Annotated in this window: 52 protein-coding genes and 1 tRNA gene (2 of these 53 only partly in view); 31 read left to right on the top strand and 22 right to left on the bottom strand. The window is 65.8% G+C overall.

Annotated features, from left to right (window positions below; all coding sequences use genetic code 11):
- Both BSY18_RS01470 and BSY18_RS01465 read left to right on the top strand, forming a co-directional pair.
- Positions 1–1,232, top strand: partial view of a FecR domain-containing protein gene (locus BSY18_RS01470; protein ID WP_069049419.1) — the 3' portion only. 103 nt of this gene lie to the left of the window's left edge; the window shows 1,232 of its 1,335 coding nt (coding positions 104–1,335); its start codon lies off the left edge, out of view; the stop codon is at positions 1,230–1,232.
- Complete coding sequence (locus tag BSY18_RS01465; RefSeq protein WP_069049418.1) at positions 1,225–3,432, top strand: CHASE2 domain-containing protein; 2,208 nt, start codon at positions 1,225–1,227, stop codon at positions 3,430–3,432. Before BSY18_RS01470 ends, BSY18_RS01465 begins: the two co-directional genes overlap by 8 nt.
- Before the next feature lie 42 nt (positions 3,433–3,474).
- Here the strand turns inward: BSY18_RS01465 and BSY18_RS01460 are convergent, their stop codons facing one another.
- The 4 genes from BSY18_RS01460 to BSY18_RS01450 all read right to left on the bottom strand — a co-directional run bounded on the left by BSY18_RS01460 (position 3,475) and on the right by BSY18_RS01450 (position 6,963).
- A complete protein-coding gene (locus BSY18_RS01460; protein WP_069049417.1) occupies positions 3,475–4,029 on the bottom strand; it encodes a hypothetical protein in 555 nt (184 codons plus the stop codon).
- Positions 4,026–5,282, bottom strand: a complete 1,257-nt coding sequence (locus BSY18_RS01455; protein WP_069049416.1) for a M20/M25/M40 family metallo-hydrolase — start codon at positions 5,280–5,282, stop codon at positions 4,026–4,028. The genes BSY18_RS01460 and BSY18_RS01455 overlap by 4 nt, the downstream gene beginning before the upstream one ends.
- A gap of 137 nt (positions 5,283–5,419) precedes the next feature.
- Positions 5,420–5,593 (bottom strand): hypothetical protein, encoded by a 174-nt coding sequence (locus BSY18_RS21205; RefSeq protein ID WP_023837985.1) that lies wholly within the window; start codon positions 5,591–5,593, stop codon positions 5,420–5,422.
- Positions 5,590–6,963, bottom strand: coding sequence for a class II 3-deoxy-7-phosphoheptulonate synthase (locus BSY18_RS01450; protein ID WP_054133671.1), 1,374 nt, complete (start codon positions 6,961–6,963; stop codon positions 5,590–5,592). Before BSY18_RS01450 ends, BSY18_RS21205 begins: the two co-directional genes overlap by 4 nt.
- 163 nt (positions 6,964–7,126) lie before the next feature.
- Here BSY18_RS01450 and BSY18_RS01445 point away from each other — a divergent pair, with 163 nt between their 5' ends.
- The 6 genes from BSY18_RS01445 to pal all read left to right on the top strand — a co-directional run bounded on the left by BSY18_RS01445 (position 7,127) and on the right by pal (position 11,788).
- Complete coding sequence (locus tag BSY18_RS01445) at positions 7,127–7,627, top strand: YbgC/FadM family acyl-CoA thioesterase (protein ID WP_069049415.1); 501 nt, start codon at positions 7,127–7,129, stop codon at positions 7,625–7,627.
- On the top strand, positions 7,624–8,325 hold the full coding sequence (tolQ, locus tag BSY18_RS01440) for a protein TolQ (RefSeq protein ID WP_054133414.1): 702 nt from the start codon (positions 7,624–7,626) through the stop codon (positions 8,323–8,325). Before BSY18_RS01445 ends, tolQ begins: the two co-directional genes overlap by 4 nt.
- On the top strand, positions 8,325–8,780 hold the full coding sequence (locus BSY18_RS01435; RefSeq protein WP_069049414.1) for an ExbD/TolR family protein: 456 nt from the start codon (positions 8,325–8,327) through the stop codon (positions 8,778–8,780). Before tolQ ends, BSY18_RS01435 begins: the two co-directional genes overlap by 1 nt.
- 37 nt (positions 8,781–8,817) lie before the next feature.
- The gene (locus BSY18_RS01430; RefSeq protein ID WP_054133416.1) at positions 8,818–9,720 is read left to right on the top strand and encodes a hypothetical protein; all 903 of its coding nucleotides are present in this window, start codon (positions 8,818–8,820) and stop codon (positions 9,718–9,720) included.
- Between the two features lie 3 nt (positions 9,721–9,723).
- The gene (gene tolB / locus BSY18_RS01425; RefSeq protein WP_150126179.1) at positions 9,724–11,058 is read left to right on the top strand and encodes a Tol-Pal system beta propeller repeat protein TolB; all 1,335 of its coding nucleotides are present in this window, start codon (positions 9,724–9,726) and stop codon (positions 11,056–11,058) included.
- Positions 11,059–11,269: 211 nt separating this feature from the next.
- Positions 11,270–11,788 carry a peptidoglycan-associated lipoprotein Pal gene (pal, locus tag BSY18_RS01420; RefSeq protein WP_171900156.1) on the top strand — a complete coding sequence of 173 codons (519 nt, stop codon included), beginning with the start codon at positions 11,270–11,272 and terminating at the stop codon, positions 11,786–11,788.
- A gap of 95 nt (positions 11,789–11,883) precedes the next feature.
- Here pal and BSY18_RS01415 read toward each other — a convergent pair whose 3' ends face one another.
- From BSY18_RS01415 to BSY18_RS01390, 5 genes are all read right to left on the bottom strand, one after another.
- Positions 11,884–13,200 carry a dicarboxylate/amino acid:cation symporter gene (locus BSY18_RS01415; protein ID WP_069049412.1) on the bottom strand — a complete coding sequence of 439 codons (1,317 nt, stop codon included), beginning with the start codon at positions 13,198–13,200 and terminating at the stop codon, positions 11,884–11,886.
- 131 nt (positions 13,201–13,331) lie between these two features.
- Entirely contained in the window at positions 13,332–13,820 is a 489-nt protein-coding gene (locus BSY18_RS01410; protein WP_171900155.1) for a hypothetical protein, read from the bottom strand.
- A gap of 28 nt (positions 13,821–13,848) precedes the next feature.
- Positions 13,849–15,318 carry a hypothetical protein gene (locus BSY18_RS01405; RefSeq protein WP_150126178.1) on the bottom strand — a complete coding sequence of 490 codons (1,470 nt, stop codon included), beginning with the start codon at positions 15,316–15,318 and terminating at the stop codon, positions 13,849–13,851.
- A 1,012-nt stretch (positions 15,319–16,330) separates the two neighbouring features.
- Positions 16,331–16,786, bottom strand: a complete 456-nt coding sequence (locus tag BSY18_RS01395; protein WP_054133422.1) for a DUF3429 domain-containing protein — start codon at positions 16,784–16,786, stop codon at positions 16,331–16,333.
- Between the two features lie 8 nt (positions 16,787–16,794).
- Positions 16,795–18,012 carry an argininosuccinate synthase gene (locus BSY18_RS01390; protein ID WP_069049407.1) on the bottom strand — a complete coding sequence of 406 codons (1,218 nt, stop codon included), beginning with the start codon at positions 18,010–18,012 and terminating at the stop codon, positions 16,795–16,797.
- A gap of 181 nt (positions 18,013–18,193) precedes the next feature.
- Here BSY18_RS01390 and BSY18_RS01385 point away from each other — a divergent pair, with 181 nt between their 5' ends.
- Entirely contained in the window at positions 18,194–19,276 is a 1,083-nt protein-coding gene (locus BSY18_RS01385; protein WP_069049406.1) for a tetratricopeptide repeat protein, read from the top strand.
- 8 nt (positions 19,277–19,284) lie between these two features.
- Here the strand turns inward: BSY18_RS01385 and BSY18_RS01380 are convergent, their stop codons facing one another.
- A complete protein-coding gene (locus BSY18_RS01380; protein ID WP_069049405.1) occupies positions 19,285–19,860 on the bottom strand; it encodes a TMEM165/GDT1 family protein in 576 nt (191 codons plus the stop codon).
- Between the two features lie 254 nt (positions 19,861–20,114).
- Here BSY18_RS01380 and BSY18_RS01375 point away from each other — a divergent pair, with 254 nt between their 5' ends.
- Positions 20,115–20,561, top strand: a complete 447-nt coding sequence (locus BSY18_RS01375) for a DUF1801 domain-containing protein (RefSeq protein ID WP_054133426.1) — start codon at positions 20,115–20,117, stop codon at positions 20,559–20,561.
- Entirely contained in the window at positions 20,558–20,833 is a 276-nt protein-coding gene (locus tag BSY18_RS01370; protein ID WP_054133427.1) for a ribbon-helix-helix domain-containing protein, read from the top strand. The genes BSY18_RS01375 and BSY18_RS01370 overlap by 4 nt, the downstream gene beginning before the upstream one ends.
- A gap of 121 nt (positions 20,834–20,954) precedes the next feature.
- Here the strand turns inward: BSY18_RS01370 and murA are convergent, their stop codons facing one another.
- Positions 20,955–22,238 (bottom strand): UDP-N-acetylglucosamine 1-carboxyvinyltransferase, encoded by a 1,284-nt coding sequence (murA, locus tag BSY18_RS01365; RefSeq protein WP_054133428.1) that lies wholly within the window; start codon positions 22,236–22,238, stop codon positions 20,955–20,957.
- 57 nt (positions 22,239–22,295) lie between these two features.
- Entirely contained in the window at positions 22,296–22,709 is a 414-nt protein-coding gene (clpS, locus tag BSY18_RS01360) for an ATP-dependent Clp protease adapter ClpS (protein ID WP_054133429.1), read from the bottom strand.
- Positions 22,710–22,856: 147 nt separating this feature from the next.
- Between clpS and obgE the strand changes: the two genes are divergently transcribed.
- The 3 genes from obgE to BSY18_RS01345 all read left to right on the top strand — a co-directional run bounded on the left by obgE (position 22,857) and on the right by BSY18_RS01345 (position 26,156).
- Positions 22,857–23,915 carry a GTPase ObgE gene (gene obgE, locus BSY18_RS01355; protein ID WP_054133430.1) on the top strand — a complete coding sequence of 353 codons (1,059 nt, stop codon included), beginning with the start codon at positions 22,857–22,859 and terminating at the stop codon, positions 23,913–23,915.
- Between the two features lie 193 nt (positions 23,916–24,108).
- Positions 24,109–25,248, top strand: coding sequence for a glutamate 5-kinase (gene proB, locus BSY18_RS01350; protein WP_069049404.1), 1,140 nt, complete (start codon positions 24,109–24,111; stop codon positions 25,246–25,248).
- Complete coding sequence (locus tag BSY18_RS01345) at positions 25,245–26,156, top strand: NAD-dependent epimerase/dehydratase family protein (RefSeq protein ID WP_069049403.1); 912 nt, start codon at positions 25,245–25,247, stop codon at positions 26,154–26,156. The genes proB and BSY18_RS01345 overlap by 4 nt, the downstream gene beginning before the upstream one ends.
- On the opposite strand, the gene BSY18_RS01340 is transcribed toward BSY18_RS01345, so the two are convergent.
- Positions 26,149–26,649 (bottom strand): Pycsar system effector family protein, encoded by a 501-nt coding sequence (locus BSY18_RS01340; RefSeq protein WP_231683640.1) that lies wholly within the window; start codon positions 26,647–26,649, stop codon positions 26,149–26,151. The genes BSY18_RS01345 and BSY18_RS01340 overlap by 8 nt on opposite strands.
- Before the next feature lie 236 nt (positions 26,650–26,885).
- Here BSY18_RS01340 and BSY18_RS01335 point away from each other — a divergent pair, with 236 nt between their 5' ends.
- The 3 genes from BSY18_RS01335 to putA all read left to right on the top strand — a co-directional run bounded on the left by BSY18_RS01335 (position 26,886) and on the right by putA (position 32,081).
- Positions 26,886–27,128 (top strand): acyl carrier protein, encoded by a 243-nt coding sequence (locus BSY18_RS01335; RefSeq protein WP_054133433.1) that lies wholly within the window; start codon positions 26,886–26,888, stop codon positions 27,126–27,128.
- 48 nt (positions 27,129–27,176) lie between these two features.
- Positions 27,177–28,376 carry a serine palmitoyltransferase gene (gene spt / locus BSY18_RS01330; protein ID WP_054133434.1) on the top strand — a complete coding sequence of 400 codons (1,200 nt, stop codon included), beginning with the start codon at positions 27,177–27,179 and terminating at the stop codon, positions 28,374–28,376.
- 219 nt (positions 28,377–28,595) lie between these two features.
- A complete protein-coding gene (gene putA / locus BSY18_RS01325) occupies positions 28,596–32,081 on the top strand; it encodes a bifunctional proline dehydrogenase/L-glutamate gamma-semialdehyde dehydrogenase PutA (protein ID WP_069049402.1) in 3,486 nt (1,161 codons plus the stop codon).
- A gap of 33 nt (positions 32,082–32,114) precedes the next feature.
- Here putA and BSY18_RS01320 read toward each other — a convergent pair whose 3' ends face one another.
- Positions 32,115–32,762, bottom strand: coding sequence for a PadR family transcriptional regulator (locus BSY18_RS01320; RefSeq protein WP_236823425.1), 648 nt, complete (start codon positions 32,760–32,762; stop codon positions 32,115–32,117).
- Positions 32,763–32,894: 132 nt separating this feature from the next.
- On the opposite strand from BSY18_RS01320, the gene BSY18_RS01315 reads away from it, so the two are divergent.
- From BSY18_RS01315 to BSY18_RS01295, 5 genes are all read left to right on the top strand, one after another.
- The gene (locus tag BSY18_RS01315) at positions 32,895–34,214 is read left to right on the top strand and encodes a replication-associated recombination protein A (RefSeq protein ID WP_069049400.1); all 1,320 of its coding nucleotides are present in this window, start codon (positions 32,895–32,897) and stop codon (positions 34,212–34,214) included.
- Between the two features lie 70 nt (positions 34,215–34,284).
- A complete protein-coding gene (locus BSY18_RS01310) occupies positions 34,285–35,562 on the top strand; it encodes a serine hydrolase domain-containing protein (protein WP_069049399.1) in 1,278 nt (425 codons plus the stop codon).
- Positions 35,563–35,567: 5 nt separating this feature from the next.
- Positions 35,568–36,461: a hypothetical protein gene (locus BSY18_RS01305; RefSeq protein WP_069049398.1), complete on the top strand. Its 894-nt coding sequence runs from the start codon at positions 35,568–35,570 to the stop codon at positions 36,459–36,461.
- Positions 36,462–36,493: 32 nt separating this feature from the next.
- A tRNA-Thr gene (locus tag BSY18_RS01300) sits at positions 36,494–36,569 on the top strand.
- A 54-nt stretch (positions 36,570–36,623) separates the two neighbouring features.
- The gene (locus BSY18_RS01295; RefSeq protein ID WP_236823424.1) at positions 36,624–37,430 is read left to right on the top strand and encodes a hypothetical protein; all 807 of its coding nucleotides are present in this window, start codon (positions 36,624–36,626) and stop codon (positions 37,428–37,430) included.
- Positions 37,431–37,454: 24 nt separating this feature from the next.
- Here BSY18_RS01295 and BSY18_RS01290 read toward each other — a convergent pair whose 3' ends face one another.
- Complete coding sequence (locus BSY18_RS01290; RefSeq protein ID WP_069049397.1) at positions 37,455–38,039, bottom strand: superoxide dismutase family protein; 585 nt, start codon at positions 38,037–38,039, stop codon at positions 37,455–37,457.
- A 141-nt stretch (positions 38,040–38,180) separates the two neighbouring features.
- Here BSY18_RS01290 and BSY18_RS01285 point away from each other — a divergent pair, with 141 nt between their 5' ends.
- Positions 38,181–38,624 carry a PaaI family thioesterase gene (locus BSY18_RS01285; protein ID WP_069051623.1) on the top strand — a complete coding sequence of 148 codons (444 nt, stop codon included), beginning with the start codon at positions 38,181–38,183 and terminating at the stop codon, positions 38,622–38,624.
- A gap of 10 nt (positions 38,625–38,634) precedes the next feature.
- Here BSY18_RS01285 and BSY18_RS01280 read toward each other — a convergent pair whose 3' ends face one another.
- Positions 38,635–39,417: a DUF1499 domain-containing protein gene (locus tag BSY18_RS01280; protein WP_069051622.1), complete on the bottom strand. Its 783-nt coding sequence runs from the start codon at positions 39,415–39,417 to the stop codon at positions 38,635–38,637.
- Positions 39,418–39,586: 169 nt separating this feature from the next.
- Between BSY18_RS01280 and BSY18_RS01275 the strand changes: the two genes are divergently transcribed.
- Genes BSY18_RS01275 through BSY18_RS01260 form a run of 4 tightly spaced genes read left to right on the top strand, consistent with a single transcriptional unit; the run spans position 39,587 to position 42,538 of the window.
- Positions 39,587–40,105, top strand: coding sequence for a GNAT family N-acetyltransferase (locus tag BSY18_RS01275; RefSeq protein WP_054133442.1), 519 nt, complete (start codon positions 39,587–39,589; stop codon positions 40,103–40,105).
- A gap of 59 nt (positions 40,106–40,164) precedes the next feature.
- Positions 40,165–40,755 (top strand): DUF1285 domain-containing protein, encoded by a 591-nt coding sequence (locus BSY18_RS01270; RefSeq protein WP_069049396.1) that lies wholly within the window; start codon positions 40,165–40,167, stop codon positions 40,753–40,755.
- A complete protein-coding gene (locus BSY18_RS01265; RefSeq protein ID WP_069049395.1) occupies positions 40,752–41,348 on the top strand; it encodes a CoA pyrophosphatase in 597 nt (198 codons plus the stop codon). Before BSY18_RS01270 ends, BSY18_RS01265 begins: the two co-directional genes overlap by 4 nt.
- Positions 41,345–42,538: a CCA tRNA nucleotidyltransferase gene (locus BSY18_RS01260; RefSeq protein WP_069049394.1), complete on the top strand. Its 1,194-nt coding sequence runs from the start codon at positions 41,345–41,347 to the stop codon at positions 42,536–42,538. Before BSY18_RS01265 ends, BSY18_RS01260 begins: the two co-directional genes overlap by 4 nt.
- 16 nt (positions 42,539–42,554) lie before the next feature.
- Here BSY18_RS01260 and BSY18_RS01255 read toward each other — a convergent pair whose 3' ends face one another.
- The 3 genes from BSY18_RS01255 to BSY18_RS01245 form a co-directional block, all read right to left on the bottom strand.
- Positions 42,555–44,294, bottom strand: coding sequence for a putative bifunctional diguanylate cyclase/phosphodiesterase (locus BSY18_RS01255; protein ID WP_054133446.1), 1,740 nt, complete (start codon positions 44,292–44,294; stop codon positions 42,555–42,557).
- A gap of 78 nt (positions 44,295–44,372) precedes the next feature.
- Entirely contained in the window at positions 44,373–46,676 is a 2,304-nt protein-coding gene (gene parC / locus BSY18_RS01250) for a DNA topoisomerase IV subunit A (RefSeq protein ID WP_069049392.1), read from the bottom strand.
- Between the two features lie 83 nt (positions 46,677–46,759).
- A complete protein-coding gene (locus BSY18_RS01245; RefSeq protein WP_069049391.1) occupies positions 46,760–47,524 on the bottom strand; it encodes a crotonase/enoyl-CoA hydratase family protein in 765 nt (254 codons plus the stop codon).
- Positions 47,525–47,722: 198 nt separating this feature from the next.
- Between BSY18_RS01245 and purC the strand changes: the two genes are divergently transcribed.
- A complete protein-coding gene (gene purC / locus BSY18_RS01240) occupies positions 47,723–48,502 on the top strand; it encodes a phosphoribosylaminoimidazolesuccinocarboxamide synthase (RefSeq protein ID WP_054133449.1) in 780 nt (259 codons plus the stop codon).
- A 127-nt stretch (positions 48,503–48,629) separates the two neighbouring features.
- On the top strand, positions 48,630–51,608 hold the full coding sequence (locus BSY18_RS01235; RefSeq protein ID WP_171900154.1) for a M16 family metallopeptidase: 2,979 nt from the start codon (positions 48,630–48,632) through the stop codon (positions 51,606–51,608).
- Positions 51,609–51,620: 12 nt separating this feature from the next.
- Here the strand turns inward: BSY18_RS01235 and BSY18_RS21200 are convergent, their stop codons facing one another.
- Positions 51,621–51,770, bottom strand: coding sequence for a hypothetical protein (locus tag BSY18_RS21200; RefSeq protein ID WP_162892532.1), 150 nt, complete (start codon positions 51,768–51,770; stop codon positions 51,621–51,623).
- A gap of 170 nt (positions 51,771–51,940) precedes the next feature.
- On the opposite strand from BSY18_RS21200, the gene purS reads away from it, so the two are divergent.
- Both purS and purQ read left to right on the top strand, forming a co-directional pair.
- Complete coding sequence (gene purS / locus BSY18_RS01230) at positions 51,941–52,171, top strand: phosphoribosylformylglycinamidine synthase subunit PurS (RefSeq protein ID WP_054133451.1); 231 nt, start codon at positions 51,941–51,943, stop codon at positions 52,169–52,171.
- On the top strand, positions 52,171–52,845 hold the full coding sequence (purQ, locus tag BSY18_RS01225) for a phosphoribosylformylglycinamidine synthase subunit PurQ (protein ID WP_054133452.1): 675 nt from the start codon (positions 52,171–52,173) through the stop codon (positions 52,843–52,845). The genes purS and purQ overlap by 1 nt, the downstream gene beginning before the upstream one ends.
- 15 nt (positions 52,846–52,860) lie before the next feature.
- On the opposite strand, the gene BSY18_RS01220 is transcribed toward purQ, so the two are convergent.
- Together BSY18_RS01220 and BSY18_RS20870 are read right to left on the bottom strand one after the other, a co-directional pair.
- Positions 52,861–55,164: a putative bifunctional diguanylate cyclase/phosphodiesterase gene (locus BSY18_RS01220; protein WP_054133453.1), complete on the bottom strand. Its 2,304-nt coding sequence runs from the start codon at positions 55,162–55,164 to the stop codon at positions 52,861–52,863.
- Positions 55,165–55,390: 226 nt separating this feature from the next.
- Positions 55,391–55,417, bottom strand: the 3' portion of a protein-coding gene (locus BSY18_RS20870) for a hypothetical protein (protein WP_150126177.1). 165 nt of this gene lie beyond the right edge of the window; only the last 27 of its 192 coding nucleotides appear in the window; its start codon lies off the right edge, out of view; it ends in the stop codon at positions 55,391–55,393.

Genomic DNA, 55,417 nt, shown 5'->3' with positions numbered 1-55,417 from the left:
GCGATGATGCGATCACCTATACCGTGCGCAAGGGCGATACGCTGATCACGCTGGGCCGTGCCTGGTTGATCCGCGAGGGCGACTGGAAGCAGGTGCAGCGGATCAACCGCGTCGCCGATCCGCACCGGCTGCCTGTCGCGCGCAAGCTGATCCTTCCCGTCCGGCTGCTCAAGTTCCGCCCCGCATCGGCCAGCGTTGCCGCGTTTCGCGGGGATGCGCGCTCGGCGGCAGGCGGCGGCGGATTGCAGGCTGTGACGATGGGGCAGAGCCTGGGCGAAGGCGCGCGCGTGGTCACCGGCCCCGCCTCCTCGCTGTCGCTGGCGCTGAGCGATGGCTCGGTGATCACCCTGCCCTCCAACAGCGCCTTGCAGATCTCACGGCTGCGCAAGCTGCTGATCACCGACAGCATCGATTACGAACTGGCGCTGGAAAGCGGCGGGGTGCGCAGCCGGGTTTCGCCGTTCCGCAACCGCGACGACCGCTTCCGCCTGCGCAACCCGATCGCGGTGTCCGCAGTGCGCGGCACCGATTTTCGCAACTATTATGACGCGCAACAGGGCCAGGCCCGCGCCGAGCTGATCGAGGGCGGGCTGGCGATCAGTGGCCCGGCCAAAGCTGCCGACACCCGCCTGGTAGCAGAGTTCGGCGCGGTGATCGGCAAGAGCGGCGGCATACTGGTCGAACAGTTGCTGCCTCCACCCGCGCTGGCGACAGGCGGCGGCAAGCAGCGCAACCCAATGCTGGCGTTCTCGGTCGAGGCGGTCCCCGGCGCGCGGGCCTATCGCCTGCAGATCGCGCGCGACAGCGGCTTTGTCGATATCGTCGGCGACGTGTCCAGCCCCTCGCCCGCATTCGTGACAGACGCGCTGCCCAACGGCAATTACTTCGCGCGGTTCACCGCGATCGCGACGTCCGGGCTCGAAGGGATGCCCGGCACGTTCACCTTCAAGCGCCGCCTGGCAACCGCGACCCAGGGTGCCGCCGCGGGCGAGGACGGCTATGTCTTTCGCTGGATCGGCACCGGCGATGGCCTACGCCGCTATCATTTCCAGCTGCGCACGCAGGACACACCCAATCTCGTCGTCGACGAGGCCGGGCTGACCGGATCGTCGATCATCCTGGGCGATCTGCCGCCGGGCCGGTACATGTGGCGCGTCGGCACCACGACCTTCACGCCCGAAGAGACCGACATCGACTGGACCGAGTTCGAGAGCTTCTCCATCGATGAATAAGGGCTCCGGAACCGCAGCTCTGCGGCGCCGGTTCCAGATCGAATGGGCCGTGGTGGCGATGATTGCCTCGGCGATCATCATCGCCGCCACCCTGGGCGGATGGACCCGCTCAGCGGACGACCTGCTCTATGATGCGGCGATGCGGGTGGCACCGGCTCCGCCAGACCCGGACATCCTGATCATCGCGGTCGACGAGCCCAGTCTGCAAGCGCTGGGCCGCTGGCCCTGGCCGCGCCGCCTGCATGCGCAGCTGATCGATAGGCTTGCCCAGGCGCACCCTGCCTCGGTCACGCTCGACCTGCTGCTGTCCGAGCCCGAAGCGGACGACACCGTGCTGGCGGCGGCCATGGTGCGGATCGATCACCTCTATCTGCCGGTCCAGTTCATCCAGCCGGGGCGCGATGGCCGTGCTTTCGACCGCATCGATCCTGCGCCCGCGCTGCTCGGCGCCGCCGACGATGTCGGCCATGCCAACACGCAGATGGATGGCGACGGCACCGTGCGCTCGGCGGTGCTCTGCTTTGCCGCTGACAAGCAGGCGCGCCCATTGCCGCATCTGATGACGATGGCCGCGGCCCCCACCAACTGGCCATCGTGCCTTGAGTCCGAGCGTCTGCGCTTTGCGGCGTCTGAGAGCTTTGCCACCGTGTCGTTCGCCAGCGTGCTGCGCGGCGAGGTCCCCAATGCGCTGATCGCGGGGCGCAGGGTGCTGATCGGCGTCACCGCGCAGGGGTTGGGCGATCGCTACCCGGTGCCGACATCGAATGGCAGCAACATGCCCGGGGTTGAGATCAACGCCAACATCGCCAGCGCGCGCGCGTTGGGCCATTGGGTGCGTCAGCCGCATGTGCTCGCCGCGCTGGTGATGGCGCTGATCCCGGCATGGCTGCTGCTGCTCGCCTTCTGGCGGGTGCGGCCGCGCAGCGTCAACTTGCTCGTCTTGGGCCTGGCGGTGCTGGTGCTGGGCACGAGCATCGCGGCGCTCACCGCCAATCTGTGGATCGCGCCGGGCCCGGCGCTGCTTGGGCTGGCGCTGGTCTATCCCTTATGGGGCTGGCGCAGGCTGCAGGCGACCAGCGACTATATGGCGGGCGAGCTTGCCCGGCTGGAACGCGAAGAGGCGCTGCCGATCGGCGACACACGGCTGGCCGATGCCGATCTGGTCACCGGCCAGTCCAACCGGCTGAGCGGCGCGATCGGCCAGCTGCGCGACCTGAGGCGCTTTGTCGGCGACACGCTGGCGGGGCTGCCCGATCCCGCACTGGTCAGCGATGGCGCGGGCAAGGTGGTGCTGACCAACGCTGCGGCGGATGCGGCGTTCGGCGCGGATATGCAGGGCCAGAGCACCGCGACGCTGCTCGCCGGGATCGCCGACGAGGAGAGCCGCACCGAGCTGGCGCGCTATCTGGCCGATCCGGGCGCGGCGCATATCGAGTTCGCAACCCGCGACGGTCGCAGCTTCGTCCTGCGCCGTGCCGCGATTCTCGATGCCGGCAGTCGTCCGCGCGGCCATGTCGATTACCTCACCGACATCACCTCGATTGCCGCTGCAAGGCGCGAACGCGAGGAGATGCTGCAGCTGCTGTCGCACGACATGCGCGGGCCGCAGGCGGCGATCCTGGCGCTGCTCGCGACAGACCAGGGCGATCTCGATCGCGCGCGCATCGCCCGCCACGCGCGGCAGACGCTCACTCTTGCCGACAATTTCGTCGATCTGGCCCGCATGCAGGAACGCGCCTTCGCACCCGAACCGGTGATCGCCGCCGATCTTGCCAGCGAAGCCGCCGACAGCCTGTGGCCGGTTGCCCGGCAACGCGGGGTGAAGATTTCCGTGGTCGACACCAGCGACTGCGCCTTCATCGCTGCCGAGCGCGAAAGCCTGTTCCGCGCGCTGGTAAACCTGTTCGACAATGCGGTGAAGTACAGCCCCGATAATGGCACGGTGACGGTCGAGATCGAAGCTGCACAAGGCGCGCTGGTCATCCGCATCCGCGATCATGGCCCGGGCATCGACCCTGCCATCCTGCCGCACCTGTTCCAGCGCTTTGCCAGCGAGGGCAAGGGCGCTGAGGTCAAGGGGATCGGCCTGGGCCTGAACTATGTCGCCGCCGTCGTGGCGCGGCATGGCGGAACGATTGCAGGAGCGAATGCGGAAGCCGGCGGTGCGGAGTTCACGATCACGCTGCCGCTGGAGGGGTAGAACGGCAAAGCCTCACCTTGGAGGGGGCGGAATGTGCGACCCTCAGCGCACCCCGGCGCGTTCGACCATCCGCTGGCCGGGCGAGCCATCCAGTCCATCGAGCGCCGCGGCGACCAAGTGGGGCAGGCTCTCGTCGAGCGCGGCCTTGCAGTGATACTCCGCCGCCGACCCCGAGTACACATCGGCGCCTGTGACCCGATCGGTCAGGCGGATGGCGAGGCGATGATCGCGCCTGGCGCAACCCTTGGTAGTCTTGCGGTCGGGCGCAGGGCCGATCACGGCGCTCGCCTTGCCAGCATCGTCCCCGGCCTTGAGCGCCGCCGTGGCGGGGCGATCGGAGAGGGTGACGAAAAGCAGATGGTCCCCCGCCTCCGGCGCGGACCCGGCCATCGTCCAGCCGCGCTGGGTGAGCGCGGCGCTGACCATGTCGATCGCCTGCCTGTGCGCGAGCGTCGTGTCGCCGGGCGGAGTCACCACCGCAAAGCTCGACCGCGCAGGCAAGGGTGCTGGCACCGCCGCATCGATCCGCGTCACCACTGGCGATGCGCACCCCGCCAGCAGCAGCAACGCCGCACTCAGGCCCAGCGCGCGGATCATTTGGCGGTCCAGTCAAGATTGGCGACCGCCACCACCAGCGCCAGCCCAGAGGACAGACCGCCGATGAACGCGTTGCGCTCGACATTGACGTATTCATCCACCGAATGCGCGCGTCCGCCGCCGCCGCCGGTGGCGATGGTCACCGCCGGGATGCCGAGGCTCATCGGGATGTTGGAATCGGTCGACGACGCCTGGAGCTGGGTCTGGAAGCCATGTTCGGCCAGCACGCGCTGGCTGGTGACCACCAGCGGATGCGTATCGGCGGTGCCGCCTGCGGGCCGGTCGCCGATGCGGGTCTTTTCCGCGCCGACCTCGCCCAGATTGGTCGAGCGAGCGAAATTCTCTGCCGCGACGGCCTGATCGACGATATCGAGGAAGCGCTTTTCCAGCCGATCGAGCGCCTTGGGATCGGGCGAGCGCATGTCGACCTGCAGCTCGATCCGGTCGGGGATCGAGTTGACCGAGGTGCCGCCCGAGACGACGCTGGCAGCAAAGCTGGTGCGCGGGCTGGCGGGGACATCGGTCTCGTACAGGCGCTTGACCGCATCGGCCATCGCCGCCATCGGGTTGACGATGCCGAAGGCGCCATAGCTGTGCCCGCCGGGGCCGGTAAACGCGATGTTGTAGCGCTTTGAGCCGACCGCCTGATTGACTATGCGCGACGGATCGGGCCCATCGACCGAGATGAACCCGGCGATCCGGTCCTTGTAGGCGCTCTTGGTGAACAGGTAACGCACACCGCGCAGGTCGCCCGGGCCTTCTTCGCCGACCGTACCGACGAACAGGATGTCGTGCCTGGTCGGCACCTTGGCGGCGTTCATCGCGCGGATCCAGGCGAGCATTCCGGTGAGCCCGACGGTGTCATCGCCCACGCCCGGCGCATTGAGCGTGTTGCCCTCGCGCCGCACGGTGACATTAGTCCCCTTGGGGAAGACGGTGTCGAGATGCGCGCTGATCACCACCAGCGGGCCGCCCGGGGCCACCGTGCCGCGCCTGATCCCGGTGACGTTGCCTTCCGCATCGATCGCGACGTCCGCCAGCCCCATATCCTTGAACGCCTTGGCGAAATACGCCGCCCGCGCCTGCTCGCCGAACGGCGGAGCGGGGATTTCGGTGATGGTGATCAGTTCCTTGACGATCCGGTCATAATCCCCCGCCAGCGCGGTCTTGGCCACAGCGACATCCTGCGCGAAAGCGGGCGCGGTCAGGCTGGCGCTGATGGCCAGTGCGGCGATGAATGTCCGGAAAGCCATGCGATGCCCCTTTTTGTCGTTTTCAATCTTGCTCCCCTCCCTTCCGGGGAGGGGTTGGGTAGGCGTCCCGATGCTACGTTCAGCGTGGACGACCCACCCCTAGCCCCTCCCTCACCAGGGAGGGGAACCTGCAATCGTCAGTCCCGCGTGAGCAGGAAATACACGACGTAAAACCACGAGAAGAACCCGTGGATGATCGCCCAGAGTACCGATTTGTGCGCAGTGTAGCTGATCGCGATGGCAAGAGCGCTGCCGAAGCCGACGCCGTTGCGGACGACCTCCTTCTGCACGATGATCCGCCGTTCGCTCATGCCGCCTTCCGCGCCGCTGCGGTAGCTTCGGCGTTGAGCATCTCGGCCACCTCGAACGCGACCTCGAGCGATTGCGCCGCGTTGAGCCGCGGGTCGCAGTGCGTGTGATAGCGATCGCCCAAAGCCTCGTCGGTGATCGCGATCGCACCGCCGGTACATTCGGTGACGTTCTGCCCCGTCATCTCGATATGAATGCCGCCGGCATGCGTGCCCTCGGCGCGATGCACCGCGAAGAAGCCGCGAAGCTCGGCCATGATCCGCTCGAACGGACGCGTCTTGAAGCCGCTCTCGGACTTGACGACGTTGCCGTGCATCGGGTCGCACGACCAGATGACCGGATGGCCCTCCTTCTTGACCGCGCGCACCAGCGGGGCGAGACCCGCCTCGACCTTGTCGTGCCCGAAGCGGCTGATCAGCGTCATCCGGCCCGGAATGCGCGCAGGGTTGAGCGTGTCGAGCATGTTCAGCAGCGCGTCGGGGCTCAGGCTTGGCCCGCATTTGATGCCGATGGGATTGCCGATGCCGCGCAGGAACTCGACATGCGCCGATCCTTCAAAGCGGGTGCGGTCGCCGATCCACAGGAAATGCGCGCTGGTGTCGTACCAGTCGCCGGTCAGCGAATCGCGCCGGGTCATCGCCTCTTCGAACGGCAGCAGCAGCGCCTCGTGGCTGGTGTAGAAGCTGGTCGCCTGCAGCTGCGGCACGGTGTCCGGGCTGATCCCGCAGGCGCGCATGAAATCGAGCGCTTCGCTGATCCGGTCCGCGGTCTGCGCGTAACGATCTGCCCAGGGGCTGCGGCCCATGAAATCATGCATCCACTGCTGGACCTGCTGCAGGCTGGCATAACCACCGCTGGCAAAGGCGCGCAGCAGGTTGAGCGTCGCTGCGCTCTGCGAATAGGCGCGGACCATGCGCTGCGGATCGGGCTCGCGCACCGCTGCATCGAACTCGATGCCGTTGATGTTGTCGCCGAAATAGCTGGGCATCTCGATATCGCCCTGCCGCTCGGTCGGGGCCGAGCGCGGCTTGGCGAACTGGCCCGCCATCCGGCCCAGCTTCACCACGGGGCGCTTGGAGGCGAAGGTCAGCACCACCGCCATCTGCAGCAGGACGCGGAAGGTGTCGCGGATGTTGTTGGGGTGGAACTCGGCAAAGCTCTCGGCGCAATCGCCGCCCTGCAGCAGGAAGGCTTCGCCGGCAGCCACGCGCGCGAGTTCCTTTTCCAGGTTGCGCGCTTCACCTGCAAACACCAGAGGCGGATAGTTGCGCAGCGTCGCTTCTGCATCGGCAAGGGCCGCGGCATCGCGATAGTCCGGGATATGCCGCGCCTCTTGGGTCCGCCAGCTATCCGGTGTCCATTTTGCCGCCACGTCCATCACTCCAAACGGTATCAAAAAATCAGGCCAGCCAATCTAGGCCGGGCCGCGCCCCATAGCAATGTCGCGCGCAAAAAGCAGCATCCAAATGGCATTTCCGGTCGCCACGGGCTCGCGAGCCTTGCCTTTGATGTCGCAAAGACTCTAAGCGAAGGCCATGGTCATGATCCCGCCCGATATCATTCCCTTCAATGGCCGGTTCGAGGGCCAGACGCATTATTTCGCCTGCCGGGTCTATTTCGAGGACACCGATTTTTCGGGCATCGTCTACCACGCCAACTATCTGCGCTACATGGAGCGCGCGCGGTCGGACATGCTGCGCTGCCTGGCCGTCGACCAGCGCGGAACGCATGATGCTGGTGGCGGGGTCTATGCGGTGGCCGACATGCACCTGCGCTTCGTGCGTCCCGCCAAGATGGACGACGACCTTGTCGTGATGAGCCAGATCACACGTCTGCGCGCTGCAGCCTGCATCATTCATCAACGAGTCATCCGACGCGGCCAATCTGTCACCGATTCTATCGAGACACTGCTGGAGGCAGACGTTACCGCAGCATTCATCAATCCCGAAGGGCGCCCCATCCGTCAGCCGCGCGCCTGGGTGGACGCTTTTTCCGCCATTCTCGATCCCGACCAGAAAGACAGACCCCGCTTATGATCGATACCATGGGCCTCACACCGGATGCCGTCACCCTGTCGCCGCTCAAGCTGTTCATGGAGGCGGATCTTGTCGTCAAGGCGGTGATGATCGGCCTTGCACTCGCCAGCATCTGGACCTGGACGATCATCATCAGCTTCGGCCTCAAGATCGGCAAGATCGTGCGCGACAACACCGGGTTCGAGCAGGATTTCTGGAAGGCGGGCGATATCGATGCGTTCTACAAGGCGCGGGGCCACGAAAAGCTTCCCAGCGCGCGGGTGCTGGCATCGGGCGTCGGCGAATGGCGGCGGACCACCAAGAGCCGGATCACCGATCTTGATGGCGCGCGCCAGCGGCTGGCCACCGCAATGCACTCCACCGTGGGGCAGGAGATCGACACTATGGCGGATCGTCTGAACTTCCTCGCCACGGTCGGATCGGTCGCGCCGTTCGTCGGGCTTTTCGGCACCGTCTGGGGGATCATGCGCAGCTTCACCGCGATTGCCGCCGAACAGAACAGCTCGCTCGCGGTCGTAGCGCCGGGCATTGCCGAAGCCCTGTTCGCGACCGCCATCGGGCTGTTCGCGGCAATCCCCGCGGTCATCGCCTACAACCGCTTCTCGCATCGCCTGAACAAGCTTGAAGGGCGGCTGTTCCGCTTTGCCGATGCGTTTCATGGCGAGCTCAGCCGCGAACTCGAGAAGGACCCGATCTGATGGCGATGTCTCTTGGCCCTTCAGGCGGCGGACGGGGGCGCCGTTCGCGCGCGCCGATCGCGGAAATCAACGTCACCCCGTTCGTCGATGTGATGCTGGTGCTGCTGATCATCTTCATGGTCACCGCGCCTTTGCTGGTCGCGGGCGTGCCGATCGACCTGCCAGACAGCCGCGCTGCCGCGCTTGAGCAGGAGAAGGAACCGGTACAGGTCTCGCTCGATGCCGAGGGCCAGCCGTTCATCGATGATGCGCAGGTTGCGATAGCGGACCTGCCCGCTGCGCTGGAAGCGATCCGCGCCGAACGCGGCGACGACAATGGCGATGCGCCGCAGGTAATGCTGCGCGCCGACCGCTCGCTCGATTACGGCAAGGTGATGCTGGTGATGGGCGAGTTGAACCGCGCGGGCCTCAACCGCGTATCCCTGGTCACCACGGGTTCATCCGAACGCCCATAGGCATTTTTTTGCGACGAAAGGCTGGAAACAGGCAGGGATGGAGAAAAGCGAACGCCTGGGACTATCGGTTGCGGTCATCGGCCATGTCGCGCTGTTCGGCGCGCTGTCGCTGGGCATCGCCAGCCGCAGCGAGCTGAAGATGCCCACCGAGCCGATTTCGGTGCAACTGACCGACGAGGTGGGGCTTGTCTCGACCGCGCCCAACCCGACGCGCGAGGCGGCCACGGCCACCGCGCCCGAGCTTGCCCCCGAGATCGAAAAGGCCGAGCCTGCCCCCGAGCCCGAACCGACCCCTGCGCCTGCGGTCAAGCGCCCCGAGCCGCCCGCGCCCAAGGCGATCGAGCGTCCCTCCCCGCCCAAGCCCAAGGCCGCAGAAAAGCCGCGCCCTGCGCCGGTGCCCAAGCCTGCGCGCAGCACCCCGCCGCCGCCAGCCAAGCCGCAACCCAAGGCGGCTGAAAAGCCCAAGCCTGCCGCGCCCGCCGATACCTCCGATCGCAGGCGCCCCGATCGTCCCGCTGCCAAGCCTGCGGCCAAGGCGCCGCGCGCGCCGCGCATCGGCAGCGATTTTCTGGAAGGGGTGACCGACAAGGCCTCGACCAGCCGGTCGCAGACGCCGCCCGCATCGGTCGCAGGGCCCGCGGTGGTCGCATCGCTGCAGCGCGAATTGCTCCGCCAGGTCAAGCCGCACTGGGTGCCGCCCACCGGCGCGGATGCCGACCAGCTGCGCACCAGGGTCAGCGTGCGGCTGGACGAATCGGGCAACATCGTCGGCAGCCCCAGCGCGGTCACTACCGGCGTGACCGCCAGCAACCGTGCGCAGGAGGCGCTGCACAAGGAACGCGCCATCGCCGCGGTCCGCCGCGCCGCCCCGTTCAAATTCCCGCCGCAATTCTATTCCGAGTGGCAGACCATCGAACCAACTTTCTATCTGGGATTGTAAACCATGCGAATGACCTCGCTCACCAAACTCGGCCTCGTACTCACCACCGGCCTGACCTTGCTCACCACCCCCGCTCATGCGCAGCTGGCGGTGGATGTGGACAATGCGGGCAATGCCGACCTGATCATCGCGGTCCCGGCGCTGCCCACCCCCCGCAGCGATTCCACGCTGGCGGGCACCACCGAGGATCTGGGCAACCGGATCAGCGACGTGATCGCCTCCGATCTGGACCGATCGGGCCTGTTCAAGCCGATCGGCCGCAGCGCGGTCAAGCGCATCACCGTGGACGAGGTCACCGCGCCGACCTTCCCCTATTGGCAGGGCCGCAGCGCCGCAGCGCTGATCCAGGGCTTCGTCCGCTCGAACGGCGACGGCAAGATCACCGTGGGCTGCTATCTCTATGACGTCGCGCTGGGCAGCGAACTGACGCGGCAGGGCTTCGTCGTCGAACCGGCTGACTGGCGCCGCGCCGCGCACAAATGCGCCGATGCGATCTATTCACGGCTGTCGGGCGAAAGCCCGTTCTTCGACAGCCGCATCGCCTATATCGCCGAGACCGGTCCCAAGGGGAACCGCACCAAGCGGCTCGCGATCATGGACTCCGATGGCGCCAACCACCGCTTCATCACCAACGGCCAGTCGACCGCGCTGACCCCGCGCTTCTCACCCGACTACAAGCAGATCGCCTATCTGAGCTATCTCGACGGCAACCCGCGCATCTATGTCTATGATGTCGGCACCGGGCGGCAGCGGCTGGTCACGCAAAGCCGCAACCCCACGTTCGCTCCGCGCTGGTCGCCCGATGGCCGCTTCCTGCTGTATTCGATGGCGATCGGCGGCAACACCGACATCTACAAGATCCCGGTCCAGGGCGGCACCCCGGTGCGGCTGACCGATGGCCCGGGAATCGATGTCGGCGGCAGCTTCTCGCCCGATGGCAGCCAGATCGTGTTCGAAAGCGACCGGGGCGGCGGCCAGCAGCTTTATGTGATGAACGCCGATGGCTCCAACCAGCGCCGCATCAGCTTTGGCGGCGGGCGCTATGCCACGCCCGAATGGAGCCCGCGCGGCGACCTTATCGCGTTCACCAAGATGCAGGGCAATTTCCGCATCGGCGTGATGAGCCCATCGGGCGGCGGCGAGCGGCTGCTGACCAACAGCTGGCAGGACGAGGCCCCCACCTGGGCGCCCAACGGACGCGTGATCCAGTTCTTCCGCACCGGGCGCGGCGCGGTCAGTTCGACCGTGTGGCAGGTCGATCTGACCGGCTCGAACGAGCGGCGACTGCCCACCCCGGTCGACGGATCCGATCCCTCCTGGGGTCCGATCCTGCCGTGACCCGTGCCAAACCTGCGCTGCATGCCGCTTTTTGCGGCAAAGGGGTTTACCTCGGCGCCAAACCGAGTCACGCTTCGTCGCAGTTACGGGTTGTATTGTCGTCACGGGCCGCGTCGCACCGGTCCAGCATATCCATTCCCCCATGGAGCATGCGCTGTAACGGGAAATCCCCGGCGGCGTTGTTCCTCCCCTTGAAAGAAGGAGACGCTCGATGAGAACTGTCCGTAACACGCTGATCATGGCGACCGCCGTGATTGCTCTGGGTGCATGCGCCAAGAAGGCGCCCCCCGAGCTGCCGCCCGCACCGGGTCCGGCGGTCGACAATTCCATGGGTCAGGACAATTCGGGCGTCGGCGATGCCGTGGTCCCCGGTAGCCAGCGCGATTTCCTCGCCAAGGTGCGCTCCGACCGCATCCTGTTCGATCTGGATCGCTACAACGTCGATTCCGACGATCAGGTCACGCTGCAGAGTCAGGCGCAGTGGCTGGCGCAGTATCCCAACAAGCAGGCGATCATCGAAGGCCATGCCGACGAACGCGGCACCCGCGATTACAACATCGCGCTGGGCGAACGCCGCGCCAACGCCGCGAAAAACTATCTGGTCTCGCTGGGCGTCAGCGAGCAGCGGCTGCGCGTGGTCAGCTATGGCAAGGAACGCCCCGCCGCGATGGGATCGGACGAAAGCTCCTGGGCTCAGAACCGCCGCGCCGTGACGGTCACGATCGACTGATCAGCGCCTCGACCGAATGACCAAAAAGGGCCAGTCGTGCGGAACGGCTGGCCTTTTTGTTTGCGACGCCGGGGCCGTATTGCTGCGACTGGCGGCTAAACGTCTTCGGGCAGATCGAGCCCGCGCGTACCGTGGTGCGGGGTGTGCGCCGGGGCATGGGGCAGTTCCAGCTCGGCAGGCTCGGGGCGCTCCAGCATGCCTTCCCATTTGGTGATCACGCTGGTCGCCACGGCATTGCCGACGACGTTGGTAGCGGTCCGTCCCATGTCGAGGAACTGGTCGATGGCCAGAATGATCGCCACGCCTTCCACCGGCAGGCCGAACTGGGCCAGCGTCCCGGTGATCACCACCAGGCTGGCGCGGGGTACCGCGGCGATTCCCTTGGAGCTGATCATCAGCGTCAGCAGGATCAGGATCTGCGAGCTGATCGACAGATCGATGCCATAGGCCTGCGCGATGAAGATCGTCGCAAAGCTCATGTACATCATCGATCCGTCGAGGTTGAAGCTGTACCCCAGCGGCAGCATGAACCCGGAAATGCGGCGCGGCACGCCGAAACGGTCGAGCTGTTCGAACATCTTGGGCAAAGCGGCCTCGGATGAGGCTGTCGAGAACGCGATCAGCAGCGGCTCGCGAATATAACGGATCAGCTGCCAGATCTTTTCGCGCAGGAAGATCCAGCCCATGGTCAACAGCAGCACCCACAGCAGCAGCAGCGAGGCATAGAATTCAACGAGCAGCTCGAAATAGGTGCCCAGGATCGCCAGCCCGCTGGCCGCCACCACCTTGGCGATCGCGCCGAACACCGCAAAGGGGGCAAAGCGCATCACATAGCCGGTGATCTGCAGCATCATTTCGGCCAGCGCTTCGGATCCGCGCACCAGCGCCGCACCCTTTTCACCGATCGCCGACAGGGCGACACCAGCAAAGATGGCAAACACCAGGATCTGCAGGATGTTGTTGGTGGCCAGCGCCTCGAGCGCGTTCTTCGGAAAGATCGACAGGGTGAATTCCCAGGCATCGAGCTTCTTGACTTCGCCCACCATCTTGGCAGCTTCCGCAGCATCGGGGATCGGCGCGCCAACACCCGGCTGGAACAGGTTGACCATCAACAGCCCGAGGCCGATCGAGATGAAGCTGGCAGTAATGAACCAGGTCAGCGCGCGTACGCCGATGCGCCCGAGCGCGCTGCTGTCCCCCATATGCGCGATGCCCACCACGATGGTCGACAGCACCAGCGGAGCGACCAGCAGCTTGATCAGATTGAGGAAGATGTCCGACAGCAGCTTGAAGGTCTTGGTCGTGTAATCGAACCAGGGATTGTCCACGGGAATGCCGATATGCACGCCATAGCCCACAGCGACGCCCAGCATCATGCCTGCGAAAATATACCAGGTGAGTTTGCGGTCCATGATCCTGCCCCTGCTGCTTCAATCAGCGTCCTACCGGTCCGCCGCAAATGCGCAAGCCCGCGCGTTGCCGGGGCTGAGTGCGCCCGCCCGAAATGTGACGAACCGTTGCGGCGCGGATGCGCGCTGCGCGATCAGTGCAGCCCCTGTTTCAGCTTGGCGGCAAAGCTGGGGGTCGCAGGAGTGGCGATATCCGCTACGTACCAAACGCCTTTGGCCAAAGCGAGGTCCACCGAGTAGCGCACCTTGCCGCCGTTGCGCATGTTGACCGTGACGCGCGCGCCTGATCTGCCGATCGCGGTGACGGTGCTGCCGACGACCCTGTAGTCCGTGCCGGTGTCCTGGCAGTCGCAAAACGGGACGGCATCGATCACGCAATATCCGCCGCCTGCTGCGGCGCAGGCATCGTCCCTGGCGATCAGCGCCTTGAGCGCAGGCGTGTAGCGAACCGAGCGATAGTCGAAATCGCCCGGGAGCCGGGCAAAGATGCTTTCGACATAACGCTGGGCCGCGCCAAGCTCGGCTGCCGTTACCGTTGCCGTTGCCGCGACCGCGGGGGATGCACCCACTACCGCAAGCCCTGCCAGCACCATCGATTGCTTAAGCGCCATCCGCATCCTCATTTCAGCCCCCTTGTGATCGCGTTGCCCATCACTCCCGCCGCGCCGCGCGCTGCTGCGGCGGGGTGAGGCGGTAGACGTGATAGTCGTCATCGGGACCCGCGCGCAGCGGATCGAGCTGCCAGCCCGCCTTGCGCAGATGCCCGGCGATGTCGCCCCAAAAGGGTCGGTCTAGGATCACCGCATGCGTGACGCGTGCCTTGCGCGCGATCTCGTCGACCGCGCGGCCGCGATCCTTGCCCGCCGACGGCAGCGTCCAGCGACGATGCGCGGCGATCGAATCGGGGGATTTCAGCCCCACCACATCGACCAGCGCAAAATCGGTCTGCCAGCCGAAATAGCCCGCATCATGGATCAGCACCCGGGCATCGCGCGGCAGGTTGCGCTTCGCCCAGGTGGCAAGCTGCTCCTGATCCGCAGTGATGCAGAGGCTGTCGCGATAGAAACTCCAGCCGCCAAGGAAGAAGCTGGCGATCATCAGCGCGGCGCCCGCCGAGACGATCATCGGGGCCCTGCCGCGCATGACGTCCGCGCGCGCGGCAAGCGCCGCCCAGCCCGCCAGCGCCAGCGGCACGAAGATGAACAGGTAGCGCTGCTCGTTGTGCATCAGCCCGCTGGGCAGCGACAGCGCGCTGGCGAGCAGATAGGTGCCTACAAAGGCCAGCAGCGCCCAGCCGTCGCGGACCATGGGCAGCGCGGCGAGGCCGAGCAGCACCCATCCCAGCGGCGCCGTGGCGACCGACAGCAGCACGATCAGCAGCCGGTCGGGCAGCGACAGCCCGCCATCGCCGAAGAACGCGACCTTGGCACCTGCGGTCTGCGGAACCAGCTCGCCCGTCGCCGCCCAGGCCAGCGCCGCCAGCAGCGCCGCAACGCCCAGCGTCAGCGCGGCGAGCCGCGCCAGCTGCGCCGGCTGGCGGTAAAGTCTGGCTGCTGCGGCAATCGCCAGCACGGCGGTCAGCAGCGCAAGTTCAGGCCGAATGAAGGGCAGCACCCCTATCAGCCCTGCCAGCCATCGGCGCCGCGCCGGATCGTCGGGAAACTGCGCGAGATAAACGGTCCAGATCACCGCCGCCATGGCAAACCCGGTCTCCAGCCCGTTCATCAGCTGGTACCACAGCTTGATGCCTGCGAACCCGGCGATGCTGCCGAGGATCGCGACGCCGCGATGGCCGCTGATCGTCAGCAGCGCCCGGTACAGGCCAAGGACATAAGCCGACGCCGCGAGCATCGCCAGGGTAAGCGAGGCGGCAGGCCAGGCCATCACCAGGCCCAGCGGCACCAGCAGCAGCATGTGCACCAGGCTGGTCGCGCCGGTTGGCCGGGTGTAGCCATAGCTGTCCACCGCGCCGGTGACGATCTGCTGGGCATTGGCAATGGTGATATAGGCATCGTCGAGCGGAAAGCGGATCGGCTGGTTGGCGATCAGGGTCGCAGCGATGACCCCGGCCAGCGCCACGGCCACCAGAGCGCCGCCGCCCGATCCCAATCGACTGATCATTGCGACCGCACCTCTTGCCGCTCCCCCTGGCCCGTTGCCGGTGCCGCGCACCGTCCGGCATGCACGACCAGATCCCTGGGTGCTGGGTAGCCGACGCGATCGGGGCTGCCTAGGGCCCAAACGCAAAACGGGGGCCGACATTGCTGTCGGCCCCCACTGCGCCTGATCTGATCAACCGGTCCTTTTGGCCGAAGCCCCGAAGGCGGTTTCCCGCCTCAAAATGGTCCGTCTGCTGCGCCGCGAGCGGCTGGGCCGACGTATCCGTTTTCAGGTTTGCGGTTGCGACAGCTGCATTGCTGAAGTTGCCGCTTCGGTCCTGATGACCCTTCCCAAGCGTCCGGCTTCGCGCGAGGCCCGGTGCCATATGGTCCGAAGACCGATGGACCCGGGTCCGCGCTCTGCCTGACACCCCATTTTTGCGCATCCGTTTCAAGTCATCCGGCCCGGCAGCACCATCCCGAAGGATCATGCGCGTTAACCGGTTGTCCTGACCCGCATTTTGCAAAGCCCGGGGCATCGCATCGGCCTGCTGCTCCATCCCGGACTTTCGTCCCGCATTTCGCCTGCCTGCCGATCATCGGTTCTTCATTCGGACGTTCGGTGGACTGCCCATCCCTGCACCATTTCTGCTGCGGGGCGGCTTTTTCCGCCTATGTCTGGCCTGTGCATAACACCTGCCGTCTCTCGCGCCCTACCTGCCATCGCTGGCCTGCCTGGCGGGCGTACTCTCCGACCCTCAAAGCACGATCTACATTGCTGTATTTCAACGCTTTTCTCGGTCTTCAGTCCGCTTTCCGTCTGTCCTTCCGACTTCACAAAGGTGTCACGACATCCGAGTCGCAGCCAGCAAAATTGCGCAAGTTATCCACAGGCAACACGGGTTCGCTGTGGATAAAATGGTGGACAACAATGGATTAAAGTCGGGCTGATGGTTTGTTTCACGCACGTGTAACAAACAGGGTTAGCGAGCAGGACTTGGACAGGCGATTCGCCCCGCGCGGCCCTGAACCAGTCAGCCGATCGTCCCCATCGGCACGACCGCGATCAGCACCAGGCACGCAATCACGATTGCCGAGACGCGGGCGCGCATCGTGCCATAAGCCATGTCGGTCGCCCCCGCCTCCATCGCGCGGCGGTCGAGCCACAGCAGCACGCCGAAGCCGATCGCGAACAGCAACGCCGCCTCGTTGAACGGCACGAACCACAAGGCAGCGCAGGTGCCCAGCACCACGACGTTGCTGGCGATCAGCAGATTGGGGCTGACCTTCTGCGGGGCCACCACCTGGATACCCCACAATGTGCCCGCCATGAACATCAGGATGGTGAACGCCCAGTAGCAGGTGAGATTGGCCGCGTTGACATCGCCATAGCCGGTGATGTGGCACGACGCGCCCGCAAGGAACGGCAGCGCCCCTGCATAGGTCAGCACCTGCATCAGAGTGCGGTTCGTGCCCTCTGCCCGCTCCATAAGCGCGCTCAGGCCCCCCGGCGGCCCAGCAGGCGCAGGCGCAGCGCGTTCAGCTTGATGAAGCCTTCGGCATCCTTCTGGTCATAGGCGCCGGCATCGTCCTCGAACGTCACCACCTTTTCGCTGTACAGCGAGAATGGCGACTTGCGGCCGACGACCCAGGCGTTGCCCTTGTAGAGCTTGAGCCGCACGGTGCCGGTGACATGCGCCTGGCTGTGGTCGATCGCCGCCTGCAGCATCTCGCGCTCGGGGCTGAACCACAGGCCATTGTAGATCAGTTCGGCATAGCGCGGGGCGAGCTCGTCCTTGAGGTGCGCAGCCCCGCGATCCAGCGTCAGCTGCTCGATGCCGCGGTGCGCGATGTGATAGATCGTGCCGCCCGGCGTTTCGTACATGCCGCGCGACTTCATGCCGACGAAGCGGTTCTCGACCAGATCGAGCCGTCCGATGCCATGGGTCTTGCCATACCCGTTGAGCTTTTCGAGGAGGGTCGCCGGGCTCATGCCCTCGCCGTTGATCGCGACGCCGTCGCCGCGCTCGAAATCGATCGTGATATATTCGGGCGTGTCGGGCGCATCCTCGGGGTGGTTGGTGCGCGAATAGACATAGTCGGGGACTTCATCCCACGGGTCCTCGAGCACCTTGCCCTCGGACGAGGTGTGCAGCATGTTGGCGTCGGTCGAGAACGGCGCTTCGCCGCGCTTGTCCTTGCTCACCGGAATCTGGTGCGTCTCGGCGAACTCGATCAGCTTGGTGCGGCTGGTCAGGTCCCATTCGCGCCACGGAGCGATCACCTTCACGTCGGGATCGAGCGCGTAATAGCCGAGTTCGAAACGCACCTGATCGTTGCCCTTGCCGGTCGCGCCGTGGCTGACCGCATCTGCGCCGACCATCTTGGCGATCTCGATCTGGCGCTTGGCGATCAGCGGACGCGCGATCGAGGTGCCCAGCAGATAAGTGCCTTCGTAGACCGCATTGGCGCGCATCATCGGGAACACGTAGTCCTTGACGAACTCCTCGCGCAAGTCGTCGATGAAGATGTGTTCGGGCTTCACACCCATCATCTGCGCCTTGGCGCGCGCGGGCTCCAGCTCCTCGCCCTGGCCCAGATCGGCGGTGAAGGTCACGACCTCGCAATTATAGGTCTGCTGCAGCCACTTGAGGATGACGCTGGTATCCAGCCCGCCCGAAAAGGCCAGAACGACGCGGTTGACGGATTGGGTCATGCAAGCGGACTTTCTGCTGATGTAGGTGCTCGCGCGCCGACTATCAGCGCGGCACAGCAGGGGCAAGTGTGCAGTGTGCCATGCCGGTGATGTTGACTTGGGCACGGCGCGATTCTAGCCTTGGCCTCAAGGTCGCAAGCCACCTTCCAGCCACAAGGCTGGTTCCAAGGATGCCTCGACCATGCTCTCCCGATTTGCCCGAATTGCCGCAGGCGCTGGCCTGGCCCTGGTTCTTGCCGCGCAGCCCGCAACGCTGACCGCCGGATCGGCCCCCGATCCGCAGCGGCTGCACCAGCCGCGCACCGATTGCCATGTCGCCTATGACCGGCTGATCAACGATCTCGACAAGGGCGCGGCGATATCCGCGGACGAAGAGGCCTGGGCGCGCGCGCACGAGAACGCGTCCAACGCCCCCGCCCCCTGCCCCGCGCCGCCACAGCCGCTGCTCGACAAGGCGGTGAACCACGTCATCTCGACCCCGGACGGGTTGAAGATCGCGCGGCGTTTCATCGACAGGCAGAAGGACGCCAGTGCGATGCTGGAGGTGGGGCTGTCGGTGTATTCGGGCTTCTTCAGCGACCTTCCTAAGTCGCAGGGGCTCGACCTGATCCGCGCCTCGGCCACCGGGGACGACCCGATGGGCATGTACATCTACGGCACATTGCTGGCGCAGGGCGGCTATGGGACTAAAGACATCAAGGGCGGCGTCAGGATGATGGAGCAGGCCGCCGCGGCCGGCCATGTCGACGCGATGCACCGGGCGGGCATCTATTATCACGAAGGCCTGGGCGTGAAGAAGGACGAGAAGAAGGCGTTCGACCTGTTCCGCCAGGCAGCCGAGCGCGGTCATGTCTATTCGACGATCATGGCCTTCACGATGATCAGCGAGGGACGCGGGACGAAGAAGGACTTCGACCTCGCCTATCGGCTGTCGCGCAGCATGGCCGAACAGGGCGAGGTCTATGGCGCGGTGATGGCGGCATCATCGCTGCTGCAATCCAAGGACGCGATGAAGTACGAGACCGAGGTGCTGTACTGGATGGATTATGCGATCCGGAACGGCGACGACTCGATCAGGTCGCAGATGACCCCGCTGCGCACCCAGGCCGCCGCGATCTACAGCCGTCCCGCAGCGCCGCCGCGCGATTATCGCCCTCGCCCGTTCAAGGCCTGCCCGATGAAGACGGTGTGTACCGTCAATCACTATAGCGGACTGCGCAGCTGCACCACCAACAAGGATTACTGGAACGACTGCGACGGCTGAACCGCCAGTTATCCGACCCAGCCCGCCGTCTGCGCCGCGACCCAAAGCCCGAGTGCGGCAAACAGCACAGCTGCGCCGATCTGCAGCGCGCGGATCGGCAGGATGCGCTCGATCCTGTGGCCCAGCAGCACGGCGGGCACATTGGCGATCATCATGCCCAGGGTGGTGCCCGCTGTCACCGCGATCACGTTCTGGTAGTGCGCGCCCATCGCGACCGTGGCGATCTGGGTCTTGTCGCCCATCTCGACGAGGAAGAACGCGATCAGGGTTGTGACGAACACACCTGCACTGCGCGCCTTGGGCTGGTCGTTCTCGTCGAACGTGTCGGGGATCAGCGCCCATAACGCCATGCCGACAAAACCCGCCGCGATGGCATAGCGGAAAGCGGGGCTGTCGAGCAGGCCTGCGATCTGCTGGCCGAGCAAGGCCGCGAGGAAATGGTTGGCGAGTGTCGCGACCAGAATGCCGGCGATGATCGGCACCGGCTTGCGCAGCCGGGCGGCGAGCAGGATGGCGAGCAGCTGCGTCTTATCACCCATTTCGGCGAGCGCAACGAGTGACAACGAGGCGAGAAAGGCTTCCATAAGCAGGATAACTTCCGGGGCCGGGCAGCAGGGTTTCAAGCAAAAACGCAACAACACCTTTCCCCCTGCCCGGCCGGACAATGGGATCAGGTGTCATCGGTCTTGCCGGAAGCCGGGCCTCGAAAAAGGTCCGGAAACCCGCGCACCATGGCCTCTCGACCAAGTGTGTTGACGCGCGGACCAGTGCACCGCACCGGTTGGCTACTCCCCATCAGACGTGCTAGCCTTTAGGCCTTGATCATGGGGGATGCAAGATGGCGGATGCAGCCAACAAGACCGTGGCCACCGATGCCGATGTGAAAGGCTATATCGCCGCGCTGGAGCCCGACCGGCGGCGCGAGGAAGCGCAGGCCCTGCTGGAACTTTACCAGCGTGTGACCGGCGAGCCTGCGAAGATGTGGGGGCCGAGCATGATCGGCTTTGGCGAATATCATTATACCTATGACAGCGGGCGCAGCGGCACATCGATGCGATCGGGCTTTGCCCCGCGCAAGGGCAAGCACAGCATCTACCTGATGTGCAGCGATCTGGAAGGCGCCGCCGCTGCGCAGCAAGAGGCGCTGCTGGCCCGGCTTGGCAAGCACAAGATGGAAAAGTCGTGCCTCTATGTGAACCGGCTCGACCAGATCGACTTGGGCGTGCTCGAACAGATCATCGCGGCCAATGTCGCCGAAATGAACCGGCTCTACCCGCCCGGATGATCTCCACCGACGACCTTTATCGCGGCCCGGTCAAGCGCAGCATCCAGATTGCGGGGCATCTCACCTCGATCAGCCTGGAGCCCCTGTTCTGGGACATGCTCAAGGCTGCCGCCGAGGCGCGCATGCTGCCGCTCAACGCGCTGGTGGCCCGGATCGATGTCGAACGGATCGAGGCGGACGACCCGCCGAACCTCGCGAGCGCGATCCGGCTGTGGCTGGTGCGCGATCTGGTCGAAACCCTCTCCCCTCCCGCTGGCGGGAGGGGTGGCTGAGGCGCAGCCGAGGCCGGGGTGGGCCTGAGATTCGGAACGTTTCAGGCCCACCCCGGTCCGGCAAGCCGGACCTGCCCCTCCCGCATGCGGGAGGGGAGAGCGGGATGAGCCAGCCCGCCCGTCAATCCCCGCCGACGCGCTCGATATCTGCGCCGACTGCCTGCAGTTTCTCTTCCAGCCGCTCATAGCCGCGGTCGAGATGGTACACGCGGTTGACCTCGGTCTCTCCCTCGGCGGCAAGCCCTGCGATGATCAGGCTCATCGAGGCGCGCAGATCGGTCGCCATCACCGGCGCTCCGACCATGCGGTTGACGCCGTGCACCACCGCGGTGCGGCCCTTGACATCGATATGTGCGCCCATGCGGTTCAGTTCGGGCACGTGCATGTAGCGGTTCTCGAAGATCGTCTCGGTGAGCATGCTGGTGCCTTCGGCCATGCACAGCATCGCCATGAACTGGGCCTGCATGTCGGTTGCAAAGCCCGGGAACGGCGCGGTCGAGAGGGTCAGCGCCTGCAATTTGCCGTTGGGCCGCACCGCGATGCCGTCGGCGATTTCCTCGACATGCACGCCGGCCTGACGCAAAGCCGCGATCGTGGCTTCCATCTCGTCGAGCCTGGCGCCGATCAGGTCGAGCGGGCTGCCGGTGATCGCGGCGGCGCAGGCATAGCTGCCCGCCTCGATCCGGTCGGCCATCACGCGATAGGTCGCGCCGTGCAGCCGGTCCTTGCCATGGATGACCAAGGTCGATCCGCCGATGCCCTCGATCACCGCGCCCATCGCCACCAGCAGGTTGCACAGGTCGACGATCTCGGGTTCACGCGCGGCATTGCGCAGCGTCGAGGTACCCTTGGCGAGCACCGCGGCCATCAGCGCATTTTCGGTCGCGCCGACGGAAACCACGGGAAAGCCGAAGTCGCCGCCAGGAAGCCCGCCCTTGGGCGCGCGCGCGGTGACGTATCCCGCCGCGATCTCGATTTCCGCGCCCAGCGCCTCCAGCGCCTTCAAGTGCAGGTCGATCGGGCGGTTGCCGATCGCGCAGCCGCCGGGAAGCGAGACCGTCGCCTCGCCCGCGCGCGCCAGCAAGGGGCCCAGCACCAGGATCGAGGCGCGCATCTTGCGCACGATGTCATAGGGCGCGACCGTTGCGGTGACGCGGCCCGCGCGCAGCGTCATCACCCGGCCAAAATCCTCGGGCCGCGCGCCTTCGATCATCGTCGAGACGCCGAGCTGGTTGAGCAGATGGCCGAAGCTGTCGACGTCGGCTAGCCGCGGCAGGTTGCGCAGCGTCAGCGGCTCATCGGTGAGCAGCGCGCACGGCAACAGCGTCAGCGCGCTGTTCTTGGCTCCGGAGATGGGAATACGGCCCGAGAGCGGCTTGCCGCCGCGAATGATGATCTTGTCCATCGCCGCTGTTTAACGCCTGCGGCACCGGGTGCAAGGGGGGCAACGCCGCTTGCGGTGTCAAACCTTCTCGAGCGTGCACTGCAGCGGGTGCTGGTTTTCGCGGGCGAAGTCCATCACCTGGTTAACCTTGGTCTCGGCAACCTCATAGGTGAAGATGCCGCACACGCCGACGCCCTTCTGATGAACGTGGAGCATCACCCGCGTCGCCTCGTCCATGTTCATGCTGAAGAAGCGCTTGAGCACCAGCACCACGAATTCCATCGGGGTGTAATCGTCGTTGAGCATCAGCACCTTGTACTGGCTGGGCTTCTTCGACTTGGCGCGAGTCTTGACCGCGATGCCGATATCGGGCGGGCCATCGTCATTCCCGTCCTCGCGGTCCGGGCCTGCGTGCACGGCAAACCTGCCACCCGCCGCAGAAAGGGTCAGGGGCGCCAGGCGCGGCGCAAGGGTGGGGGTCTGAGGATGCATAGATGATTGCGAATATCGTATTTCGCTGGCCGCAGGCAAGGGGTCCCATGCAATTTGAGGCGATCCAGCGCCGCGGGCAGACGCACGCCCGGCCCCTGTGATCGCTGGCTCTGGCGTTTTGCATGCCTTTCCTTTAGGGGCGGCCCCATGCATTTTCTCGATCAAGCCAAGATTTTCATCCGCTCGGGTACCGGCGGACAGGGCGCGGTGTCCTTTCGCCGCGAAAAGTACGTCGAATATGGCGGTCCGGACGGCGGCAATGGCGGCAAGGGCGGCGACATCATCTTCGAAGCGGTCAGCGGCCTCAACACGCTGATCGACTTTCGCTACACCCAGCACTTCAAGGCGCGGCGCGGCACCGGCGGCATGGGTCGCAACCGCACCGGCGCGGGCGGCGAGGACCTTGTGATCAAGGTTCCCGTCGGCACCCAGGTGCTGAGCGAGGACAAGGAAGAGGTGCTCGCCGACTTCACGCATGCAGGCCAGCGGATCACACTGCTGCGCGGCGGCGATGGCGGGCGCGGCAACCTCAGCTACAAGACCAGCACCAACCGCACCCCGCGCCAGCACGGCCCGGGCTGGCCAGGCGCGGAAATGTATGTCTGGCTGCGGCTGAAGCTGATGGCGGATGCAGGGTTGGTCGGCCTGCCCAATGCGGGCAAGTCCACCTTCATCAACCAGGTGACCAACACCCACGCCAAGGTCGGCGACTATCCCTTCACGACGCTGCGTCCGCAATTGGGCGTGGTCCAGCACAAGAACCGCGAGTTCGTGCTCGCCGACATCCCCGGGCTGATCGAGGGCGCGGCCGAAGGCGCAGGGATCGGCGACCGGTTCCTGGGCCATATCGAACGCTGCCAGGTGCTCATCCATCTGATCGATGCCAATGGCGACGATCCGCTCGAGGCGATGCGGATCGTCAATGGCGAACTGACCAACTACGGCGCCGGGCTTGACGAAAAGCCGAGGCTGGTGGCGCTCAACAAGGGCGATCTGCTCGACGACGAGCTGATGCAGCATTTTTCCGACGAGGTGCTGGCAGCGGGTGCGGAACGCGTGTTCCCGATTTCTGCGGCGACCGGCGCGGGGATCGAGGCGCTGTTCGACGCACTGCTCGAATACCTGCCGCGCGATACCGCGACCGAAAAGCCCGAAGGGGTCGATCCGAATGCCGACAGCGAGCCGGGGGTCTGGTCTCCGGTTTGAGCGGCTACAAGCCGTGGTTCTGCAATATCGTGCCTTTCTCTCGTCACCCCCGCGCACGCGGGGGTCCCGCTTCTAAAGCTGGCCAGGCAAAAAGCGGGATTCCCGCGTTCGCGGGAATGACGGGGATGGAAGACCGTCTGTTTCGCCTGTAACTCACTTGGTGCCGCTTTCGCCGGAAAACGGGATTTGAACGATGACCCACGCCCCTTCCCCCGCCGCCCTGCTGTCTGCCGCCGCCTGTCCGGTGCTGGTGGTCAAGGTCGGCTCGGCGCTGCTGGTGGCGCCCGACGGGACGGTCCGGCGCGAATGGCTGGCGTCCTTGGTCGACGACATCGCCGCGCGGACCTCGGCCGGGCAGCGCATCGTCATCGTCTCCTCGGGCGCGATCGCGCTGGGCGCACGGAGGCTGGGGCTGCCCAAGGGCGGCCGCGCCAGCCTTGAGGATGCGCAGGCAGCCGCCGCCACCGGGCAGATTGCGCTCAGCCAATGCTGGGCCGAACTGCTGGGCGATCATGCCATCACCGCCGCGCAGATGCTGGTCACGCTCGACGATCTGGAAGATCGCAGGCGCTTCCTCAACGCATCGGCAACCTTGCGCCGGTTGATCGCGCTGGGCGTGGTGCCGGTGATCAACGAGAATGATTCGGTCGCGACCGAGGAAATCCGCTTCGGCGACAACGACCGGCTCGCCGCGCGCATCGCGCAGGCGGCAGGCGCTGGCGGCGTGGTGCTGCTCTCCGACGTCGACGGGCTCTACACCGCCAACCCGAAGAACGACCCCGACGCCAAGCTTGTCGAGAGCGTCGCGCGGATCGATGCGCGGATCCGCGCCATGGCCGATGGCGGCTCTGCATCGGGGATGGGATCGGGCGGTATGCTCTCCAAGCTCGAGGCGGCACGGATCGCGACCAGCGCGGGCGCGCACCTCGCCATCGCCAACGGCACGCACGACCACCCGCTCGCCAGGCTGGCGGCGGGCGGCCGAGCCACAGTGTTCACCGCCGGGCCGCAGGGCAAGGGCCGCAAATTGTGGCTGGCGGGGCGCATGACCGCGCGCGGGCGGATCACCGTGGATGCAGGAGCGCAAGCCGCGCTCGCCAAGGGATCGAGCCTGCTCGCCGCGGGCGCCACCGCCGTGGACGGCAAGTTCGTGCGCGGCGACGTGATCGAGATCCTGAACGCAAGCGGAGAGACGATCGCGCGGGGGCTGGCCGAATATGACGCTGGCGATGCGGCACGGATCATGGGGCTGCGCAGCGATGCGATCGCCGAGGTGCTCGGCTATGCGCCGCGCAGTGCGCTGGTCCACCGCGATCAGATGGTGCTGTTGTGAGCGTGATCGCGATGACCGGCGGGACCGGCTTTGTCGGCGGTGCGAGCATCGATGCGGCTCTGGCCAGCGGTCACCAGGTCCGCGCGCTGACCCGCCGTCCGCAGCCGGAACGCGAAGGCGTAATCTGGGTACCAGGCGCGCTGGACGACCCTGAAAGCCTCTCCGAGCTGTGCGTCGGCGCCGATTGCGTGCTGCATATCGCGGGCGTGGTCAACGCGCCCGACCGCGCGGGCTTCATCGCGGGCAACATCACCGGCACCGAAAACATGCTGGCGGCGGCGAAGGCGGCTGGGGTTGCGCGGTTCATTCACGTCTCGTCGCTCGCCGCACGCGAGCCTGGCCTGTCGAACTACTGCTGGTCCAAGGCCGAGGCCGAGGCGCGAGTCGTCGCATCCGGGCTCGACTGGCAGATGGTGCGCCCGCCCGCGGTCTATGGCCCGGGCGATACCGAGATGCTCGACCTGTTCCGGATGGCGGCGCGCGGCGTGGTGATGTTGCCGCCGGGCGGGCGGATGTCGGTCGTGCATGTCGCCGATCTCGCCGCGCTGCTGGTGCGGCTTGCGGGCGGTGCAGGTGATGCGAACGCGATCCACGAAGTCGATGACGGTGCCCCGCGCGGCTGGAGCCACAAGGATTTTGCCGATGCGCTGGGCGATGCGGTGGGGCGCAAGGTCCGCGCGTTCAGCACGCCCAAGCTAGCGCTGCATCTGGCCGCGCAGGGCGACCGGCTGCTGCGCGGCAAGGCGGCGAAGCTGACCCCCGACCGGGCGCGCTACATCGCGCACAGCGACTGGACCGCCCATCCGGACCGGAAACCCCCGTCGCAACTGTGGAGTGCCGAGATACCGACACGTCAGGGACTGGCAGACACCGCGCGCTGGTATCGTGCCCAGGGCTGGCTCAAATAAGCGAGCGGCCCAGCGCCAGCTCGACCAGGAACAAAGCGAAGGTCAGCGACAGGCCGATCAAGAAGATGCGATAGGCATGGCCGAGATAGCGGTACTTCTTGTGCTGCAGCACCATGCCGTTCTGGTGGACATCGCGCAGCATGGTGCGGAAGATTGTCTCGTCGGTGTGCAGTTGGTCGATCACCAGATCGGCAAAGTCATCTTCCGCCATCGCGGAAAAATTGCCGAAGAACATGAAGTTGGTCGATCCGGGCGGAACATTGGCTTTGGGCGTTGGGGTTCCGCGCACCGAGGGCAGGATCGCAAACACCGCGCACATCGCCGACAGGAACGCGAACAGCGCGAGCACGATCAGCGGCAGCGTGAAGTTGCCGCTGCGCGCCTGGCCGACCGAAATTGTGAACACCACGAAGGTCGCGCCCATCAGGATGCTCGCCTTCTGGTCGGCCATCTGGCTCAATGCGAGATTGGTCTGAACCGATGTGCGGATCAAGTGGATGGCATGCGGCGAAAAGGTGTGCGGGGTCTGCGGCCATGGGGTGGGAATCGCCGGTCTCGGCGTTTCGACTCGCGCTGCTTTGGCCCCCTCTTCCATTACAGATTAATGACATAGACGCGCCGTGCTTGACAAGCGCCGCCGCACTGGCCTTCAGGCTTCCACATACTGCCGCGTTTATGCCGCAATCGCGGGGCAAGGCGGTGCCCACACTTGATCGACGAAAGACACCCATGACCGACAGCACCGCCACCTATGAGCGCATCGCCGCGCAGATCGAGCCGTTCAACAAAAAGGGCGTCGCGCTGACCGATGGCACCACCTTTGCGGGTGATCTGGAGTGGGACAGCCTGACCGTCATGGATTTCGTCGCCGCGATCGAGGATGAATTCGACATCATCATCACCATGAACATGCAGGCGGAGATCGAAACCGTCGGCCAGCTGGTCGCCGCGGTGGAAAAACTCACCGCCTGACCCCATCTGCTGTTTCTCGCCTGCCTGCCCCCAACAGAGAATGACCCCATGACCGACCTGTTTTCCAAGTTCGACGCCCTGATCGGCGAGCGCGAGGCGCTGCTTTCGCACGGCGTGCGCGATCCTTATGCGCTGGTCATGGAATCGGTCAAATCGCCCACCGTGGCGATGTGCAACGGCAAGGAAACGATCCTGCTGGGCACTTACAACTATATGGGGATGACCTTCGATCCCGATGTGCTCGACGCCGGCAAGACCGCGCTCGACAATTTCGGATCGGGCACCACCGGCAGCCGCGTGCTCAACGGCACCTACGCCGGACACCGCGACTGCGAAGAGGCGCTCAAGGAATTCTACGGGATGGACCATGCGATGGTCTTTTCCACCGGATACCAGGCGAACCTCGGCATCATCTCGACCATGGCAGGCAAGGAGGATTACATCATCCTCGACATCGACAGCCATGCCTCGATCTATGACGGCTGTGCGCTGGGCAACGCCCAGATCGTCGCCTTCCGGCACAACGATGTCGAGGCGCTGGAAAAGCGGCTGAAGCGCCTGCCCCCTGAGGCGGGCAAGCTGGTCGTGCTCGAAGGCGTCTATTCGATGCTCGGCGATATCGCGCCGCTCAAGGAAATGGTCGCCATCTCCAAGGCCGCTGGCGCGATGGTGCTGGTGGATGAGGCGCATTCGATGGGCTTTATCGGCGAGAACGGCCGCGGCGTTGCCGAAGCAGCGGGCGTGATGGACGATGTCGATTTCATCATCGGCACGTTCAGCAAGTCGGTCGGCACCGTCGGCGGCTTCTGCGTATCCAACCACCCCAAGTTCGAAGTGCTGCGGCTCGTCTGCCGCCCCTATGTGTTCACCGCCAGCCTGCCGCCGTCGGTGGTCGCGACCGCCGCGACCAGCATCCGCAAACTGATGCATGCGGGCAACAAGCGCGCGCACCTTTGGGAAAACTCCAAGCGGCTGCACCAGGGCCTGCGCGACCTCGGCTTCCAGCTTGGCACACCCGAAGCGCAGAGCGGCATCATCGCGGTGATCATGACCGACATGCTGAAAGGTGCCCAGATGTGGGAGGCGCTGCTCGACCGCGGGCTGTACGTCAACCTCGCCCGCCCGCCCGCAACCCCTGCGGGCATGACCCTGCTGCGCTGCTCGCTGTGCGCCGAACATTCGAGCGAACAGGTGACGCAGATCCTGGGAATTTTCGAAGCGGCGGGCAAGGACGTCGGGGTTATCTGAGAGATCCCTCTCCCCTCCCGCTTGCGGGAGGCGTGGCCGAAGGCCGGGGTGGGCCTGAACGCCAAGGTGGTGCTCCCAAGCCCACACCCTGTCCGGCAGGCCGGACCTGCCCCTCCCGCCAGCGGGAGGGGAGAGGCGCAGGCAATCACACCCCTTCAAAACCCCTGAAATTGCTGTATGGGCGAACCCACAACGTCCTCCCCAGACAAGGCTTTAGCCATGACCCAACTGCTTGCATTGCGCGATGCCGTGCGCGCTCATCACCGGGCCGATGAAGGCGCGGTGCTCGACCATCTGATCGCGAGCTATGCCCCCTCGCCCGAACTGCGCGCCCGCATCCGTGCGCGCGCGGTACGCGTGGTCGAGGATGTCCGCGCGGCTTCCGGCCCCACGCTGATGGAGAGCTTCCTGGGCCAATACGGCCTGTCGAGCGACGAGGGGCTGGCGCTGATGACGCTGGCCGAAGCGCTGCTGCGCGTGCCCGATGCCGAGACGATCGACGACCTGATCGAGGACAAGATTTCGCCAGCCAACTGGCGCGAGCATTTCGGCAAGTCCGAACACAGCCTGGTCAACGCCAGCACTTTCGCGCTCTCGATGACCCAGTCGGTGCTCGAAGGATCGGTCAGCAAGGGGCCGCTCGACGCGCTTCGCGGGGCAATCAAGCGATTGGGCGAGCCGGTCATCCGCGCCGCCGTGCGCCGGGCCATGAAGGAGCTGGGCAACCAGTTCGTGCTCGGCGAAGACATGGACGAAGCACTCAAGCGCTCGCGCAAATGGGCCGACGAGGGCGCGACCTTCAGCTACGACATGCTGGGCGAGGCCGCTTTGACCTTCCCCGATGCGGACCGCTATTTCGTCGCCTATATGGACGCGATCCGCGCGATCGCCGCTGCCGCCAGAACCGACGACATGCGCACCAATCCGGGCCTGTCGATCAAGCTTTCCGCGCTCTATCCGCGCTACGAGATGAGCAAGGCGGACGAGTGCGTTCCCGCGCTCGCCGACCGCGTGCTCGAGCTCGCCCGCGCCGCACGCGATGCGCGCATCGGGCTCAATATCGACGCCGAGGAAGCCTATCGCCTGGGCATGTCGCTCGACATCATCAAGCTGGTGCTGGCCGATACGTCCCTCGCCGGCTGGGACGGACTTGGCGTCGTCGTCCAGGCGTTCGGCAAACGCGCGAGCTTCGTCATCGACTGGCTCTATGGCCTTGCCGAGTCGCTCGACCGCAAGATCATGGTCCGGCTGGTCAAGGGCGCATACTGGGACAGCGAGATCAAGCGCGCGCAGGTCGATGGCGTGCCCGATTTTCCGGTCTTCACCAGCAAGGCTGCGACCGATATCTCGTACATCTGCTGCGCGGCGCAATTGCTCAAGCTGACCGACCGCATCTATCCGCAGTTCGCCACGCACAATGCGCACAGCGTCGCGGCGATCCTGGAGATGGCGGGCAACCGCGACGATTTCGAGTTCCAGCGGCTGCACGGTATGGGCGAGCCGCTGCACGGCGCGCTGCTGCGCAACGAGAAGGTCCGCTCGCGGATCTATGCGCCTGTGGGCAAGCACCGCGAACTGCTCGCCTATCTGGTGCGCCGCCTGCTGGAGAACGGCGCCAACTCGTCGTTCGTCAACCAGCTCGCAAACCACGCCGTGCCCGCCGAGGCGATCGCTGCCGACCCGTTCGAGCAGCTCGAGGCCGCGAGGGCCGAGGCCGATGCCAGGATCATCCGCCCGCAGGCGCTTTATGCCCCGGCGCGGATCAATTCGCGCGGCTGGGATCTGGCCAACCGCGCCGACCTCAACGCGTTCCTCGAATCGCGCAGCGCCTTTGCGCAGGCCCAATGGCACGCCGCGCCGCTGATCGTGGGAGCGCCCAGCGCCGCCACCCATGCCCGCGAGGTGTTCAGCCCGGCAAGCCCGGACACGCAGATCGGCACAGTGCGTGATGCGACCGCGGACCAGGCCGCATCCGCCATTGCGGCTGCTCGCCCGTGGAATGCACCGGTGGCGACCCGCGCCGCGATCCTGAACCGCGCCGCCGACCTGCTCGAAGAGCACCATGGCGAGATATTCGCGCTGCTGGCGCGCGAAGCAGGCAAGACCGCGCTCGATGCGATCGCGGAGCTGCGCGAGGCGGTCGACTTCCTGCGCTATTACGCGGCCGAGGCGCTGGCCAACCCTGCGCTCGCACCCCGCGGCATCATCAGCTGCATCTCGCCATGGAATTTTCCGCTGGCAATCTTCACTGGCCAGATCGCAGCGGCGCTTGCGGCGGGCAATGCTGTGCTCGCCAAACCCGCCGAACAGACCCCGCTGATCGCGCATCTGGCGACCCGGCTGCTGCATCAGGCAGGCGTCCCCGACCACGCGCTGCAGCTGCTGCCCGGACAGGGCCGGGTGGTGGGCGCCGCGCTGACCGGGGATGGCGCAATCGCCGGCACCTGCTTTACCGGATCGACCGCCACCGCGCAGGCGATCAACCGCACCATGGCGGAGCACTGCCCGCCCGATGCGATGCTGATCGCCGAGACCGGCGGCCTCAACGCGATGATCGTCGATTCGACCGCTTTGCCAGAACAGGCCGTGCGCGACATCGTCGCCTCCGCCTTCCAGTCGGCGGGCCAGCGCTGTTCGGCGCTGCGCATGCTGTATGTGCAGCGCGATATTGCCGAGCCGCTCAAGGAAATGCTGTTCGGCGCGATGGACGCGCTGTCGCTGGGCGACCCGTGGTGGCTTGCCAATGACGTCGGACCGGTGATCGATCCGCATGCGCGCGACAAAATCGCCGCGCACATCGAGCAAGCCCAGCGCGACGGGCGGCTGCTCAAGCAGCTCGAGGCTCCGGCGAACGGCTGGTTCATCGGCCCCGCAGCGATTGCGGTGGGTGGCATCGACGACCTGGCCGAGGAAATCTTCGGGCCGGTGCTGCACATCGCGACCTTCGAGGCCGGCGAGATCGACGCGCTGATCGACCGGATCAACGCGCGCGGATACGGCCTGACCTTCGGGCTGCAGACCCGAATCGATGGCCGCGTCGATCATGTCACGTCGCGAATTCATGCGGGCAACATGTACGTCAACCGCAACCAGATCGGCGCGGTGGTCGGTGCGCAGCCTTTCGGAGGCGAGGGGATGTCGGGCACCGGACCCAAAGCGGGCGGGCCGCGTTATCTGCCGCGCTTCGCCGAGGCTTCAGGTCCGCACAACGCGCTCCCGCCGCTGACCCGGATCGCATCGCGTGCCGAGGTCGAAGCGGCGCTGACTGCCCTGCCGCGTGTCACCGAGCTGCCCCTGGACAGCATGACGATGCCCGGGCCCACCGGCGAATCGAACGTGCTGTCGACCTATGCGCGAGGCCGCATCCTGTGCCTGGGGCCGACGGTCGAGGCCGCGATTCAGCAGGCGCAGGCGGCGCAGTCGGAAGGTTGTGCTGCGCTGATCGTGGTGCCGGGCGCAAGGGGGCCGCACGCGATCGACGGGTTCATCGAACGCGGCGATCTGGCGCTGATCAGCGGCTTTGACGCGGTGGCAGCCTGGAGCACACCCGATGACCAGCGCGCCATCCGAATCGCGCTCGCCGCACGCGACGGCGCGATCCTGCCGCTGTTCACCGAAGAACATTACGCCGCCCGATGCGTGCATGAACGGCATGTCTGCATCGACACGACCGCAGCCGGCGGGAATGTGTCGCTGCTGGCGTGATCTTTCCCCTCCCGCAAGCGGGAGGGGAGATAGTCAAAGTCGCTCGATCTTCTGCGCGGCTTCGTCGAGGATCTCGGCAACGCGGTGCTTGAATTCGGCATCGGTCTCACCGCTCGCCAGGCGATGCGCCATCGCGGCCATCAGATTGCCTACCGCGCGGCCGATCTGCGGGCCACCTGCGCGCTGCTCGCGCTCTTCGCCCGCCTCGGACAACCGCGCCAGCAGCGCATCGGCCTCGTCGCGCTTGTCGGAAAGCTCGGCAATCCCGGCATCGGTGATGCGGAACGCCTTGCGCGCGCCATCGGTTTCGACAGAGGCGATCAGCCCTGCATCTTCCAGCAGACTGAGCGTGGGGTAGACCACGCCGGGGCTGGGCGCATAGTCGCCGCCGGTCATCTCCTCGATCGCCTTGATCAGGTCATAGCCATGCCGCGGCTCCTTTTCGATCAGCGCAAGCAGCACGATACGCAGCTCACCACTGTCGAACATCCGCCTGCGGCCCCGGCCACCGCGGCCTCCAGCGCCGCCGCCACGGCCACCCCGGCCGCCACCATCGAAGCTCCAGTTGCCGAAGTCCCAGTCTCCGCCCCAGCTACGGCCACCGCCGCGTCCGAAGCTCATTGCGATAAAGGGGTTGCCCGATCCGCGCGGACCGCCGCCCATTTTGAAACGCATACTCATATCGAATCTATCTCCTGTGTGTCTCGATGGCTCTAAGATATATCTTGGATACAGTTTGACAAGAGCCGATCTGCGACGGGTACATTTTTCATCCCCTTCCCCCTGCCCCCGCCAGCCGCTAGCGTTCCTGCGATGAGCGACCTGTTCGAAGCCCTTCCCCCCGCCACCAGCAACAGCCGGCCCGCCGCCGATGCGCCGCTGGCCGACCGGCTGCGCCCGGCGAACCTGGGCGAGATCATCGGCCAGGATCACCTGACCGGTCCGGAAGGCGCGATCGGGCGGATGGTCGCGGCCGGTAAGCTGTCTTCCATGATCCTGTGGGGCCCCCCCGGCACCGGCAAGACCAGCATGGCGCGGTTGCTGGGCGAGGCGACGGGGATGCGCTTTGTCGCGATCTCGGCGGTGTTCTCCGGCGTCGCGGACCTCAAGAAAGCCTTTGCCGAGGCCGAGAAGATGGCAGGTGCAGGGCAGCGCACCTTGCTGTTCGTGGACGAGATCCACCGTTTCAACCGCGCGCAACAGGATGGTTTCCTGCCCTTCGTCGAGCGCGGGACGGTGGTGCTGGTGGGGGCAACGACCGAAAACCCGTCGTTCGAACTCAATGCCGCTTTGCTCAGCCGCAGTCAGGTGCTCATTCTGCGACGGCTGGACGAGGCGGCGCTGGGCGAACTGATCGCGCGCGCGGAAGCGCTGACCGGACGCTCGCTGCCGCTCACCGACGACGCCCGCGCCGCGCTGATCGCCTCGGCCGATGGCGACGGGCGCTTCCTGCTCAACCAGGTCGAGACCTTGCTGACGGTGCGGATCGATGCGCCGCTCGACCCGGCGGGGCTCGCCGCATTGCTGCACCGTCGGATGCCGGTCTACGACAAGGACCGCGAGGGTCACTACAACCTCATCTCGGCGCTGCACAAGGCGATGCGCGGGTCCGATCCGCAGGCTTCGCTCTACTATCTCGCGCGCATGCTGGTGGCGGGCGAGGAGCCGCTCTACGTGTTGCGCCGGATCACCCGCTTTGCCAGCGAAGACATCGGCATGGCCGACCCGCAGGCGCTGGTGCAATGCCTCGCCGCCAAGGATGCGTATGCGTTTCTCGGGTCACCCGAGGGCGAACTGGCGATCGTGCAGGCGTGCCTCTATTGCGCCACCGCGCCCAAATCGAACGCGATCTACGCCGCGCAAAAGGCCGCCTGGAAAAGCGCGCGTGCCACCGGATCGCTGATGCCACCGCCCAATATCCTGAACGCGCCGACCAAGCTGATGAAGGACATCGGCTATGGCAAGGGCTATGCCTATGACCACGACCAGGCCGAGGGCTTTTCGGGCGCGAACTACTGGCCCGAAGAGATGGACCCGCAGCAGTTCTATCGACCGGTCGAACGCGGCTATGAAGCGCGCATTGCCGAGCGGATGCGCACATGGGAGAAAATGCGTGAAGACAATCGCAGTTAGTCTTGCCCTCGCCTTGGCACTGGCGGCCCCCGCCGTTGCCCAACAAGCGACGCCTATCCAACCCTCGCGCATGGATCGCGCGCAGGCCGCCGGCTACAAGGCGCAGTTCGTGTGTTCCGGCTTGTGGAACGGCAACAAGACGCTTGCCGATATCGAGGCGGATGAACTCACCGGGATCTATCCGCACGTCGCCGCGATCGTGCCGACATTGAAGGCGGACATCGACGAACCCGCGCATCAGGTGAGCGTCGCCTTTGCCGAGGACATGCCGCCGCGCGTTGCCCGGCACAATCCGGTGACCGGCTGCACATCGATGCCAATCGGCTGGACCAATGACGGCACGCGCCTTCCCGCCGAAGCGCTGGAGCGGGCGACCCCCGGCAGCGCCGACGCGCTTGCCTGGCCGATGGGCGATGTCGATGCGAGCGATCCGAGGATCATGATGATCACGCCGTTCGACACTCTGGTGGAAAGTGCGTTCGAGGCGAAAGCGTTCGGTGGCAAGACCAGCGGTGTCGTGATCGTCCACAAGGGCCGGATCGTGCAGGAGCGTTACAAGCCCGGGCACGACATGCACACCGCGCAACGCACCTGGTCGGTCGCCAAGTCGATCGCGGGAACCTATGTCGGCTTCGTCCGCCAGAAGGGTTTCAACATTCCCGACGTGCCGGTGCGCGAATGGAACGTCGCGGGCGATCCGCGCAAGCGCATCACCCTCGATCATCTGCTGCGGATGGGCAGTGGCCTCGTCAGCGACTCGCCAGGCAACCGCACCGATGCGGTCTATATGGGCGCGGGCGAGGTGCGGCAGTGGACGACATTGTGGCCGATGCTGCACCAGCCGGGAAGCGCCTTCCGCTACTCGAACAACGACATCCTGCTCGCAACCCTGGCGGCGCGCGATGCCGCGCCCGATCTGCATCCGCACCAGATGTTCGATGCAGTCGGCATGACACGCACCAGGGCTGAGACCGACTGGCAGGGCAATTACATCCTCTCCAGCCAGGTCTGGACCACCGCGCGCGACATGGCGCGGATGGGGCTCTTGTATCTGAACGATGGCAGCTGGAACGGTCAGCGCATCCTGCCCGAAGGCTGGCGCGACTATGTGACCAGGCCCAGCGGCCCGCAGCCGGAAGGCCCGTTCGGCTATGGCGCGAGCTTCTGGCTGATGAACAAGAGCGAGGGCGTTCCTGCCGATGCGTTCGCCGCGTTCGGCAATCGTGGCCAGTATCTGGTGATGATCCCCAGCCGCGATCTGGTAATCGTGCGGCGCGGCTATGACGGCGCGGACGATCAGTTCGACATCGCCAAATTCACCGCCGAGGTGCTCAAGCAGATCCGCTGACCGCAATGCGCCGTTTCCAGCATTACGCCTGTTTTGACTGGTCGGGACAGGCCGTGGCACGTCCCAGGGGCCTAGCGCTCGCGACCATCACGGCGGAGGCTGACGCGCGCCCGATGCTTCTGCGCCCGCAGGGGGGCTGGTCGCGCGGCGCGGCGCTCGACTGGTTGCTCGCGCATGCCGATGCGGGGACCGACATGCTGATCGGCATGGATTTGTCACCGACCTTTCCCTTTGTCGATGCGGGCGGCTATTTTCCCGGCTGGGATGAAAGCCCGCCCGATGCGCGCAGCCTGTGGGCACTGGTCGACCGGCTATGCGATGGCGATGACCATCTGGCGGCGGGGGGCTTTGTGACGCACGAGCAGGCGCGGCGTTATTTCCGCCATGGCAAGGGCGATACCGGCGACCGTTTCGGCACGGCAGGCACCGGACGGCTGCGCGCGGTAGAGCATCATCAGCGCAGCACCCGCCAGGCCAACAGCGCAAGCTGCTTCAACCTGGTCGGCGCAGCGCAGGTCGGCAAGTCGAGCCTCACCGGGATGCGCGTGCTGCACCGGCTGGCGGGGCGCATCCCCGTGTGGCCGTTCGATCCGCTGCCCGAACGGGGCCCGGTGATCGTGGAAATCTACACCAGCATCGCCGCGCGTGCAGCCGGTCGCGGGCTGTCGCGCAGCAAGGTGCGCGATGCCGACGGGCTGCATCAGGCGCTGGCCCAGCTGGGCGCTGCGCCCCCTGCCCCGTTGATCGCGCATGACGACCACAGCACCGATGCTCTGATGACAGCTGCGTGGCTGCGCCATGCCGCGCGCGACGAAAGCCTGTGGCACAGCTTCTGGCACCCGCCGGCGCTCGATGATGCCATCCGCATCACTGAAGGCTGGACCTTTGGCGTCAAATAGAGCATTGGACGCGGCGCAAATGCGCCTGTAGCGCCGCTTTAGCTCAGCTGGTAGAGCAACCGCCTTGTAAGCGGTAGGTCGTTGGTTCGAATCCGACAAGCGGCACCATAAGCGCGAGATCAGGGGCTGGGGGGCCGTAATCGCACGAGAACAAGCCCGCTGATGGACATGCCCCAGACCAAGATGATCCCTCCTGCCGAAGCCCTGCCCTGGCATCTGCGCGCCCGCTCGTGGCTGCGCTCCCGGCTGGGTGAGCGCACCGGCGGGGTGATCTTTGCACTGCTCGCCGAAATCCTGATCATCCTCGCGCTGCTGTCGCTCTCGATCGCGCCGCCGGCAACGCGGCAGGAAGAGGAGAAGCTGACGGTGTTCGGGGTTAGCCCCGAGCCATCCGATGAAAAGGTCGAGGAAGAAAGCCCTGCCGCCGAGCAGGAGGCCGCGCAATCGCCCCAGCCTCAGGAGACCGAAGCCGCGCCCACCGAAGTGCCAAGCCCCGTGGTCGCACCCCAACCATCGGTCGTACCTCCTGCCATCGTCCCGATGCCGTCCACGCAACCTGCCCGTCCGCAGGCCGCGCCGCAGATCGCCAAGCCCAAGGCCAATCCCGGACGCGTCTATGGCCCGCCCGACAAGGGCGTGCCCGGCGACAGCGCACGGGTCAGCGGATCGGGACCCAATGGCGAGCCGCTTTATGCCGCCGCCTGGTATCGCGAACCCTATGCGGATGAACTGGCAGGCTATCTGTCAACGGCGCGAGGCCCCGGCTGGGGCCTGATCGCTTGCCGCACAGTCGAGGATTTTCGGGTGGAAGATTGCGTGCAGCTTGGCGAATCACCGCAAGGATCGGGGATCGCCCGCGCGGTCATTTCGGCGGCCTGGCAGTTCCGGGTGAGGCCGCCAAGGGTCGGCGGCGTTTCCAAGGTGGGCGAGTGGGTGCGCATCCGGATCGACTATACCAGCAAGCCATGAGCGCGCACCCCGCCAGACGTTAGCTCAGCCTCGGCCGAACACCCCGCAGGCTATGCGATCGCCGCTGTCGCCCGACGGATCGGTCATTTGGTCATCCGCCTTGGCGTGGATCACGAGCGCCGCGCCGTCGGCATCGAGCATCTCGGCGAGCGCCGCTTCCTTGACGGTGTAGTCCATCTTGCCGCTGCCATCGCTGGCAATCGTCAGATTGGGCATGTCGCCATGATGCGAGCCCTGCGGATTGCTGAGGCCATGCTTGGCGCCCATGGGGTTCCAGTGGCCGCCTGCGGTCTCGAACTTGGGACCATCGCACTTGCCGGTCATGTGCACATGGATGCCATGCTCGCCCGGCGCGATGTCCGTTGCCGACACTGCGATCAGGATGCCGCCTTCGCGCTCGGTCGCGGTCACCGTTCCGGCATCACGTCCATCGGCGGTCTTGAGGCTGGCGGTGGCGATCACCGGCGCAACCGGATCTGCCATGGCGAGCGTGCCATCGCCGCTTTCGGCGGTCTCGGGTGCCGGGGCTGGCGTCTCGCTGCCGCACGCGCCAAGCGCCAGGGCGCCGGCCAGCACAGACGCGCTGAGGGAAAAACGGATCGGGATCATCGGACAAGCTCCTCTTATCTATGCTGTAAATACAGGGCAGTCTCGCCATGGTTCCGCCAACAGCGCGACATTGTGCGTTTGACATGCGCGGCATTTGGCGATTGGCTGGGCTTTGCAAAAACCGCAATCGAACGGAGCCCCATGACCGCAACACCCCCCGAAGCCGCCCATGACCTCAACACCGCCATGGGGTTCGTCCGCATTGTCGAGATGGATCCGCTAGGCCGTGCGACGATCGAATATCAGGCGGGGCAGCACATGTGCCATTCGGGCGGAGTCGTACAGGGCGGCTTCGTCACCGGCTGGATCGATGCCGCGATGGCGCATGCCGCGATGGCGATGACGGGCCCGGACGTGGTGCCCATGTCGCTCGAGCTCAAGGTCAGCTTCTTCGCGCCCGCTCGCCCCGGGGTGGTGATTGCCAAAGCGTGGGTCGAGCGGCGAGGGCGCAGCACCTGCTTTTTCGAAGGCCAGTTGCTCGATGCTTCAGGCAAGGTGCTCGCCAAGGCGAGTTCGACGCTGATGCTTGCCGAGCGCAGCCGTGTCGAGCAGGCCTCCAGCAAGGCAATGGCGGGCGCGGGCTAGCCGCCGCCCGTCAGCCCTTGGGCGCTGCAGCCTTCAGGTCTTTCAGGAAACCGCGAATCCGCTTGGCATTGACGCCCAGATCGCTGCGCCCCACCCGCGAAACGGATCGCACATCGATCTGGCTGGTGAGCCCGCCAGGGCCAGGTTGCACCCGCACCACGACATCGTCCTTGAACCGGAACAGCGACACGGTGTCCACCGCCTCCAGCCGACCTTCGTCGGGGCGCACCGCTGCGATCTCCCAGCCGCGCTTACGCGCGACCTGCTCGGCCAGCGCCACTGCCTTGTCGACAGGCAGCGCCACGGTGACCGTGCGCAGGTCGCCATAGGCCGCGCCATGCAGCAGCTTCCAGCGCTCCATCGCATCCATTCCGGCATATTTCGCCTCGCCCCGTCCGGGGACATCGGCAAAATCGTCGGGCCGCAGCTTGAGCACCCGGAATTCGGGCGGATTGTCGAGATTCGTGGTGATGTCGTGGATCTGCGGGACGCTCCTGCCGACATTGACCCAGTATCCGATGACCCCCAGGAACCCGAGCGAACACACCAGGCCGATCAGCGTCATGTTGCGGATCGCTGTGCCCTTCTTGCGATAGAGCAGCAGCACGATGAGCGAGAACAGCAAGGCGACCAGCGCGACGACGACAGCGGCCATGACCACGCTGAGGCCTTCAAGCTTGCCCCACCAGTCCTGCCCGGCACCGATGGCGCCGACCAGGGCCATCACCACAGAACCCGCGCCCAGCAACAGACACAGCCGTGCCAGCCAGATCGATCCGTGCGGTTTTTCCATGGCCTGCATATAATCCCCCTGTTGCCCGTATGACACACATAGGAAAGGCGGGCGGCTTTGGCAATTCGATTAGGGGTGCTGTACCACTGCGGGAAATGCCGCTCGACTTGGGGAGGCCACGTGCCTAAGGGCGCAGGCTCTGTGACCTCTTGCTTAGCCGTCTGGAACGATGACCGAATTCACTATCATCCCGCTGGATCAGGTCGATACGGCCTGGGTTGACGACCTTCTCGACCAGGTGTTCGGACCCGAGCGATCCGGGCGCACCATCTATCGCGTGCGCGATGGTCTTGAGGCGCTGCCCGCGCTGAGCTTTGCCGCGATCGATGCAGATGGCTATCTGGTCGGCACCATCCAGTGCTGGCCGGTGGCGCTGACCGATCCCGACGGTCTTGCCTATCCGATGATTCTGGTGGGCCCGGTCGGCGTCGCACCCGATCATCAGGACCAGGGCATCGGCCGTGCGCTGATGGCCGCAGTGTTCGGCGCGATGGGCGTGGGCGAAAAGATGCCGCTCGTGCTGCTGGGCGATCCGGAATATTACGGCACCCGCTTCGGCTTTTCCGCCGATCAGACAGGTGGCTGGTCGCTGCCCGGCCCTTATGAGCAGCACCGGCTGCTGGCGCTGGCACGGCCCGATTCGGTGATGCCGCCCAAGGGCATTCTGGGCCCCTGGCGCCTGACTTGACGGATGATTGGGGGCGCCGGGCTTTGCATCGCGCAGCCTCCGTGCTTATCTGATCCCCCATGCCCTATGATCCGCCCCCCGAAATGCAGGACCTGTCGCTCGCCGAGATTGCGGGACTGGTCGCCGCGCGCAAGCTTCCCCCGGTCGAGCAATGGTCGCCCGCGGCCGAGAGCGACAGCCATATGCGCATCGCCGCCGATGGCCGCTGGTATCATCAGGGCGGGCTGATCTCGCGCCCGGCGATGGTCCGCCTGTTCGCCAGCGTGCTGCGCCGCGAGGAGGACGGGCGCCATGCGCTGGTCACGCCGTTCGAAAAACAGTGGATCGAGGTGGAGGATGCCCCGCTGCTGGCGGTCGAGGTGAAGTCCGAAGGCAGCGGCAAGCAGCGGCGGCTGGCGTTCCGGCTCAATACCGACGAGCTTGCGGTGTGCGGCGCGGACCGCCCGCTGATCCTGCGCGGCACCCCGGAAGAGCCGCGGCCTTATCTGGGTCTGTGGCGCGGGCTGGAGGCGCGGATCGAGCGCAGCGTCTATTATGACCTGGTCGAGCTGGCGCTTGGCGATCAGGGCGATGATGCCGCAGACGCTGCCGGCCTTCCGATCTGGAGCGACGGCACCTGCTTCCGGCTGGACAGGATCGCTGCTGCATGAGCCTGTTTGCCAGGCTTTCCGATGCGCTCGCCGCCAGCGCCGCTAGCGGGCTTTCCGTTGTGGATGAGCGGCATATCGACCCCGATGGCGGCAGGCACATTCCCGCTGCGGTGCTGATCGCGGTAACCGACCGGCCCGAACCGGGTGTCATCCTTACCCAGCGCCCCGATTATCTGCGCAGCCACCCCGGCCAGATCGCGTTTCCCGGCGGCAAGATAGACCCCACGGACGCGCATGCCGTTGCCGCCGCTCTGCGCGAGGCGGATGAGGAGCTGGGGCTTGCCCCGCATCATGTCCGCGTGATCGGCGAGGCGGATATCTATCGCAGCGGCAGCGGCTTTGCGATCACCCCGGTGCTGGGCGTGATCCCGCCCGACCTCCGCTACACCCCCAATCCGGGCGAGGTGGCCGACTGGTTCGAAGTCCCGCTCGCTTTCGTGCTGGACCCTGCCAACCACGCCCATCACAGCACCCACTGGAAGGGCGCCGAGCGCCGCTATATCGAGATCATGTGGGGCCGCCGGCGCATCTGGGGGGTGACCGCAGGGATTATCGCCAACCTCTCGCGCAGGCTGGAAGGGATCATGGCATGACCCGGATCAGCGCCGCCTGGACGCAGCGCGCGGACCTTGCCGCGATGCTGGCCGCGCTCGACCCCGACGGCGACCAGTGCCGCTATGTCGGTGGCGCGGTGCGCGATGCGCTGCTGGGCGTGGACGCGGTCGATGTCGATATCGCCACGCGGCTGCTGCCCGAGCAGGTTATGGCTGCGCTGGCCGATGCCGGGATCAAGGCGGTACCGACCGGGATCGAGCACGGCACCGTGACCGCGGTGCTGCCCGCAGGGCCGGTCGAGATCACCACGCTGCGCCGCGATGTCACCACCGATGGCCGCCATGCCGAGGTCGCCTTCACCGACGACTGGCGCGAGGATGCCGCGCGGCGCGATTTCACCATCAACGCGCTGTTCGCCGACCCGCGCACGCTCGAGGTCACCGATTATTTCGGCGGCGAGGCGGACCTGGCCGCGCGGCTGGTGCGGTTCATCGGCGATGCCGATGCGCGCATCCTGGAAGACCATTTGCGTATCCTGCGGCTGTTCCGCTTTCACGCGCGCTTCGGCGGCCCGGCCGATCCCGATGCGCTGGCGGCCTGTGCCCGGCATGCGGACCGGTTGAAGGCGCTGTCGCGCGAGCGGATCGCGCGCGAACTGCTGCTGCTGCTGGGCAGCGCCAACCCTGCAAATGCGGCGCTGCTGATGGCGCAGAGCGCAATCTGGCCGGTGGTCCTGCCCGAAATGGCGGGCGACGGGCTGGAGACTCTCACGATGCTGCTCGCCCGCGAGGCGCAGCTCGGTGCGAAGGCCGATCCCTTGGTGCGGCTGGCGGCGCTGCTGCCGGCGGACCCGCTCGTCGCCGAGGCCGTGGCTTCGCGGTTGCGGCTGTCCAAGGCGCAGCGGGCAACGCTCGCGCGCTATGCCGCACGCTGGCCCGACAGTGGGACTGCGCGGCAGGTGGCAGCCGCGGTGCAGCCTGCCGATACGGTTTCGAACTGGCTGCTGCTGCGCGGCCCGGACGATGCACTGGCGCAGGGCTGGCAGAGCCTCAAGGGCTGGTCGGTTCCCGAATTCCCGCTGGGCGGGCGCGATATCCTGGCGCTGGGCATACACGCCGGGCCGGATGTCGCGCGGGTGTTGGGCGAAACGCGCCGCCGCTGGATTGCAGAGGATTTTCCCGAGCCCGAGCGTGTGCGCCAGATCGCTGCACAGGTGGCGGCGGCCTGACGATCCCGGGTGCCGATCAACCCATGCGGGTGATCATGTACGCATAGGCCTCGTCGGCGGGGACCGGCGGCGAATAGAAATAGCCCTGGCCGAACGAACAGCCGAGCGCAGCCAGGGTCTGCGAGATTTCCAGCGTCTCGATGCCCTCGGCGGTGGTCTCCATGCCCAGCGCGCTCGCCAGCGACAGGATGGCGCGCACGATGGCGACCTTGTCGCGCTCCTTGAGCATGTCCGAGATGAAGCTGCGGTCGATCTTGAGCACGTCGATCGGCAGTTGCTGCAGATAGGCCAGGTTGGAATAGCCGGTGCCGAAATCGTCCATCGCCAGCGAGACGTTGAGCGCGCGCAGGGCGCTCATCACCTTGGCGGCGCGCGCGGGATCGCTCACCACCACCGATTCGGTCAGCTCCAGGCACAGCCGCTCGGGCTTTGTCTTGTTGGCGCGCAGGATGTTGGCGACCATGCTGGGAATGTCGTCGCGGGCGAATTGCGCGGCGGAGACGTTGACGCTGACCTTGAGCGGCAGCACCTCGCCCGCCTTGGCATCCCATTCGTTGAGCACCTGGCAGGCGCGGTCCAGCGCCCAGCGCCCCAATGGCAGGATCAGCCCGCATTCCTCGGCAACGGGGATGAACTCGACCGGCGAGATCATGCCGTAATCCGGGTCCTTCCAGCGCGCCAGCGCTTCGAATCCGGTGACGAAGCCGTTGCTCATGTCGATCAGCGGCTGGAAATACAGCTCGAGCCGGTCCAGCTCGATCGCCTTGCGCAGTTCGGTTTCCAGCGTGAAGCGGCGGCGGGCCTTGTCGAGTTCCTCGGGCGTATAGATTTCCGCCTGGCGGGTGCGCTTGGCGCGCTTGAGCGCGATCTGCGACTGGCGGATGTAGTTGGCGCAATCTGTCTGGCCGGGCTTGCTGAGCGCGATGCCGATCGCCCCGTCGATCTGGATCTCGAGATCCGACAGCCGATAGGGGTTGAGGAATATGTCGCGGATGCGGCTGGTGATCCGCGAAAGCTCGCGCGGGTTCGACCCGCGCAGCGGCACGAACAGCGCAAATTCATTGCCCCCGATCCGCGCGACGATATCGGTCTTGCGCACCCGCCCCATCAGGCGGCGCGCGACGGTGATGATCAGCTCGTCACCCACCACACTGCCTGCGCATTCGTTGATCTGGCTGAAGCGCGCGATATCGAGCGTGATGATCGCAAAGCCCGACGTGGTCACGCGGCCGTCGCTGCCCTGTTCCGCCAGCCGGCTTTCGACCGCGTCCTCGAACCCGGCCCGGTTGGGCAGGCCGGTCAGGCTGTCGCGCATCGTTTCGCGGCGGAAGCTGTCGTGCGTCTCGATCTCGCTGGTGCGGTCGATCAGGCTCACCAGAAAATGCGGCCAGTCCAGCCCGGGCATCTCGATCCGCGCCGCGGTCACGTCATAGCGGCGGGTCTTGACCGGATCCTCGGAGGTCCAGGGGCGGTTGGCCTTGCCACTGTCGTTGCGGCTGGCGACCGACACCAGCTCGGTCAGCAGCGCCACATCGATGGCCGATACGGCGCCAGGCATCAGCTGGCGATCGACGAATGCGGGGTTGGCCATCACGATCTGCGGAGCCCCATCGACCCGCGTCACCACCGCTGCGGGGATCGGCAGCGGATCGAGCACCGCCGCAAAGCCGGGATGCCCGCCGGAGAACGCATCCGATACAAGCGAATCCGGCAACGGCTTGGCGCGCGTTCTGGGGGGCGGAGTTGGGCTGGCCATATGTATCAACGCCTAGCCGCGAAAATGTAAAATTAACTTAAACGTCGGCGAAAAAGTCGCGGCCGAACAAAGGTTTTTCTAGCCATCGAAGCGGTTGTTGCGCGGGAAGCCATTGGGCGGCAGCCGCCCGGCTGCGCCGCGCGCGACCCGCCACAGCCCCATGTCCTTCTCGGTCCGCGTCCGCCCGCTGTCGCCGCCCATCGTCCAGCTCAGCCCCTCTTCGAGCCGGAAGGTGGTGGCATCTGCCAGCGATCCGTCGCGATAGCGCTGCAGCTGCACCCCCTGCCCGCGCGCCATTACCGGCAGTTCGCCGAGCGGGAACACCACGAGCTTGCGGTTCTCGCCCACCACAGCGACGTGATCGGCGCTTGCAGGAACGTTGCGGATCACCATCAGCCGCACGCCGGGCTTCAGGTTGACGACCTGGCGGCCCTTGCGCGTTTCCGCGATCAGCTCGGCCATTTCGGCTAGGAAACCGCGACCGTTGGTTGCGGCGAGCAGCAGCTTGCCTGCAGGATCATAGGGCATCAGCGCGATGATCTGCGCCTCGTTCTCCATATCGAGCATGTTGCGCACCGGCTCGCCAAATCCGCGGGCACCGGGCAGGTTCTGCGCGCCCAGCGTGTAGAACCTGCCATTGTCGAGCGCGATCAGCAGCTTGTCGGTCGATTGCGCGTGGAAGGCAAAGGCGGGGCCATCGCCTTCCTTGAACTTGGTGATTTCAGGCACGCCAAGATCGGCGTGCCCCTTCATTGCCTTGATCCACCCGCGCCGCGACATGATCACCGTCACCGGCTCGCGCTCGATCATCGCTTCGAGCGGAATTTCGCGCGCGGGGGCGGCTTCGCGCAGGTCGGTCCGGCGGCGGCCCAGCTCGGTGGTTTCCGCATACAGCGCGCGCAGCGTCGCCAGATCCTTCTTGAGCCGCTTTTTCTGCAGCTTCGGATCGGCGAGCAGCTTTTCCAGCCCCTCGGCTTCCTTGACCAGAGCGTCGTGCTCGCGCCGCAGTTCCATCTCCTCGAGCTTGCGCAAGGAGCGCAGCCGCATGTTGAGGATCGCTTCGGCCTGCCGATCGGTCAGCTCGAACTCGGCCATCATCACCGGCTTGGGCTCGTCCTGGGTGCGGATGATCTCGATCACCCGGTCGAGGTTGAGATAGGCGATGATATAGCCGCGCAGCAGCTCCAGCCTTGCCGCGATCTTGTCGAGCCGGTGGCGGCTGCGGTTGGTGAGGATGAGGATCTGGTGCCGCAGCCAGGATTCGAGCAGCGGCTTGATCCCCATCACGCCAGGCGTGCGGGTTTCGTCGAGCACGTTGAGGTTGAGCGGAAAGCGGACTTCCAGATCGCTCAACCGATACAGGCTGTCTTTGAGGACATCGGGATCGACATTGCGGCTCTTGGGCTCGAGCACGATGCGGATCGTCTCGTCCGATTCATCGCGGATATCGGCGAGGATCGGCAGCTTCTTCTCCGCGATCAGCGTCGCGATCTGCTCGATCAATTTGCCCTTCTGCACCTGATAGGGGATTTCGCTGAGCACCAGCTGCCATGTGCCGCCGGGCAGCTTCTCGATGCCGGTCTGCTCCCAGTTGCCATCGGCATCCTTGCCGGTCGAATAGCGCGCGCGAAGCCGGAAGGCGCCGCGCCCGGTGCGATAGGCGTGGCTGATCGTTTCGGCATTATCGACCAGCAGCCCGCCAGTGGCAAAATCGGGGCCGCGGAACACCTGCATGATCTGCTCGTGCGTCGTTTCCGGATTGTCGATCAGCATGTCGGCCGCGTCGATTACTTCGGCGACATTGTGCGACGGGATCGAGGTCGCCATGCCCACCGCGATGCCGCTGGCGCCGTTGGCGAGCAGATTGGGGAACAGCCCTGGGAAGATTTCGGGCTCTTCCTCCTCGCCGTTATAGGTCGGCTTGAAGGCGACGGTGCCCTCGTCGAGCCCGGCCATCAGCTCGATCGCGGTGCGCGTCAGCCGGGCTTCGGTGTAGCGATAGGCCGCAGCGTTATCGCCATCGACGTTGCCGAAATTGCCCTGTCCGTCGACCAGAGGATAACGCAGCACGAAATCCTGCGCGAGGCGGACCATCGCGTCATAGACCGAGGCATCGCCATGCGGATGGTATTTGCCGATGACATCGCCGACAACGCGCGCGCTCTTCTTGTAGCTGCTCGCCGGATCGAGCTTCAATTGCCGCATCGCCCACAACAGGCGGCGGTGAACCGGCTTCAGGCCATCGCGCAGATCGGGCAGCGAGCGCGCGGTAATGGTGGAGAGCGCATAGACGAGATACCGCTCCGACAGCGCGCGGTCGAAGGACGTGTTCTCGATTTCGGGGATATCGTCGCCAGACCCGGCGCTCGCGTCTTTAGCCATGCTTCAGGCGGGTAGCAGCGCGAATGCCGCAAGGCGAGAGGGTTGGCCCGGTTTTCTGGGGAAAAATGCGCGCCGGACCGGCTTCAGGCGAACGAGCCGTGCCGACCCTTGCCGCCGGCAAAGCGGCCAGCGCCTTCCAGCGTCTCTCCGCTGGTGATCGTCGCACGGCCAAGCTGCGCTTCCAGCGCGATCGCCTCTGCCTCTTCCAGCGACCATTGCGCGAGCGCGCTCGCCCGGTCATTGCGCAGACAGGTCTGCGGAAAGGCCGCGATCTGCGTGGCGAGCTCCACCGCCAGTTCGAGCGCGCCGCCATGCCGCGCCACGCGGTTGGCAAGCCCGATGTCGTGCGCTTCGGCGGCGCCGATCTCGCGCCCGGTGAGCAGCAGATCCATCGCGCGCGAATGGCCGATCAGCCTTGGCAGGCGGATGGTGCCCATATCCACCAGCGGCACCCCGAAGCGGCGGCAGAACACGCCCATCCGCGCGGTCTCCGCCATCACCCGCATGTCGCACCACAGGGCCAGCTCCATGCCGCCAGCCACCGCATAGCCTTCGATCGCGGCGATCACCGGCTTGGTCATCTGCATCCGGGTGGGCCCCATCGGCGCCATTCCCGCATCGGTCACCGGGCGTTTGTCGCCCTCGCTCAAGGCCTTGAGATCGGCCCCGGCGCAGAAATGCCCGCCCGCTCCGTGCAGGATCGCGACATGCACGCTGTCATCGGCATCGATCGCTTCGAACGCCTGCAACAGCTGCAGAGCGGTGGCAGAATCGACCGCGTTGCGCCGCTCGGGGCGGTTGATGGTGACGATCGCCACCGCCTGTTTGTGATCGACCTTGACGTTCATGGCCCTGCCTTGTGCTCCCTCGATTTCACCGCAACGATACCATGCACGGTGTGCGACACGTTAACCGGAATTGGCAACTGGACAGCACAATTGCGCCCATGGCAGCAAGCGGCTATAGGGGCGCTGAACTACGCCCCGGCTCTGCGCGCTTTGGCCGCCGCACCGGGGCGTCATGCATTTTATCGGAGTTACGAGCCAATGACCCGCCGCCGCCAGATTTACGAAGGCAAGGCCAAGATCCTCTATGAGGGGCCCGAGCCCGGCACGCTGATCCAGTACTTCAAGGACGACGCCACCGCGTTCAACGCCCAGAAAAAGGGCACGATCAACGGCAAGGGCGTGATCAACAACCGCATCAGCGAGTATGTGTTCACGCGGCTGGCGCATATCGGCATCCCCACCCACTTCATCCGCCGGTTGAACATGCGCGAGCAGCTGATCCGTCAGGTCGAGATCGTGCCGATCGAGGTGATCGTGCGCAATGTCGCTGCGGGATCAATCTGCACCCGGCTGGGGCTGGAAGAAGGCCAGCCGCTGCCGCACACGCTGATCGAATATTGCTACAAGGACGATGCGCTGGGCGATCCTCTGGTCGCAGAAGAGCATATCGCCTGCTTCGGCTGGGCGACGCAGGAAGAGATGCAGGACATCTCGTCGATGGCGATCCGCATCAACGATTTCATGTGCGGCATGTTCGCCGCGATCGGCATCCGCCTGATCGACTTCAAGCTCGAGTTCGGCCGCCAGTTCGACGGCGATTTCTCGCGCATCATCCTGGCCGACGAGATCAGCCCCGATGGCTGCCGCCTGTGGGATCTCGAGACCGGCGAGAAGCTCGACAAGGACCGCTTCCGGCGCGATCTGGGCGGCGAAGTCGAGGCCTATCAGGAGGTCGCACGGCGTCTGGGCCTGCTCAACGAGGGCGGCGAAAACGAGGTTCTCGACCTCGACAGCCACCGTCGCCGCAAGGGCAAATAACCACACGACACGCGACTGACCGCTTTACGTTTCCGTCATCTTGCGTGGGCCCTGCGCCCATGCAACATTTTCCGCCCAAGCAAGCAATAAGCGGGCGGAGATGGATCGAGGCGAGAGGCTGTCATATGTGACCGGACGCATGGTGTTGGCCTCCTTGGCCATTGCCGCCTTTTCGCTTTGTCCGGCGCCCTCGCTCGCCAGTCCTGACACATCGGCGTCGGTTGAGGCGGCATCTGCCCCGGCGGTGCGCGACGAGGCCGCGATTGCTGCGGCATGGCACTATGCCGGCAGCGACCTGACTGCCGATCCCGCGATCCGCTTCGGCGTGCTGCCCAACGGCATGCGCTATGCCATCCGCCACAATTCCACCCCCGCGACCACCGCGGTGATGCGGCTGATGATCGATGTCGGCTCCACCGCCGAGGCGGAGGATGAGCGCGGCCTTGCCCATTTCATCGAGCATATGGCGTTCAACGGCACCACCAACGTGCCCGAAGGCGAGATGATCAAGATCCTCGAGCGGCTGGGGCTGGCGTTCGGGGCGGATACCAATGCGTTCACCAGCTATGATCAGACCGGCTATCTGCTCGACCTGCCCAATGTGAACGCTGAGACGGTCGACACCGCGCTCTACCTGCTGCGCGAGACCGCGAGCGAGATCAGCTTTGCGCCCGAGGCGATCGAGCGCGAACGCGGCGTGATCCTGTCCGAGCTGCGCACCCGCGCCAACTACGCGCAGCGCAACCGCGAATCGCTGTTCGAATTTTCGGTGCCAGAAACCCGGCTCGCGACCCGCTCGCCGATCGGCGACAAGACCGTCATCGAGACCGCGTCGGCCGAACGGTTCCGCAGCTTCTACGAGCGCTATTACACTCCCGGCCGCACCACGCTCGTCGTCGTGGGCGATCTCGATGTCGATGCCATGGAGGCCAAGATCATTGCCGCTTTCGGCAACTGGCAGGCCCGGCATGGCGAGGCGCCCGACGTCCCGCTGGGACGGATCGACGTCACCCGCATCGACCAGGCCAACATCTTTGCCCATCCCGCGATCGACGAGGTCGCAACGGTGGTGCGCTTCTCGCCCTATGTCGAGGAAGCCGACAGCCGCGCCGCGCGCCGCGCCAAGCTGACCCGCGCGATAGGCTACAACATCATCGGGCGCCGCCTGGGCCGGATCGCGCGGCAGGAAAATGCGCCCTATGTCGGCGCCTCGATCGGCCGGTCGGATGTCTACAAGATCGCCAACCAGTCGGTGCTCAACGTCGCCGTCCGCGATGGCGAATGGCAGCGCGGCCTTGCCGCTGCCGAGCGCGAGGTCCGCGCGGCGCTGCGCTACGGCTTTACCGACGCGGAGCTTGCCGAGCAGCTCGCCAACTTCACCACCGGCTATGAGAATGCGGTGCGCGGAAACCAGACCCGCCCCAACGACCAGCTTGCCGACCAGATTTTGGCGATGGCCAAGGATGGCATGATCGTCACCACGCCCGAAAGCCAGCTTGAACGGTTCGTCGCGCTGCGCGACAGCCTGACGCTCAAGATGCTGCTCAAGGCGGTGCGCGAGGACTTCGGCACGCTGGACAAGCCGCTGATCCATCTGTCCACCAAGGTCGATCCCGAAGGCGGCGCACAGGCGATCCGCACCGCCTTTGCCGATGCGCGCAAGACCAGGGTGACCAAGCCCAAGGCGCGCGATGCGCAGGCCTTCGCCTATCAGGACTTCGGAGCGCCCGGCGCGGTGGTGGCGGATGCGACCATCGAGGACCTGGGCATCCGCACCATCCGCTTTGCCAACAACGTCCGGCTCAACCTCAAGAAGACCGATTTCGACAAGAACCGGGTGCTGGTCTCGCTGCGCATCGATGGCGGCGATCTGCTGGCATCGCGCGACAAGCCCGAAGCCACGAGCCTGATGAACATTTTCGTGCGCGGCGGGTTGGAGGCGCACAGCCTGGATGACCTTTACACCATCTTCGCAGGCCGCGCGGTCTCGCTCAACTTCGGATCGGGCGAGGATTATCTGGGCGGCTATCTGGCCACCACCCCCGATGACCTGGCGCTGCAGATGCAGGTGCTTACCGCGTTCACCCAGCATCCCGGCTATCGCAGCGAGGCGATCAACCAGTATCGCAGCTATCTGCCCAATTTCTATGCGCGGCTCAACGCCACGCCGGAAGGCGCGATCGGCAGTCAGATTGGCGCGATCCTGTCGGACAACGACCCGCGCTTCTCGCTCGCCGAGCGCGAGGTTTTCGAGAAGCTCACCTTCGACGACCTGAAGTCTGCGATCAGCGACCGGCTGCAGCAGGGCGCGATCGAGATCGGACTGGTCGGCGATTTCGACGAGGACGAGGCGATCGCAGCGGTCGCGGCAACATTCGGCGCGCTGCCCGAGCGCGAGGCCGAGTTCCGCGACTATGACGAGGCGCGCGCCCGGCGCTTCACCGACAATCGCGCCCCGCGGGTGCTGCACCACAAGGGCGAGGCCGATCAGGCGATCGTCGAATTCTACTGGCCGACCACCGACGACCACGACTATCGCGAGGACGTCCGGCTGCGGCTGCTGGCCGAACTGCTGCAGATCAAGGTCACCGACGAGCTGCGCGAGAAGCTGGGCGCGAGCTATTCGCCGGTCGCCCGCTCGTTCACCTCCTCGATCTATCCGGGCTATGGCTATATCCAGATCAGCACCAATGTGGCGACGGGCGATGTCGAGCGCGTCGCCCAGGCCATCCGGCAGATCGCTGCGGAGCTCTCTGCGCCTGCCCCGATGGCGGGCGCTGCAATCCCGCCCTCGCCGATCGCGGCTGACGAACTGGCCCGCGCGCGCACGCCGATCCTGGAGAACATCGCCAACAGCGTGAAGACCAACACCGCATGGCTGGGGATCGTCGATGCCGCGCAAAGCAAGCCGGCCAAGCTGGAGCGCTTCCGCAGCGGCGGCACCGCTTTCGGCAAGGTGAGCGCGGAAGACCTACTCGATCTGGCGCGAACCTATCTTCCGCCAGAACGCGCGCTGCTGGTGCAGTCGCTTTACGACGAAGCCGGCGACAAGGGCCAGCTCGCGTCGCGCACCGGGCCGGTCACCACCAACGCGGCGCCCCGCTGAGAGCTGCTGGTATTACCCTCGGGTGCGATAGCCGCTGATGATCCCGAAGATGAACGCCATGAACAGCGCGAGCTGCACGTGGCCATTGGGATCGTTCCAGCCGACGAGTTCATGACCGAAGCCGAACAGTCCGACGAACATTGCGAGTGCCAATCCAGCCATATTTCCCCCATTTCGAGGCAAAGGCTATGCCGCACTCCTTTCCGCAGGCTTGTTAACGAAGGTTAACGCGCGCCCGGCAGCGGTGAACACGCGATATTGCGCCGAGCCCCCTTGCCCCTTTGCTGGCGCACGGTATAGGGCAGGCCATTCATTCTGCCAGGAGGACGCCGATGAAGGCCCGCATCCATGTGACCCTGAAAGACGGCGTGCTCGATCCGCAGGGCCGCGCCATCCACCATGCGCTGGAAGGTCTGGGCTTTGGCGGCGTGGAAGACGTCCGCGCCGGCCGGCTGATCGAACTTACCCTCGCCGATGGCACCAGCGATGCCGATATCGACGCGATGTGCCGGAAGCTGCTCGCCAACATGGTGATCGAAAACTACCGCGTCGAGCTGGTCTGATGAAATCGGCGGTCATCACCTTCCCGGGATCGAACTGCGACCGCGACCTGGCCGTGGCGATCGAGCGAGTCACCGGCCACGCGCCGATCCGGCTGTGGCATGGCGAACAGACGCTGCCTGAAGGCCTTGACCTGATCGGGGTCCCCGGCGGGTTTTCCTATGGCGATTATTTGCGCTCGGGCGCGATGGCCGCGCGTTCGCCGGTGGTCGGCGCTGTGATCGAGGCCGCAGAGCGCGGCGTTGCGGTGCTGGGCATCTGCAACGGCTTCCAGATCCTTACCGAAGCCGGCCTGCTGCCCGGCGCGCTGATGCGCAATGCCGGCATCCGCTTTGTCTGCCGTACGGTCGGACTGACGGTCGAGAATGCAAGCAGCCGCTTCACCAGCCTGTACCAGGCGGGCGAGACGATCCGGATTCCGGTGGCTCATCATGATGGCAACTACTTCGCCGATGATGCCACGCTCGACAGGATTGAGGGCGAAGGCCAGGTGGCGTTCCGCTATGCCGAGCCGGTCAACGGATCATCGCGCGACATTGCAGGCGTGCTCAACGCCAAGGGCAACGTGCTGGGCATGATGCCGCACCCCGAACGCATGGTCGAGCCGCTGCAGGGCGGGACCGATGGCGCAAGGCTGTTCGAGGCGCTGGCGCAATCGGTGCTCGAGCGCGCCTGACCTTCAGCGTCCGCGTCAGCCGAACAAAGCGGCGCGGTGATCGGAAAACATCTCGGCCACGTCCTCGGCGCCCATCGGGCGGCCGTAATAATAGCCCTGGATTTTCTTGCACCCCAGTTCGCGGATGACACGGACCTCGTTTTCGGTCTCCGCCCCCTCGGCGGTGGTGGCCATGCCCAGGCTGTCGGCCATGGCGACGACCGCGCGAATGATCGCGATGCTTTCCTGCATCCCGCGCGCTGCGCCCTGGACGAAGCTGCGATCGACCTTGATCGTGGTGAACCGGGTCTTGCTGAGATAGCCAAGCGCCGAATAGCCCGTGCCGAAATCGTCGAGCGACAGCCCGACGCCCAGCGCCAGGATGCGGTCGAGCGTCTCGCCCGCGCGTGACCCCTCGCGCAGGAACACGCTCTCGGTAACCTCGAGTTCGAGCCGCTGCGGGGCGAGCCCCGTTTCGGACAGCGCCTCGACCACGGTTTCGACAAAGTCAGGCTCGTAAAGCTGCTCGGCGGAAACATTGACCGCAACGCGCACATCGGCCGGCCAGGACACCGCCTCGCGGCAGGCGCGGTGCAGCACCCAGTTGCCGATCGGCACCACCAGCCGCGCGTCTTCTGCCAGCGGGATGAAGCGCGCAGGCGACACCTGGCCGAATTCCGGGTTGTGCCAGCGCAGCAAGGCTTCGAAGCCGACCAAAGATTCGCTCGCGGCATCGACCACCGGCTGATAGGCCAGCGTGAATTCGTCCTTCTCGAGCGCCTTGCGCAGCGCCATTTCCATCACGCGGCGCTCTTCGGCATGGCTGTGCAGCTTGGGCTCGTAGACATTGTGGCGGCCGCCGCCCTCGTCCTTGGACCGGTAGAGCGCGAGATCGGCGCTGCGCATCAGCGTCTCGACGGTGCGCCCGTCGCGGACCCCGTGCGCAGATCCGATGCTGGCGCCGATGAACAGCGTGTGTTCGTCCACCTCATAGGGCCGCGACAGCACGTCGATGATGCGATGGGCGAGGTCGCCGATCCGCTGGCCATCGCCGGTATCGCGCATCACTACGGCGAATTCGTCGCCGCCCAGACGGCCGCACATCTCGTCCTTGCCCATCAGCGAGCGCAGCCGCAGCGACACCTGCGCCAGCAAGCGGTCGCCGACGAGATGGCCGAGCGTGTCGTTGACCGACTTGAACCGGTCGAGATCGATCATCAGGAACCCGCAGCGCGTCTTCCATTGCTCGCACTCGTTCAGCGCGCGGTCGAGCGCTTCGGTCAGTTGCAGGCGGTTGGGCAGGCCCGTCAGCGTGTCATAGCGCGCCAGCCGGGCGATCTTCTCGGCGCTTTCGCGGCTTTCGGTGACATCGGAGCCGACCCCGCGAAATCCGATGAACGCGCCATTGTCGTCATAACGCGGCGAAGCCGACAGCTCCCACCAGAACGTCTTGTCCTCCCCCTGCACCTTGACCACCAGATTGGAGAAGCTCTCGCGCTTGGTCAGCTTGTCCGACAGCACATGCAGGCTGGGCGGCAGATTGCCGCTTTCCCATGCCTTGCCCGCGATCAGCTGGGTCAGCGGCATGCCCTCGATATCCTTGGCCTCGCGCCCGGCGGCAAAGGCAAAGCGCGGGCTGGCCGCGACGATCCGGCGCGAGGCGTCGATCTGCCACAGCCAGTCGGCATCGCCTTCCTCGAACTCGCGCAGCAACAGGCTGACGACCTCGTCCTTTTCGGCCAGGCCGACTTCGGACAGCTTGAACATCAGAAAGGCGCGGGCATTCTCGAACCCGGACAGCGCCAGCATGATGGAGAAGCACACGATCGCACCGATGGTCACGATGTCGCCGACGCGCGCGAAGGCGATGATCGATGCCACCATCAGCACCAGGTTGAACAGCACCGCGCCCAGCGGCAACGCGTTAAGCAGCAAGGTGCCGCCGACCACCAATGCAGCCAGTATGGTCCACACCGTGGCGAGCTCCATCGGTCCGGCCTGCGGCGCGAACAGCAATATCGGGATGGCCCAGACAAAGGCGATGAGGCTGGTGGCCGCAACCAGTTGCAGCACGAAACGGCGGGCGACATGATCGTGATTGACCATGCCGCTCTGGCGATAGACGATGGCGGGAAAATACAGCGCCCCGCCCAGCATCGCCATCCACCCGGCAAGCTGCCAGAGCGGCACGAAACCGGCGAAAAGCTGGCACACCATCAAACCCAGAACCAGATTGGTCACCACGCGCAGAATCGCATAGCGAGCAAGCCCGGTATACTGGATCGCACGGAAGTGGTCCCAATCCCCCTCGGCAGGATCGCGCAGGCCAAGAATGGCCATCACGGGCAAATTGCGTGCCGTGGACGGGTTATGTTTGGTGGTGCTCACGCATCGGTTCTAGCCAAACAAAGTTAGCGAAGCGTAACCGGCAGATTTGTAAATGCATCGGTACGCGCGATGGCGTGATGGGAGAGAGAGATGTCCACTTCGCCTGCAGCCGCGTGATGTCGCGCGCTGCAGGCAAAGGGAAAACCGGCCGCTCCGTCGATTGATCGACGGACGTGGTTCAGATGACGGCCAGCATGATGACGGC

It is taken from the genome of Blastomonas sp. RAC04 (assembly GCF_001713435.1).
GTDB lineage: Bacteria > Pseudomonadota > Alphaproteobacteria > Sphingomonadales > Sphingomonadaceae > Blastomonas > Blastomonas fulva.
Note: the sequence above shows the minus strand (reverse complement) of the source record. Positions and strands in the feature narration are given on the sequence as shown.

What these genes read in the sequence shown, in the direction of transcription:
- BSY18_RS01465 (WP_069049418.1), top strand. Translation starts at nt 1,225, where the DNA reads ATGAATAAGGGCTCCGGAACCGCAGCTCTGCGGCGCCGGTTCCAGATC.
- BSY18_RS01460 (WP_069049417.1), bottom strand. Translation starts at nt 4,029, where the DNA reads ATGATCCGCGCGCTGGGCCTGAGTGCGGCGTTGCTGCTGCTGGCGGGG.
- BSY18_RS01455 (WP_069049416.1), bottom strand. Translation starts at nt 5,282, where the DNA reads ATGGCTTTCCGGACATTCATCGCCGCACTGGCCATCAGCGCCAGCCTG.
- BSY18_RS21205 (WP_023837985.1), bottom strand. Translation starts at nt 5,593, where the DNA reads ATGAGCGAACGGCGGATCATCGTGCAGAAGGAGGTCGTCCGCAACGGC.
- BSY18_RS01445 (WP_069049415.1), top strand. Translation starts at nt 7,127, where the DNA reads ATGGTCATGATCCCGCCCGATATCATTCCCTTCAATGGCCGGTTCGAG.
- tolQ (WP_054133414.1), top strand. Translation starts at nt 7,624, where the DNA reads ATGATCGATACCATGGGCCTCACACCGGATGCCGTCACCCTGTCGCCG.
- BSY18_RS01435 (WP_069049414.1), top strand. Translation starts at nt 8,325, where the DNA reads ATGGCGATGTCTCTTGGCCCTTCAGGCGGCGGACGGGGGCGCCGTTCG.
- BSY18_RS01430 (WP_054133416.1), top strand. Translation starts at nt 8,818, where the DNA reads ATGGAGAAAAGCGAACGCCTGGGACTATCGGTTGCGGTCATCGGCCAT.
- tolB (WP_150126179.1), top strand. Translation starts at nt 9,724, where the DNA reads ATGCGAATGACCTCGCTCACCAAACTCGGCCTCGTACTCACCACCGGC.
- pal (WP_171900156.1), top strand. Translation starts at nt 11,270, where the DNA reads ATGAGAACTGTCCGTAACACGCTGATCATGGCGACCGCCGTGATTGCT.
- BSY18_RS01415 (WP_069049412.1), bottom strand. Translation starts at nt 13,200, where the DNA reads ATGGACCGCAAACTCACCTGGTATATTTTCGCAGGCATGATGCTGGGC.
- BSY18_RS01410 (WP_171900155.1), bottom strand. Translation starts at nt 13,820, where the DNA reads ATGAGGATGCGGATGGCGCTTAAGCAATCGATGGTGCTGGCAGGGCTT.
- BSY18_RS01405 (WP_150126178.1), bottom strand. Translation starts at nt 15,318, where the DNA reads ATGATCAGTCGATTGGGATCGGGCGGCGGCGCTCTGGTGGCCGTGGCG.
- BSY18_RS01395 (WP_054133422.1), bottom strand. Translation starts at nt 16,786, where the DNA reads ATGGAGCGGGCAGAGGGCACGAACCGCACTCTGATGCAGGTGCTGACC.
- BSY18_RS01390 (WP_069049407.1), bottom strand. Translation starts at nt 18,012, where the DNA reads ATGACCCAATCCGTCAACCGCGTCGTTCTGGCCTTTTCGGGCGGGCTG.
- BSY18_RS01385 (WP_069049406.1), top strand. Translation starts at nt 18,194, where the DNA reads ATGCTCTCCCGATTTGCCCGAATTGCCGCAGGCGCTGGCCTGGCCCTG.
- BSY18_RS01380 (WP_069049405.1), bottom strand. Translation starts at nt 19,860, where the DNA reads ATGGAAGCCTTTCTCGCCTCGTTGTCACTCGTTGCGCTCGCCGAAATG.
- BSY18_RS01375 (WP_054133426.1), top strand. Translation starts at nt 20,115, where the DNA reads ATGGCGGATGCAGCCAACAAGACCGTGGCCACCGATGCCGATGTGAAA.
- BSY18_RS01370 (WP_054133427.1), top strand. Translation starts at nt 20,558, where the DNA reads ATGATCTCCACCGACGACCTTTATCGCGGCCCGGTCAAGCGCAGCATC.
- murA (WP_054133428.1), bottom strand. Translation starts at nt 22,238, where the DNA reads ATGGACAAGATCATCATTCGCGGCGGCAAGCCGCTCTCGGGCCGTATT.
- clpS (WP_054133429.1), bottom strand. Translation starts at nt 22,709, where the DNA reads ATGCATCCTCAGACCCCCACCCTTGCGCCGCGCCTGGCGCCCCTGACC.
- obgE (WP_054133430.1), top strand. Translation starts at nt 22,857, where the DNA reads ATGCATTTTCTCGATCAAGCCAAGATTTTCATCCGCTCGGGTACCGGC.
- proB (WP_069049404.1), top strand. Translation starts at nt 24,109, where the DNA reads ATGACCCACGCCCCTTCCCCCGCCGCCCTGCTGTCTGCCGCCGCCTGT.
- BSY18_RS01335 (WP_054133433.1), top strand. Translation starts at nt 26,886, where the DNA reads ATGACCGACAGCACCGCCACCTATGAGCGCATCGCCGCGCAGATCGAG.
- spt (WP_054133434.1), top strand. Translation starts at nt 27,177, where the DNA reads ATGACCGACCTGTTTTCCAAGTTCGACGCCCTGATCGGCGAGCGCGAG.
- putA (WP_069049402.1), top strand. Translation starts at nt 28,596, where the DNA reads ATGACCCAACTGCTTGCATTGCGCGATGCCGTGCGCGCTCATCACCGG.
- BSY18_RS01320 (WP_236823425.1), bottom strand. Translation starts at nt 32,762, where the DNA reads ATGAGTATGCGTTTCAAAATGGGCGGCGGTCCGCGCGGATCGGGCAAC.
- BSY18_RS01315 (WP_069049400.1), top strand. Translation starts at nt 32,895, where the DNA reads ATGAGCGACCTGTTCGAAGCCCTTCCCCCCGCCACCAGCAACAGCCGG.
- BSY18_RS01310 (WP_069049399.1), top strand. Translation starts at nt 34,285, where the DNA reads ATGGATCGCGCGCAGGCCGCCGGCTACAAGGCGCAGTTCGTGTGTTCC.
- BSY18_RS01305 (WP_069049398.1), top strand. Translation starts at nt 35,568, where the DNA reads ATGCGCCGTTTCCAGCATTACGCCTGTTTTGACTGGTCGGGACAGGCC.
- BSY18_RS01295 (WP_236823424.1), top strand. Translation starts at nt 36,624, where the DNA reads ATGGACATGCCCCAGACCAAGATGATCCCTCCTGCCGAAGCCCTGCCC.
- BSY18_RS01290 (WP_069049397.1), bottom strand. Translation starts at nt 38,039, where the DNA reads ATGATCCCGATCCGTTTTTCCCTCAGCGCGTCTGTGCTGGCCGGCGCC.
- BSY18_RS01285 (WP_069051623.1), top strand. Translation starts at nt 38,181, where the DNA reads ATGACCGCAACACCCCCCGAAGCCGCCCATGACCTCAACACCGCCATG.
- BSY18_RS01280 (WP_069051622.1), bottom strand. Translation starts at nt 39,417, where the DNA reads ATGGAAAAACCGCACGGATCGATCTGGCTGGCACGGCTGTGTCTGTTG.
- BSY18_RS01275 (WP_054133442.1), top strand. Translation starts at nt 39,587, where the DNA reads ATGACCGAATTCACTATCATCCCGCTGGATCAGGTCGATACGGCCTGG.
- BSY18_RS01270 (WP_069049396.1), top strand. Translation starts at nt 40,165, where the DNA reads ATGCCCTATGATCCGCCCCCCGAAATGCAGGACCTGTCGCTCGCCGAG.
- BSY18_RS01265 (WP_069049395.1), top strand. Translation starts at nt 40,752, where the DNA reads ATGAGCCTGTTTGCCAGGCTTTCCGATGCGCTCGCCGCCAGCGCCGCT.
- BSY18_RS01260 (WP_069049394.1), top strand. Translation starts at nt 41,345, where the DNA reads ATGACCCGGATCAGCGCCGCCTGGACGCAGCGCGCGGACCTTGCCGCG.
- BSY18_RS01255 (WP_054133446.1), bottom strand. Translation starts at nt 44,294, where the DNA reads ATGGCCAGCCCAACTCCGCCCCCCAGAACGCGCGCCAAGCCGTTGCCG.
- parC (WP_069049392.1), bottom strand. Translation starts at nt 46,676, where the DNA reads ATGGCTAAAGACGCGAGCGCCGGGTCTGGCGACGATATCCCCGAAATC.
- BSY18_RS01245 (WP_069049391.1), bottom strand. Translation starts at nt 47,524, where the DNA reads ATGAACGTCAAGGTCGATCACAAACAGGCGGTGGCGATCGTCACCATC.
- purC (WP_054133449.1), top strand. Translation starts at nt 47,723, where the DNA reads ATGACCCGCCGCCGCCAGATTTACGAAGGCAAGGCCAAGATCCTCTAT.
- BSY18_RS21200 (WP_162892532.1), bottom strand. Translation starts at nt 51,770, where the DNA reads ATGGCTGGATTGGCACTCGCAATGTTCGTCGGACTGTTCGGCTTCGGT.
- purS (WP_054133451.1), top strand. Translation starts at nt 51,941, where the DNA reads ATGAAGGCCCGCATCCATGTGACCCTGAAAGACGGCGTGCTCGATCCG.
- purQ (WP_054133452.1), top strand. Translation starts at nt 52,171, where the DNA reads ATGAAATCGGCGGTCATCACCTTCCCGGGATCGAACTGCGACCGCGAC.
- BSY18_RS01220 (WP_054133453.1), bottom strand. Translation starts at nt 55,164, where the DNA reads ATGGCCATTCTTGGCCTGCGCGATCCTGCCGAGGGGGATTGGGACCAC.